The 46,288-nt window shown below is 71.8% G+C and carries 39 protein-coding genes (1 of these 39 only partly in view); 17 read left to right on the forward strand and 22 right to left on the reverse strand.

Features of this window, described 5'->3' with window-relative positions; all coding sequences use genetic code 11:
* The 8 genes in view from hppD to ACFYZ4_RS35725 are tightly spaced (at most 11 nt apart) and all read right to left on the reverse strand, a layout consistent with a single transcriptional unit that may run on beyond the window.
* A protein-coding gene (gene hppD / locus ACFYZ4_RS35690; RefSeq protein WP_351289110.1) for a 4-hydroxyphenylpyruvate dioxygenase crosses the window boundary here: on the reverse strand, nt 1–272 show its 5' portion. 811 nt of this gene lie to the left of the window's left edge; only the first 272 of its 1,083 coding nucleotides appear in the window; it begins with the start codon at nt 270–272; its stop codon lies beyond the left edge, outside the window.
* The gene (locus ACFYZ4_RS35695) at nt 269–1,087 is read right to left on the reverse strand and encodes a thioesterase II family protein (RefSeq protein ID WP_390785912.1); all 819 of its coding nucleotides are present in this window, start codon (nt 1,085–1,087) and stop codon (nt 269–271) included. The genes hppD and ACFYZ4_RS35695 overlap by 4 nt, the downstream gene beginning before the upstream one ends.
* Nucleotides 1,084–2,874, reverse strand: a complete 1,791-nt coding sequence (locus ACFYZ4_RS35700; protein WP_390785913.1) for an amino acid adenylation domain-containing protein — start codon at nt 2,872–2,874, stop codon at nt 1,084–1,086. Before ACFYZ4_RS35700 ends, ACFYZ4_RS35695 begins: the two co-directional genes overlap by 4 nt.
* Entirely contained in the window at nt 2,867–3,958 is a 1,092-nt protein-coding gene (locus ACFYZ4_RS35705; RefSeq protein ID WP_390785914.1) for a TauD/TfdA family dioxygenase, read from the reverse strand. Before ACFYZ4_RS35705 ends, ACFYZ4_RS35700 begins: the two co-directional genes overlap by 8 nt.
* Nucleotides 3,955–4,803 (reverse strand): dimethylargininase, encoded by an 849-nt coding sequence (gene ddaH, locus ACFYZ4_RS35710; protein ID WP_390785915.1) that lies wholly within the window; start codon nt 4,801–4,803, stop codon nt 3,955–3,957. The genes ACFYZ4_RS35705 and ddaH overlap by 4 nt, the downstream gene beginning before the upstream one ends.
* A gap of 4 nt (nt 4,804–4,807) precedes the next feature.
* Nucleotides 4,808–5,020 carry an MbtH family protein gene (locus ACFYZ4_RS35715; protein ID WP_030157721.1) on the reverse strand — a complete coding sequence of 71 codons (213 nt, stop codon included), beginning with the start codon at nt 5,018–5,020 and terminating at the stop codon, nt 4,808–4,810.
* Between the two features lie 11 nt (nt 5,021–5,031).
* Nucleotides 5,032–5,352, reverse strand: a complete 321-nt coding sequence (locus tag ACFYZ4_RS35720; protein ID WP_390785916.1) for a hypothetical protein — start codon at nt 5,350–5,352, stop codon at nt 5,032–5,034.
* Nucleotides 5,353–5,361: 9 nt separating this feature from the next.
* The gene (locus tag ACFYZ4_RS35725) at nt 5,362–5,565 is read right to left on the reverse strand and encodes a hypothetical protein (protein ID WP_351289122.1); all 204 of its coding nucleotides are present in this window, start codon (nt 5,563–5,565) and stop codon (nt 5,362–5,364) included.
* A 261-nt stretch (nt 5,566–5,826) separates the two neighbouring features.
* On the opposite strand from ACFYZ4_RS35725, the gene ACFYZ4_RS35730 reads away from it, so the two are divergent.
* Both ACFYZ4_RS35730 and ACFYZ4_RS35735 read left to right on the forward strand, forming a co-directional pair.
* The gene (locus ACFYZ4_RS35730) at nt 5,827–6,804 is read left to right on the forward strand and encodes a LuxR C-terminal-related transcriptional regulator (RefSeq protein WP_390785917.1); all 978 of its coding nucleotides are present in this window, start codon (nt 5,827–5,829) and stop codon (nt 6,802–6,804) included.
* A gap of 172 nt (nt 6,805–6,976) precedes the next feature.
* Complete coding sequence (locus ACFYZ4_RS35735) at nt 6,977–10,342, forward strand: BTAD domain-containing putative transcriptional regulator (RefSeq protein WP_390785918.1); 3,366 nt, start codon at nt 6,977–6,979, stop codon at nt 10,340–10,342.
* On the opposite strand, the gene ACFYZ4_RS35740 is transcribed toward ACFYZ4_RS35735, so the two are convergent.
* Nucleotides 10,326–10,520, reverse strand: a complete 195-nt coding sequence (locus ACFYZ4_RS35740; protein WP_351289128.1) for a hypothetical protein — start codon at nt 10,518–10,520, stop codon at nt 10,326–10,328. The two genes, ACFYZ4_RS35735 and ACFYZ4_RS35740, sit on opposite strands and share 17 nt — an antisense overlap.
* A gap of 410 nt (nt 10,521–10,930) precedes the next feature.
* Here ACFYZ4_RS35740 and ACFYZ4_RS35745 point away from each other — a divergent pair, with 410 nt between their 5' ends.
* Complete coding sequence (locus ACFYZ4_RS35745; protein WP_351289130.1) at nt 10,931–11,635, forward strand: M24 family metallopeptidase; 705 nt, start codon at nt 10,931–10,933, stop codon at nt 11,633–11,635.
* A 70-nt stretch (nt 11,636–11,705) separates the two neighbouring features.
* On the opposite strand, the gene ACFYZ4_RS35750 is transcribed toward ACFYZ4_RS35745, so the two are convergent.
* The 6 genes from ACFYZ4_RS35750 to ACFYZ4_RS35775 all read right to left on the reverse strand — a co-directional run bounded on the left by ACFYZ4_RS35750 (nt 11,706) and on the right by ACFYZ4_RS35775 (nt 20,750).
* Complete coding sequence (locus ACFYZ4_RS35750) at nt 11,706–12,818, reverse strand: type IV pilus twitching motility protein PilT (RefSeq protein WP_390785919.1); 1,113 nt, start codon at nt 12,816–12,818, stop codon at nt 11,706–11,708.
* Nucleotides 12,815–16,699 carry a hypothetical protein gene (locus ACFYZ4_RS35755; RefSeq protein WP_390785920.1) on the reverse strand — a complete coding sequence of 1,295 codons (3,885 nt, stop codon included), beginning with the start codon at nt 16,697–16,699 and terminating at the stop codon, nt 12,815–12,817. Before ACFYZ4_RS35755 ends, ACFYZ4_RS35750 begins: the two co-directional genes overlap by 4 nt.
* A complete protein-coding gene (locus tag ACFYZ4_RS35760) occupies nt 16,696–17,220 on the reverse strand; it encodes a type II secretion system protein (protein WP_390785921.1) in 525 nt (174 codons plus the stop codon). The genes ACFYZ4_RS35755 and ACFYZ4_RS35760 overlap by 4 nt, the downstream gene beginning before the upstream one ends.
* On the reverse strand, nt 17,217–17,669 hold the full coding sequence (locus tag ACFYZ4_RS35765; protein WP_390785922.1) for a type II secretion system protein: 453 nt from the start codon (nt 17,667–17,669) through the stop codon (nt 17,217–17,219). The genes ACFYZ4_RS35760 and ACFYZ4_RS35765 overlap by 4 nt, the downstream gene beginning before the upstream one ends.
* Nucleotides 17,666–18,877, reverse strand: coding sequence for a type II secretion system F family protein (locus ACFYZ4_RS35770; protein WP_390785923.1), 1,212 nt, complete (start codon nt 18,875–18,877; stop codon nt 17,666–17,668). Before ACFYZ4_RS35770 ends, ACFYZ4_RS35765 begins: the two co-directional genes overlap by 4 nt.
* A 91-nt stretch (nt 18,878–18,968) precedes the next feature.
* Nucleotides 18,969–20,750 (reverse strand): GspE/PulE family protein, encoded by a 1,782-nt coding sequence (locus ACFYZ4_RS35775; RefSeq protein ID WP_390785924.1) that lies wholly within the window; start codon nt 20,748–20,750, stop codon nt 18,969–18,971.
* Between the two features lie 215 nt (nt 20,751–20,965).
* On the opposite strand from ACFYZ4_RS35775, the gene ACFYZ4_RS35780 reads away from it, so the two are divergent.
* The 3 genes from ACFYZ4_RS35780 to ACFYZ4_RS35790 all read left to right on the forward strand — a co-directional run bounded on the left by ACFYZ4_RS35780 (nt 20,966) and on the right by ACFYZ4_RS35790 (nt 22,881).
* Nucleotides 20,966–21,316 (forward strand): prepilin-type N-terminal cleavage/methylation domain-containing protein, encoded by a 351-nt coding sequence (locus tag ACFYZ4_RS35780; protein WP_351289144.1) that lies wholly within the window; start codon nt 20,966–20,968, stop codon nt 21,314–21,316.
* A gap of 156 nt (nt 21,317–21,472) precedes the next feature.
* Nucleotides 21,473–22,270: a prepilin peptidase gene (locus tag ACFYZ4_RS35785; protein ID WP_390785925.1), complete on the forward strand. Its 798-nt coding sequence runs from the start codon at nt 21,473–21,475 to the stop codon at nt 22,268–22,270.
* Between the two features lie 56 nt (nt 22,271–22,326).
* Nucleotides 22,327–22,881: a PadR family transcriptional regulator gene (locus ACFYZ4_RS35790; protein WP_390785942.1), complete on the forward strand. Its 555-nt coding sequence runs from the start codon at nt 22,327–22,329 to the stop codon at nt 22,879–22,881.
* Nucleotides 22,882–23,069: 188 nt separating this feature from the next.
* Here the strand turns inward: ACFYZ4_RS35790 and ACFYZ4_RS35795 are convergent, their stop codons facing one another.
* Entirely contained in the window at nt 23,070–25,058 is a 1,989-nt protein-coding gene (locus ACFYZ4_RS35795; RefSeq protein ID WP_390785926.1) for an FG-GAP-like repeat-containing protein, read from the reverse strand.
* A gap of 201 nt (nt 25,059–25,259) precedes the next feature.
* A complete protein-coding gene (locus tag ACFYZ4_RS35800; RefSeq protein WP_390785927.1) occupies nt 25,260–26,489 on the reverse strand; it encodes a hypothetical protein in 1,230 nt (409 codons plus the stop codon).
* Nucleotides 26,490–26,777: 288 nt separating this feature from the next.
* On the opposite strand from ACFYZ4_RS35800, the gene ACFYZ4_RS35805 reads away from it, so the two are divergent.
* From ACFYZ4_RS35805 to ACFYZ4_RS35825, 5 genes are all read left to right on the forward strand, one after another.
* Nucleotides 26,778–27,422 (forward strand): hypothetical protein, encoded by a 645-nt coding sequence (locus tag ACFYZ4_RS35805; RefSeq protein WP_390785928.1) that lies wholly within the window; start codon nt 26,778–26,780, stop codon nt 27,420–27,422.
* 68 nt (nt 27,423–27,490) lie between these two features.
* The gene (locus ACFYZ4_RS35810; protein WP_390785929.1) at nt 27,491–29,059 is read left to right on the forward strand and encodes a prepilin-type N-terminal cleavage/methylation domain-containing protein; all 1,569 of its coding nucleotides are present in this window, start codon (nt 27,491–27,493) and stop codon (nt 29,057–29,059) included.
* A 4-nt stretch (nt 29,060–29,063) separates the two neighbouring features.
* On the forward strand, nt 29,064–29,450 hold the full coding sequence (locus ACFYZ4_RS35815) for a hypothetical protein (RefSeq protein ID WP_390785930.1): 387 nt from the start codon (nt 29,064–29,066) through the stop codon (nt 29,448–29,450).
* A gap of 162 nt (nt 29,451–29,612) precedes the next feature.
* The gene (locus ACFYZ4_RS35820; protein ID WP_351302451.1) at nt 29,613–32,966 is read left to right on the forward strand and encodes a CHAT domain-containing protein; all 3,354 of its coding nucleotides are present in this window, start codon (nt 29,613–29,615) and stop codon (nt 32,964–32,966) included.
* Nucleotides 32,963–33,469: a hypothetical protein gene (locus ACFYZ4_RS35825; RefSeq protein WP_351590866.1), complete on the forward strand. Its 507-nt coding sequence runs from the start codon at nt 32,963–32,965 to the stop codon at nt 33,467–33,469. Before ACFYZ4_RS35820 ends, ACFYZ4_RS35825 begins: the two co-directional genes overlap by 4 nt.
* An 863-nt stretch (nt 33,470–34,332) precedes the next feature.
* Here ACFYZ4_RS35825 and ACFYZ4_RS35830 read toward each other — a convergent pair.
* A complete protein-coding gene (locus ACFYZ4_RS35830) occupies nt 34,333–35,175 on the reverse strand; it encodes a response regulator transcription factor (protein WP_351302445.1) in 843 nt (280 codons plus the stop codon).
* A 274-nt stretch (nt 35,176–35,449) separates the two neighbouring features.
* Here ACFYZ4_RS35830 and ACFYZ4_RS35835 point away from each other — a divergent pair, with 274 nt between their 5' ends.
* Nucleotides 35,450–36,661 (forward strand): sensor histidine kinase, encoded by a 1,212-nt coding sequence (locus ACFYZ4_RS35835; protein WP_390785931.1) that lies wholly within the window; start codon nt 35,450–35,452, stop codon nt 36,659–36,661.
* Complete coding sequence (locus ACFYZ4_RS35840) at nt 36,658–37,326, forward strand: response regulator (protein WP_390785932.1); 669 nt, start codon at nt 36,658–36,660, stop codon at nt 37,324–37,326. Before ACFYZ4_RS35835 ends, ACFYZ4_RS35840 begins: the two co-directional genes overlap by 4 nt.
* Before the next feature lie 91 nt (nt 37,327–37,417).
* Here the strand turns inward: ACFYZ4_RS35840 and ACFYZ4_RS35845 are convergent, their stop codons facing one another.
* From ACFYZ4_RS35845 to pip, 4 genes are all read right to left on the reverse strand, one after another.
* Nucleotides 37,418–37,879 (reverse strand): GntR family transcriptional regulator, encoded by a 462-nt coding sequence (locus tag ACFYZ4_RS35845; RefSeq protein ID WP_351304920.1) that lies wholly within the window; start codon nt 37,877–37,879, stop codon nt 37,418–37,420.
* Nucleotides 37,880–37,950: 71 nt separating this feature from the next.
* Nucleotides 37,951–38,910 carry an alpha/beta hydrolase gene (locus tag ACFYZ4_RS35850; RefSeq protein WP_390785933.1) on the reverse strand — a complete coding sequence of 320 codons (960 nt, stop codon included), beginning with the start codon at nt 38,908–38,910 and terminating at the stop codon, nt 37,951–37,953.
* A 110-nt stretch (nt 38,911–39,020) separates the two neighbouring features.
* Nucleotides 39,021–39,323 (reverse strand): hypothetical protein, encoded by a 303-nt coding sequence (locus ACFYZ4_RS35855; RefSeq protein WP_390785934.1) that lies wholly within the window; start codon nt 39,321–39,323, stop codon nt 39,021–39,023.
* A 743-nt stretch (nt 39,324–40,066) separates the two neighbouring features.
* Nucleotides 40,067–41,029, reverse strand: coding sequence for a prolyl aminopeptidase (gene pip, locus ACFYZ4_RS35860; RefSeq protein ID WP_390785935.1), 963 nt, complete (start codon nt 41,027–41,029; stop codon nt 40,067–40,069).
* A gap of 352 nt (nt 41,030–41,381) precedes the next feature.
* Here pip and ACFYZ4_RS35865 point away from each other — a divergent pair, with 352 nt between their 5' ends.
* The 4 genes from ACFYZ4_RS35865 (at nt 41,382) to ACFYZ4_RS35880 (ending at nt 46,123) form a co-directional block, all read left to right on the forward strand.
* Nucleotides 41,382–41,615 (forward strand): hypothetical protein, encoded by a 234-nt coding sequence (locus ACFYZ4_RS35865; protein WP_390785936.1) that lies wholly within the window; start codon nt 41,382–41,384, stop codon nt 41,613–41,615.
* A gap of 147 nt (nt 41,616–41,762) precedes the next feature.
* Complete coding sequence (locus ACFYZ4_RS35870; RefSeq protein ID WP_390785937.1) at nt 41,763–43,232, forward strand: NF041680 family putative transposase; 1,470 nt, start codon at nt 41,763–41,765, stop codon at nt 43,230–43,232.
* 586 nt (nt 43,233–43,818) lie between these two features.
* Entirely contained in the window at nt 43,819–44,319 is a 501-nt protein-coding gene (locus tag ACFYZ4_RS35875) for a hypothetical protein (protein WP_390785938.1), read from the forward strand.
* A 157-nt stretch (nt 44,320–44,476) separates the two neighbouring features.
* Entirely contained in the window at nt 44,477–46,123 is a 1,647-nt protein-coding gene (locus ACFYZ4_RS35880; RefSeq protein WP_390785939.1) for a PKD domain-containing protein, read from the forward strand.
* Nucleotides 46,124–46,288 lie beyond the last annotated feature (165 nt).

Consider the following 46,288-nt stretch of genomic DNA (forward strand, 5'->3'; position numbering starts at 1 on the left):
ACACTCAGCGCGATGTCGGCGACGCCGTCGCCGTGGGCCAGGACGTAGGCGGCGCCCGGGTGGTGCGGTGAGCGGGCCTGGGTGAGGACGAGGGAGATCCGGCCCTGGCGCAGCAGCAGGGACTCGGCGTCGGCGGACGCGGCGCGGGCGACCGCACGGAAACCGAAGCGGCCGGTCATCTCGGCCGCCGCCGACGCGAGGTCGGCGACGTAGGACTCGACGTGGCTGATGCCGAAGGCGGGGGAGAAGGTCATGGAACTGCCGTTCGTCATGGGGCCGCCGTCCCTCGCGGGGCGGCGGACGAGGAGAGGACGGGGGCGGGGGCCGCGGCGGCCCCGGTCGTCAGAGAGGTGATCCGGGCGGGCAGACCCCGCCACACCTCCGGGGTGTAGAAGTGGCCGCCGGGCAGGACGTCGTGGCGGAACGCGCCGTCGGTCAGCGCCGCCCAGCGCGCACCCACGTCCTCGCCGATGACCGGGTCCGCGTCCCCGGAGAAGACCTGGAGCGGGACGCCGGTCCGGGCACCGGGGGTGTGGGTGAAGGTGTCCCGGGCGGCCAGGTCGGCCCGCATCAGCTCCACGGCCATCTCGGTCAGCTCGGGCTCTTCGAGGACGTGCTCGGGCAGCAGGCCGTGGGTGCTCATCCAGCCGAGCAGCTCGTCGTCGCGCTGTCCCCGGTCCAGGAACCGGTCCCGGTCGGTGACCCCGCGGTCCGGGGCGTTGCAGGCGGAGACGACCAGGGCGCGCGGCGGGGGCGCGCCCGCCACGGCGAGCCGTACGGTGACGTCGAAGGCCATCCAGCCGCCCATGCTGTGCCCGAACAGGACGTACGGGCCCTGCCCGGCCACCGCCGCGACCCCGGCGGCGGCGTCCGTCGCGAGCTCGTCCCAGGTCCGGGCGAACTCCTCGGCGAACCGCCCCTCGCGCCCCGGATAGCAGACGGCCACCAGGCCGGCGCCGTCCGGCAGGGCCGGGACCCAGTCGTGGAAGGTGGCGGTGCCTCCGCCACAGAAGGCGAGGCAGACCAGAGTGGGCGCGCCCTCCCCGGTCTCCTTCAGGCGCACCGCGGTGGTGTCGAGGACGCTCACGAGGCCTCCCCGACGGCCAGGGCCCGCACCGACTGCGCGTGCCGGGCCAGGTCCGCGAGGACGGGGAAGCGGTAGACGTCCTTGGTCCGCAGCGCGACCCCGGCGTTCTTCTTCAGCCGGGACACCACGCGCAGCGCCAGCAGCGAATGGCCGCCGAGCGCGAAGAAGTTCGCCTCCGCGTCGACGCCGTCCCGGCCGAGGACCTCGGCCCACACGGCCGCGATCAGCTCCTCCAGCGGGCCCTCGGGGGCGCGCCCGGAGGACTCCGGCCCGGCTGCGGGGGCAGTCGGCAGCGGCGGCAGCGCCTCGGTGTCCACCTTGCCGTTCGGCGTCAGCGGGAGCGCGTCGACCGTGACGAAGACGGACGGGACGAAGTACGCGGGCAGCGCGGCCCCGCAGTGCCGGCTCAGCTCCGCGTCGGTCACCCGGGCCCCCGGGGCCAGGACGCAGTACGCCGCGAGGAGGGTGTCGCCGTCCGGCCCGGTCCGGGCCACGGCGACGGCCGCCTCCACCGCCGCGTGGCCGCGCAGCCGGTCCTCCAGCTCGCCCGGCTCCACCCGGAAGCCACGGACCTTGAGCTGCCGGTCGGTGCGGCGCAGGAACTCCAGACCGGAGTCGGCCCGCCAGCGCACCAGGTCGCCCGTGCGGTACATCCGGCTGCCGTCGGTGCCGAAGGGGTCCGCGACGAACCGCGAGGCGGTCAGCCCGGGCCGGCCGACGTAGCCGACGGCCACGCCCGGACCGGCCAGGTACAGCTCGCCCGTGGCGGCCGGCCGCAGCCCCTCGTCGAGGACCTGGGCGCGGACCCCGGCCAGCGGCTCGCCCAGGCGCGGGGTGGCCCCGGTGATCCGGGTCGCGGTGGCGTCGACGGTGCACTCGGTCGGGCCGTACAGGTTCCAGGCCTCCACGGCCGGGTCCTCGGCCAGCGCCCGCCACATCGGTACCGGCACCGGCTCGCCGCCCAGCAGCAGCCGCAGCGGACGCCCGGGCCGCAGCCGCGGACCGGTCAGCTGCCAGTGCGAGGGGGTGCAGTCGAGGTCGGTCACGCCGTGCGCGTCGAACAGCGCGTCCAGCCGGGCCGGGTCCGTGCGGTCCTCGTCGTCCAGGACGACCAGGGTGTCGCCGCGGCACACGCGGACCCACTGCTGCACGGACGCGTCGAAGGACAGGCTGGCGTTCCAGGCGACCACGCGGTGGCCGGACGGGTAGACGCCCCGCTCTTCCAGGCCCGCGACGAGGGCGGCGACGCCGGCGTGAGTGACCTCCACGCCCTTGGGCAGTCCGCTGGAGCCCGAGGTGTGGATGACGTAGGCCGCGGTGGTCGGGTGCCCGGCACGGCCGGACGGCTCCGCGCCGGCCTGCGCGGCGGGCGCCGCCGTGTCCGGGTGCGCCGTGTCCGGGGCGGCCGTGTCCGGGTCCAGGACCGGCAGGCCCTCGGCCCACTCGGCCGCGGCCCCCGCCCGCGCGACCACCGCACGCAGCCCGGCGTCGGCCGCGATGTGCGCGAGCCGCTCCCCGGGGTACGCCGGGTCCAGCGGGACGTAGGCCGCACCGGCCCGCCACACCGCCAGCGGGGCCACGGCCCAGCCCGTGCCGCGGGGCAGGCTCACGCCGACCCGGTCGCCCGGGCGGACGCCGAGCGCGCGCAGCGCCGCCGCCAGCCGGGCCGTGCGCCCGGCCAGCTCCTCGAAGGTCAGGGCACCGTCCGCGGCGTGCACCGCGGCCCGGCCGGGGAAGGTCCGGGCGGTCTCCAGGAACCGCTCCACCAGGTTCGTCGGCTCAGCCACGGGACACCGCCGCGACGGTTCCGGCGCGCGGGGCGACGGTCGGGGCGCAGTCCGCCACCGCGACCGGGTCGCCCATGGCGACGACGATCCGCCGGTCGCCGCGGAAGGGGTCGCGGCCGTGCGCGGTCAGGACGTTGTCGACGATCAGCAGGTCCCCCGGCTGCCAGGCGCGGCGCACGGTGGCCCGCTCGTAGGCGGCGTTGACGGCCGCCAGGTCCGCCTCCGTCAGCGGGACGCCGTCACCGAGACCCGTGTCGAAGGGCAGCCCCCCGGGGCCGAGTTCGTCCAGCAGGACCTCGCGCAGCTCCTCGTCCAGCGAGAAGCGGTTCCAGAACGCCATGTGGTTGAACCAGACTTCGTCGCCGGTCTGCGGGTGGCGGACGATGCCCGGCCGCACCTGGCTGGTGCGCAGCGTGCCCTCTTCGTCCCAGGCGCAGGCGATGGCGTTCTCGGCGCAGTACGCCTCGACCTCCTCGCGGGTGGTGGCCCCGAAGGCGGACTGCCAGGCGACCGAGAGGGTCTCCGAGTAGGTGCGGGTCAGGACCCAGCCGGAGGCGCGCATCCGCTCGACCAGAGCGGCGGGGAGCGAGCGCAGCACCTCGCGGCAGTCGGTGACGGGTGTCGCGCCGCCCTCCTCGGGGGCGGTCAGGCAGCCGAAGAGCAGCAGGCCGGGGAAGGTCAGCGTGTAGCTGTTCTCGTTGTGCGGGCGGATCGCCTGCGCGGCGGGCAGGTCGGTGGAGGAGAAGACGCCGGAGCCGAAGTCGCTGCGGGGGGTCGCCTTCTCGCGGTACGGGGTGGCCCGGCGGACCAGCTCGTCGCGGACGACGGCGAAGTCGTCGACGCCGCGGACCGGCAGTCCGCTCACGTACACGGCGCCGAACCGGTCGAGTCCGGCGCGCAGTTCGGCGCCGTGCCCGGCGATCCAGTCCCGCGCGGCGGCCGCGTCGGCCAGCTCGGGGGCGCGGACGGTGGCCGGGGCGCCGGGCTCGACGAGCCAGTCGAGGACGCCTGCGAAGGGGACGGCCTCGGCAGCGGTGGCCGCTGCGGGGGCGATCGCTGCGGGGATGGTCGGGTGGGTGCTCATGCGGCACCACCCGCGGTCGGCGCCTGCGCGGCGTGACGGAGTTCCAGGGTGCAGCACTTGACGCTGCCGCCGCCCTTGAACAGTTCGGACAGGTCGACGCCGATCGGCGTGAAACCGCGCTCGGCCAGCCGGTCCGCGAGCCCGTGGGCGGCCTCGGCGAGCAGGACGTTCCGCCCGTCGGAGAGGGCGTTCAGCCCGAAGACCTCGGCGTCCTCCTCCGTGGCCAGCAGCGCGTCCGGGTACAGCTCGCGCAGCACCGCCTGTGACTCGGCGGAGAAGGCGCCGGGGAAGTACATGATCTCGTCGTCGTCGAGCACGGCGAGGGCGGTGTCCAGGTGGTAGAAGCGCGGGTCGACCAGGGTCAGGCCCACCACCGGGGCGCCGAGCACCCGTTCGGCCTCGGCGTGCGAGGCCGGGTCGGTGCGGAAGCCGGTGCCCGCCAGGATCCGGGACCCGGCGACCAGGTAGTCGCCCTCGCCCTCGTTGACGTGCTCCGGGGCGACCACCTCGGCGTAGCCGTTGGCTTTGAACCAGGCCTGGTAGGCGGGGGCTTCGGCGGCGCGCTCGGGGTGGCGGAAACGGGCCATCAGGACGCGGTCGCCGAGCACGGTGGCACCGTTGGCCGAGTAGACCATGTCGGGCAGCCCCGGAGCCGGGTCGATCAGGTCGACCGTGTGCCCGAGCTCCTGGTAGAGGGCGTACAGCCGCTCCCACTGCAGGACGGCCAGGTCGGTGTCGGTCGGCTTGGCCGGGTCCATCCAGGGGTTGATGCGGTAGTCGACGGTGAAGTGGGACGGGCGGCACATCAGGTAGTGCCGGGGACGGGCGGTGCGCTGGACGGTCATCGGCTCAGACCTCCCCGAGGGCGGCGACCAGACCGGCCGGACGCAGATCGGTCCAGGTCTTCTCGATGTGGTCCAGGCAGTCCTGGCGACCGGCCGGGCCGTGGGTGGCCGTCCAGCCGGCGGGCACCTCGATCGAGGCGGGCCACAGGGAGTGCTGGTTCTCCTGGTTGACGAGGACGAAGTAGGTGGCTTCGTCGTCCTCGAAGGGGTTGGTCACGGGTGCTCCTGTCACGTCGTGGTGGTGGGGATCGCGCCGGGTCGCGCGAGGCTGGTGGATCCGCTGGCGAGATGCCAGCCGTGGAAGGGGGAGGGGGGCGCGAGCACGCGGCGGCAGATGGCCAGGGCGGCCTCCGCGGCGGTCGTCCCGGGCGTGGCCACGGTGAAGAGTCCGAGGTCCACGCCGTGCGGACCGCTCCGCACGCTGATGTGCTCCAGTCGCTCCCCCGGGCGGGCCGCGCCCCAGAGCAGGCGGAGCAGGCGGCCGTCGTCCGCGGGACCGTGGCCGGGGCCGAGCCCGGGCGGGACGAGAGAGACGAGGGTCAGCTCCACGCGCCCGGGTCAGTCCCAGATGAGGCCGTAGGCGACCGCGCCCGGGGCGGCCGGGAGGGGCGCCGGGGCCGCCTGGACGGTGGCGGCCCCCGCCGTGTCCGTACCAGACGGCCCGCCGGCGGTGAGCGCGAGCGCGGCGCAGGCGACGGCCGCGGCGACGGCCACGGCAGCGGTGCGGACCGGACGGACGGTGGTGCGGACGCGAGAAGTCATGGAGGTGCCCTCATCGGGAGTGGGGAAGGGGTGCCGAGCGGCACGCCTCCATCCTGGCCAAGGTGTTGACCTGGGGGAACGGGTTCAGGGGTGGCGGAAGAGGCCAGGACGCTTTGGGACAGCCGCCCCCGGCCGGGCCCCCGCCGACGGCCGACCGGAGCCACGTTGACGCGCGTAGAGGGCGTGTCTATGTCACGTAGATCTCCGGCAGGCAGGCTGCTCGCAGATCGACGGGGGCGACAGCATGCGAAGAGGGGGACGATGTCCGTGACGCTCGACCTGGAGGAGCTCGACCAGACGGTGTACGAGGAGGTGCTGGCCCGGCCCGAACTGGGCCTGGTCGAACTCGCCGCCCGGCTCGGGGTGGAGCCCGACCGGGTCCGCGACTGCCTCGACCGGCTCTTCGAGCTGCGCCTGGTCCAGGCGTCCTTCGAGACGCCCGGCCACTTCACCGTCGTCGACCCGGTGCTCGGGATGCAGCGGCTCCTGGAGCAGCAGCACGAGGAACTGGTGCGCCGGCACCGCCAGGCCGCGGGTCACCAGCAGGCCCTGGTACGGATCCTCGCGGGCGCCGGCTCCGGCGGCCGCCCGGCCGAGGGCGTCGAGCGGCTGGCCGGACTCGACGCCGTGCAGCGGCGGCTGGAGCGCCTGGCGCTGGAGGCCAGGACCGAGGTGCTCACCTTCATGCCGGGCGGTCCCCAGTCCGCGCCCGCGCTGGAGGCCGCCGAACGCAACGACGCCCTCGTGCTCGGCCGCGGCGTCGCCATCCGCACCATCGGGCTGGACCTCGTACGGGAGGATCCGGGCACCCTGCGTTACAGCCGGGCGCTGCTCGCGGGCGGCGGGTCCTTCCGTACGGTCGCCGCGCTGCCGACCCGGATGGTGCTGGTCGACCGGACCCACGCCCTCGTTCCCATCGACCCGGCGGACAGCCGCCAGGGCGCGCTGTCCCTCTCCGCGCCCGGCATGATCGCCCCGCTGGTCGCGCTCTTCGAACGGGAGTGGGGCGCGGCCGTACCGCTGGGCGCGGATCCGGCGGAGGCCGTGTACGTACCCACTGAGCAGGAGCGCTCCCTGCTGGGCCTGCTGGCCGAGGGCCACACCGACGAATCCGCCGCCGGACAACTGCACATCTCGGCCCGCACCGCCCGGCGGATCATGGCCTCCCTGATCGAACGGCTGGGCGCCCGCAGCCGGTTCGAGGCGGGGCTGCGCGCGGCCCGCCTCGGATGGGTGTGACCCGGACGCGGTCCCTCCGCTTTGCTGCGCGGGCCCGGCCGGGCCGCAGCCGCGACCCATTCCGACGGATTGGTCATATGAACCGCTTAGGATGACGCTCCGTACATCGGCGGTCCAGGACAACTGGGGACCAACCGCCGTGTGGAGCTGTGCGCGCGCACAGGGGGAACTCGTGAAATTCTTCGTGCTCGGATCCGTGGGCGTATCCCACGGGGGACCGGTGCAGACCGGTGGACCGCCACAGCAGCAGGCCACCCTCGCCGTCCTGGTGCTCCGCGCGGGCCATGTCGTGCCGCTGCACGAACTGACCGCCGCGGTCTGGGGGGAGTCCGCCCCGGGCTCCGCGGTGATGATCCTGCGGACCTACGTCTGGCGGCTGCGGAAGCTGCTGGAGGGCGGCGAGTCCGGGAAGACCGGGGCCCGGATCCTGGAGTCCGCGAACGACGGCTACCGGCTCGCTGTGCCGCCGGGCTCGGTCGACGCCGTACGGGCCGAGGAACTGGCCGCGAAGGCCACCCGCGCCCACGCGGCCCGGCAGCCGGAGGTCTGCGCCGAAGCCCTGGCCGAGGCCGGGTCCCTGTGGCGGGGCGAGCCACTGGCCGGGGTGCCGGGGCCGTTCGCCGAGAGCCAGCGCTCGCGCCTGGCGGAGCTGCGACTGCACCTGCTGGAGGAGCGCCTCGGGGTGGACCTGCTGCTCGGGCGGCACGAGCGGGCCGTCCCCGAGCTCACCGCCCTCATCCGCGAGGAGCCGCTGCGGGAGCGACCGTACGGGCTCCTGATGCGCGCGCTGTACGCCGCGGGGCGGCAGGGCGACGCCCTCGCCGTCTTCGGCCGGGCCCGCGAGGTGCTGGCCGACGAACTCGGCCTGGACCCGGGCCCGGACCTCCGCCTCCTGCACGCCCGCATCCTGTCGGGCGACCCGGCCCTCCTCCCCGCCGCCGCATCCCCGGCGCCCGGCCGCGAGGTCAAGCCGCCCGTACGGCTCCCGGCCGCGCCCTCCGGCGCCGCGCCGACGGCACCTGCGGGAGCGCACGCTGTCGCCCCGGGCGGCGCACCGGCTTCCGGCGACGCGCCCGCGAGACCCGAGGGGTTCCCGGCGGCGTCCGGCGGGGCTGCCGGCGAATCGGCCGGGTTCGCGGGGGCGCCCGCCGCAGGGCCGGCGGGGGCGTACGGCATCGGTCCGGCCGGGGTGCCGGGGACCACGGGGGCGGGGGCGCACGGGCCCGGGGCCGCGGCAGCCACCGGCGTCCCCGGAGCCCCCGAGGCCTCCGCGGCTCTGCGGGCCGGGGACCCGGGAGCCGACCATGCCGGGATGCAGGACGGGGCCCGGGCCGCGGTGCCCGGGGCTGCCGCGGCACCTGAAATCGCGCCGGGACACGGCGCGACCGCGGCCGGGTACGCCCGGCCCGCCCAGCTCCCGGCCGACATCGCCGACTTCAGCGGCCGCGCCGCCGAACTCGCCGCCCTCACCGGCGTCCTGAGCGACCCGGCCCGCACCACCCTGGCCGTCGCCGCCGTGAGCGGGATGGGCGGCATCGGCAAGAGCGCCCTGGCCCTACGGGTCGCGCACCACGTCAAGGACGCCTACCCCGACGGCCAGCTCTACGCCGACCTCCGCGGCACCGGCAGCGACCCCGCCGACCCCGGCACCGTCCTCGCCAGCCTGCTCGGCGCCCTCGGCGTGCCCCGCCGCGAGGTGCCGCCCTCGACCGAGGACCGCGCCCGGCTCTTCCGTACCGTCCTGGACGGCCGCCGGCTGCTCCTGCTGCTCGACGATGCCCGGGACATCGCCCAGGTCAAGCCACTGCTCCCGGGCGCCGCGGGCTGCGCCGTGGTCGTCACCAGCCGGGCCCGCCTGGGCGGGCTGCTGTCGGGACGCCACGTCCAGCTCGCGGAGTTCACCCCGGCGGAGGCGCTCGGGCTGTTGCGCCACATCGTCGGCGCCGACCGGGTGGACCGGGAGGAGGAGACCGCGGCCGCGCTGGTCGAGGCCTGCGCCAGGCTGCCGCTGGCGGTCCGCATCGTCGCCGCCCGCCTCGCCGCCCGGCCCGGATGGACCGTCGCGCACCTGGTGGCCCGACTCGCCGACGAGCGGCGCCGGCTGACCGAACTGCGGGCCGACGACCTGGCCGTCGCCGCCGTCTTCGAGCTCGGCCACCGCCAGCTGACCGGGCCCCAGGCGAGCGTGTTCCGCCGGCTCGCCCCCGTCTCCCGGCCCGGCATCGGGCTCGCCGCGGCGGCCGCCGCCCTGGACCTGGCCGAGCCGGATGCCGAGGAGCTGCTCGAAGCCCTGGTGGACGCCGCCCTGCTCGAATCACCGGAGCCGGGCCGCTACCGCCACCACGAGCTGGGCCGGGACTTCGCGCTCAACCTGCCCGCCCCGGCCGGTGAGCCCGGCCCGCCGGTGCAGCACCGCCTCCTGCACCACCTGCTGGGCATGGCGGCCGAGGCCTTCCAGTGGATGATCCCCGGGGACCCGGTGCACCGCTCGATCGTCGCGGCGGCCGTCGAACCGGGGGAGGGACGGCTCGCGGACCTGACCGAGGCCCGCGACTGGGTCGTCGCGGAGTTCGACTGCGCGCTGCACGCCGTCCAGCTCGTGGTGCGGCGGCCCGACGCCGCGGACACGGAGCAGCTGACGATGGCCGCCGACCTCCTGGTCGCGCTCAGCTCGTTCGGGCAGGACATCCCGTACGCGCGGATCACCGCTACCGCCGCCGAACTGGCCCGGGCCGCGACGCTGCGCGGCAACGACCGCGCGGCCGGGCGCGCCCACTTCCTCACTGGGAACGCGGCGCTCCAGGCCACCGATCTGGGCCGGGCCCGCGCCGCCTCCGAACTGGCCGTGCGGGCCTGCCGCCGGGCGGGCGACCGGGCGATCCTGCAGCAGGCGTACAACGACCTCGGGGTGATCGCCCAGTTCGAGCACCGCTTCGGCGAGGCCGCCGAGTGCTTCGACGAGGCGCTCGTCCTGGCGCGGGAGCAGGGCCACCGATCGGGCGCCCTGACGATCACCCTCAACGCCGCCCTGGCCCGCGTCCGCGGCGGCCGGGCGGCCGAGGCGCTGCCCGCGTGCGACGAGGCCCTGGAGGCGCTGCGGGAGATGGCCGACCACCACGGGGTCGCCCACGCGCTGTGCGTGCGCGGGCAGGCCCTGCACGAGCTCGGCCGGCTGGAGGACGCGCTGGCCGCGTACGAGGAGTGCCTCGACCTGTGCGACGCGGTCCGGATCCCGGGCCAGCGCGCCCAGGCCGACTACCGCTGCGCCCGGACGCTGAGCGACCTCCGCCGGACCCGGGAGGCGCTGGAGGCCTCCGCCCGGGCCGTGGCCCATCTGCGCACGGTGCCGGGCCGGGGCCGGGACCGCGGCTACGCCCTGCTGATCCACGCCGGGGTCTGCCTGGCGGCGGACCGGCGCGAGGAGGGGCTGAGGCACGCGGGCGAGGCGCTGGAGGTGTTCGAGCGGGCGGGCCTCCCGGAGGCCGAGGAGGCCCGCGCCCTGCTGGAAACGGGCGTGCCGGTCAGGCTCGGCTGTTGAACTCGTTGTGGTCCAGGCGCGGGCGGGGCCCGGAGACGCCGTCGGCCGAGACACTCGTGCCGCGGTCCGCGAGGAGCACGGGCGCGCCGGCGGTGGCACCGACGGCGAGCAGCGCGAGGAGCGCGGCGGGGACGACGAGGGCCAGACGGCGGGTGACGGACGTGCGGGGGTGCGGCACGGTGGATCCTGTCTGTGGGGCCAGGTGCCGGGTGCGGCTCCTGGCTGACTTGCGGGCGGTTCTGCCGAGGAGACACTCGCAGGAGTCCATCTACGTTTCATATACGCGTGCTCCCCGGCCACCCGACCGGTGTGACGGGGATTCCGGAATGACTCGCTCCGCACCCGATGGCCTCGCTTGAACCCCTGCCGTGCGGTCGGACCCGCCGACGGGTTCGTATGGATCGCCAGATCGGGGGCCCCTTTCGGGCGTGGGAACTGGTGGGGCAACCACTGCGCTTTCCGGGGCCCGGCGTGTTGACTGCTGCTGGCTCTCCGTTGGTCCGTCCCGTCGGCGTATGCGGGTGAGGGCCGTGGGAGCGCGGGGTCGTGCGCCTTCGTCGGACGGTCGGCAGGAAGAGGAGCGGCACGATGGCTGTACCCGACCGGATGGACGAGCGTCTGCGGGCCGTGAGGCTGGTGGAGGAGCAGAGGATGGCTCAGGCCGTGCTCGCCGAGGCGATCGAGGGCGGGCTGATCGTGCCCGGTCGCACGGAGTGCGAGGTGGACGACCGGATCTGGGACGTGGCGGGGGAGGTCTTCGGCACGGCCGTGGCTTGGCCTGACCGTCTTGTCCGCTCGGGGCCGAACACCGTGCTTCCGTACGGTCAGGGCCCACCGGACCGCGTGATCGGGGTGGACGACATCGTCGTGATCGATCTCGGCCCGCTCTTCGTCGGGCAGGAGACGGACTTCGCCCGTACCTTCGTCGTCGGCGACGACCCTGGCCGGCGCCGCCTCGTCGAAGACCTTGCCGAGGTGGCTGCGGCGGCCCGCGAGACCTTTCTCGGGCAGGACGACATCACCGGCAGACAGCTGCACGCCGAGGTACGGGCCCTGGCCGGCAAGGCGGGTTGGAGCCTGGGAACGTGGCAGGTGGGCCGTCTGTGCGGACAGGACCCGGCTGTGGGCGGATCCGATCCGGAGCGCTGTTCCTTCATCGGTCCGGACAACGACGAGCCGCTCCGTCGCACCGCCGCGGGAGGGTGGCGGGCGCACTGGATCCTGGAGATACGCCTGGTCGACGACTACGGCGGGTTCGGCGGTACGTTCAAGCAGCTCCTCGACCTGGTGTGACTCCGGGTGGCGTTGCCCGCCGACCGCTCAGCTTCTCGCTGCCGCCCGCCGCCCGCCGCCCGTCGGACGGTCAGGCGCGGCCGGCCGGGGCGTAGGGCCGCTGGATGTCCTCCGGGTAGGCCGTGTGCCGTACGGCCTCCTCGTAGACGATGGCGCCTGCCGCGACGAGGGCGTTGATGCCGGTCTCGAGGGTCTGCATGCCGTCACGGTGGCCGGTCGAGATCATGTTGCGGATCTGGCGGGTCTTGCCCTCGCGGATCAGGTTGCGGATCGCCGACGTGCCCACCAGCACCTCGAAGGCGGCCACCCGGCCCCCGCCGGTCCGGGGGATGAGCGTCTGGTTGAGGATGCCGACCAGGGTGTGCGCCAATTGCAGCCGGATCTGCGGCTGTTGCTCGGCCGGGAACACGTCGACGATGCGGTCCAGCGTCTGCGACGTGTCGTTGGTGTGCAGGGTGGCGAACACCAGGTGCCCGGTCTCGGCGATGGTCAGAGCCGCGGAGATGCTTTCCGGGTCGCGCATCTCGCCGAGGAGCAGGACGTCGGGATCCTCGCGCAGGGCCGAGCGCAGCGCGGCAGGGAACGAGTCGGTGTCGGTGCCGACCTCGCGCTGGTTGACCGCCGAGCGCTTGTGCCGGTGCAGGTACTCGATCGGGTCCTCGATGGTCAGGATGTGCACCGACCGGTGCGTGTTGACGTGGTCGAGGAGCGCCGCCAGGCTGGTCGACTTCCCCGACCCGGTCGGCCCGGTGACCAGTACGAGCCCGCGCGGCCTGCCCGCCCACCCGATGGTGACCGGGGGGAGCCCGAGTTGCTCGGACGACGGCACGTCGAACGGGATGATCCGCAGCGCCAGCGCCGACGCGCCGCGCTGCACGAAAGCGTTCCCGCGCAACCTGGCCTTCTCCCCCCAGCTGAACGCGAAATCGACCTGCTTCTCCCGGCGGAACCGTTCCGTGAGCTCCTCGCCAAGCACCCCGGTCACCAGGCGATCGACCTCCGGCTCGGTCAGCGCGACCCCATCGACCGGTCGCAGGGCGCCGTCGACGCGGAGGAACGGCGCCGATCCGGTGGTGAGCAGCAGGTCGCTGCCGCCCCGCTCCCACAGCTCACCGAGCAGGTGGTCGATGATCGCGGAACTCGGCCCGGACATGGGGGTCTCCAAGGTGGTGTGCTTGCTCATGGCAGGACCGTCCACTGTTTGACGGTGCTGGAGTGGCCGTCGAAGGACACGGCGGCCCGGACGAGCGGGCCGGACAGCAAATCGATCCGGGTGCCGCCGAGATGCTCGGTCGCGCCGCCGCTCCCGGCGGTGACGGTGTAGGTCACGGTCAGCCCGGCCAACTGCGAGGCTGTGGTCAGGCCGCACGGCGCCAGGTCGACCTGGTCGGTCACCGGGCCGTTCGACCCGGGACGGACCGGTACGTCCCGTGCGTTGTTGACGCCGTTGCAGGTGCTGCCGGGGAAGTCCACCGACACCTTCACCGACTCCACGTCGCCGTCCTCGTGGTGCGCCACCTGCAGGACGACGTGGTCGAGCGGTCCGGTCGCGGCCGGTGCCGGCTGGGCGTAGCCACCGAGCGTGAGGGACGCCCGGCCACGGCCGGGGAGGGTGGCGTCCGTGACGTCGACGGGCGCGCCGGGAGCCGGGGTCGTGAACCTGGTGATCGCCGTGACCGACGCCGGTTTCGCGATCACGGCCGGATAGGTCGTGAACAGCACCGGCTCCGGGGGGATTCCGATCACCGGGCGGAGGTATCCGGCGGCCGGGCTGATACCGAGATCGATGGTCCGGGCGATGATGCCGCGGGTGACGACCTGCGAGCCGACCTGGCTCATCGACAGGTCGACGGCAGCGGTCGGCGCGTAGACGGTGCCGTTGATCACCAGGCGGCTGTGATCGGTGGCCGTGTCGGCGTCGTCGGTCGACTTCAACACCGCGCAACGGCTGCCCTCGGTGAGGCAGCCGGACAGGGGCCTGAGGGACGGGGCTCGGAACACGATCGCGAGCTCGACGCCGTCGAGCCGGGCGGCGGCGTCGGTACTGCCCGTGCCCAGCCTCGCCGCATAGTCGACGGCGAGCCGGGACAACTGGTCGGCCGTGGTGACCCCGCAGGCGCCGAGGTCGACCACGTCGACACCGAGTGCGCCTTCACGGGCGGTCAGGGCGTGGTTCGCGTCGCAGGCGGTACCGGTGCCGAAGACGGTCAGCGCGGCCGTGGGCGGCTTCGTCGGCTCCGTCGGCTTGGGTGGCTCCGTCGGCGAGGGCGGTGCCGGGGTGGTGTCGTCGTCCTGGTGCGATACGCGCAGCACGACCTTGTCGATCACCGCCCCCGCCGGCAGGGGGAGCATCGTGAACGCGCCGAGCCGGATCGACGCCGACGGGGTGGCCGTGGCGAGCGTCGCGGTCGAGGTGGCGGCGTCGATCGCCTGCGCGTTCTTCGGGTCGAAGAACGCCGCGGCGGTGGGTGTCGCGGTGCTGACCGCCTCGGTGGGCCGTACCGCGATCGGCGGCCGGTGGGCCAGTTCCAGGCTGACGCCGTCGAGGTGGGCGGTGGCGGTGGTGCTGCCGGCGCCGAGGGTGGCGGTGTAGGTCACGACCAGGCCGGTCAGCTGGGCGGGGTCGGTCAGTCCGCAGGTGGCGACCAGGTCCAGGGTGTCGGTGCCCAGGGCGTCCTGGTGGGTGGCGAGCTTCTGCGGGGTGGTGCAGGGGCGGGGCAGGCCGGGCCCGGTCAGGGTGACCGCGACCGCCGGCGGCGGTCCTCCGCTCGCCCCGGGTTCATCGCGATGCGCGACGTGCAGCAGGGCCCCGTCCAGGACCGAGCCGGGCGCCACCGCAGGGGTGTCGTAACCGCCGAGGTTGATCGAGGCGGTCGGCGTCGTGGCCGAGTCGAGTGTGGCGCGGGCCGTGTCGGCGCCGTCGATCGCCTTGGCGTTGGTCGCGGGGAGGAACGTCGTCGACTCCGCGCTCGTCGCCGGCCGGGGCGCCGGCGGGTCGTAGACGATTTCGAGCCACATGCCATCCAGGGAATGGGCGCCCGCGGTGCCGCCCCCCTTCAGCGCGGCGGCGTAGGTCACGGTCAGTCCGGTCAGCTGTGCGGGGTCGGTGATGCCGCATGCCTTGAGGTCGACGCGGTCGTCGCCCAGGCCGGGCCGCGCGGTGAGCGGCAGGTTGGTACAACTGCCGCCGCCGCCCGCGGGGGTGACGTTGATGTGGGGCGCCGCCGCGTCGCCGGTCTCCTGGTGAGCCACCCGCAGTACGGCGGAGTGGACCGTCGACCCCGGCGGCAAGGGCGGCCGGCCGAACCCGGCCAAGGTGATCGACGCGGACCGGGCCGCCGCGGTCAGATCGGCGCCGGCCACCGACGATGTCGGCTGTTCGCCGATCTCCAGGGCGTTGTCGGGAGCGGTGCCGGTAGCGGTGAACCCGGTCGATGCGGACACGGCGGTCGGCTTGAACGTGGTCGGCGTGCGGTAGGCGACCTCCAGCCAGATGCCGTCCAGGCGTTGCGTGCCGCTGGTGCCGCCGGTGTCCAGGGTGGCGGCGTAGGTCACGGTCAGGCCGGTGAGCCGAGCCGGGTCGGTGAGCCCGCACGCGTCCAGCAGGTCGATCGGGGGATCGGTGGCGAGCGCCGAGTGCCGGGGCAGGTCGTCGGTGCGGCAGGTGTCTGCGCCGACGGCGGTGGTGACCTTCACCGCGCCGGGGGCGGTCAGGTCGCCGTCGTCCTCGTGCCTGACCCGCAGCGTCGCGCTGGTGATGACCGAGCCGGGCGGCACCTGTGGGGTGAAGCCGGCGAGCTGCATCGAGGCCGAGCGCCGTTTCGTCGGGTCGAGGACGGCGTCGGCCGTGCAGCTCGCGGTGCCCGTTGGCTGCGAACACCCGGGCAGGGTCGGCCGTTCGCCACTGGTCAGGGCATGGCCCGGGTTGGCGAAGCCGGAGTTCGTGACCACCGCTGTCGGCTTCAGCGTGTGCGACGGCTTCGGCGGCTGCACCCCGTACACCGCCACCTGCTGCGCGTCCGGGGTCACCGGGGCGCACAGTTCGACGTGTCCACGGTCGACCTGGAGTTGACTGCCGCCGCCCATCATGACCTCGACGCCCTCGGGCCGCGTCGTGGCGCAACCGCCCGGGTTGGGGATGGTCGGGCGGGTGGGGGCCCCGGGATCCCAGCCTGCCGGCGTGCCGCCGACCACGCTGACCGTGGGGTCGGCGACCGTCCAGACCGCGGCGCCGCCGGTGAAGGTGAAGTCGAAGTAGTAGACACCCGGCTGTAGCCACACGACCACGCCCGGGCAATCGCCACCGGTGAGGCGGGTGAGGGCGCGGGCGTCGTCGTAGAAGCCGGGCTGCAACCGCACCAGCCAGGAACCGGGGCCGGGGCCGGGGCCGGAGCCGGGGCACGCGGGCACCGTTCGCCGGACCGGGACCGCCGTGGCGGGCGGGGTGTAGTCCGGGTCGGCGCCCACGACCCCGTCGGCGGGAGCCGACGGGGTGTCGTTGGCGCAGCCGTGCACGTACGGTGCCTGGGTCGGGGGCAGCTGGGTCTGTGCCACGGCACGGGAGCAGTCGCCGACGGCGGACACATCGCCCGACACCACCATCGAGGCGCCGGCGCCGGCGGTGATGTTCGAGTGGGAGAACACGCTGCCCTGCACGCGCAGGCCGGGCGTGGTCACGTTGATGCCGTCCTTCGCCGCCTTGCCCAGGCTGCGCAGCGCGTCCTGCGGCTGGGTCGCGCGGGTGGCTGCGGGAGACGCGTTGAGGGGGTCGCAGTGGACGATCATCTGCCGGCCGTTGATCGGCGGGGCGGTGTAGTCGGCGCACGGGTTGCCCTGCGAGAAGTTCCTGATCGCGAGCTGCGTGGCACCGTCCGCGCTGTAGTCCCGCTTGCCCTGGTCGACGTACACGCTCGCGGCCTTCAGCGCCGTGCCGGCGAAGGACAGGACCGATACGGTGACCAGGCTGAAGACGACGACGAAGGCCAGCGCGAGGATCAGTGTCGCGCCCTGTTCGTCGTCGCGCCGGCGGCGCGGATGCAGGCGCGGATGCAGGCGGCCGGTCATGACGAGCTCGATCGTCGGACGGCGGTGAGGGCCGTCGGGGGCGTGGCGGGGTCGCTCTGCACGGTCAGCGTTACCTCCATGGGCGAGGTGCACGAGTTCGCGGCACCGCAGCTCAAAGTCACCGGATGGGTCGATGCGGCGTTGTCGAACCGGCCCAGCAACGTGGTGACGACGCCTCCGTCGGTGCACTTCACCCGGTTGAGGGCGCCGGTCGGCTGGTCGTAGGCGTAGACGACGTCGGTGCCGGGCCGGCTCAGGTGGACGATCACGTCGGCAACGCCGCATGCGGGGTCGGTCGTGACGGTGTCCGCGCTCTGCACGTCGCCGTAGAAGTAGCGGTTCAGCGTGCCCACCGCGCTGGTGGCGGCCACCCGCTTCCCGGTGCCCGCGGTGAACCGCAGTCCGAGGATGATCGCCTTGGACAGCAGTGTCCCGATGATGCCCACGATGACGATCGTGACGAGCAACTCGGTCAGGGTGAACCCCGACTCCGAGCGCCCGGTCGGCCGTTGAGTCGTCATGACAGCATCGACTCCCGCTTGACCACTTCGAGCGTCGCGTCCCTGACGGGGCGTGGGCCGGTCGAGTGCACGGTGAGCGTCACCTTCTGCACTCCGGTATCGGCCGTCGGGCAGGACTGGCCGAACGCACCCACCCCGTCCCAGTACTCGATCCTGACGGCCACGGTGTACCCGGCCGGCGGCGTCGGCGTCGCGTAACCACTGGCGCAGGACACGTACGGGTCGCTGATGACCTTCTCGGCGGCGCTGCGGATGACCGAGTCGGCGCTGGTCACCTTCTGCTGCGTCACCGAGCTGATGATCGCGGTGCCGATGCCCCCGAGGATGGCCACGAAGGCAACGCCGATGAGGACCACGGCCACGAGAGCCTCGACCAGAGTCTCGCCCTGTTCGCCGCGGCGGCGCCGTGGGTGCCGTGGGCGGCGTGAGCGGAGTGTCAGGCCGGTCATTGGACCTCGACCTGGTTGTAGACACCGTAGATCGCCGAGAGGAGGGCGACGGCCACGAACCCCACGACGACCCCGACCAGGATCACCACGGTCGGCTCGAACAGGCTGGTCAGCCGCTTGAGTTTGTGCTGCAGTTCCTTCTCGTAGAAATCCGACACGTTCTCGAGCTGGTCGTCGAGGGTCCCGGTCTCTTCACCCACGCGCATCATCTGGGTGACCGCCCCGGGGAACAGCCTGGTACGGGCGATCGGCCGGGAGATGCCGCCCCCTTCGAGCATCTCCGTCCGGGCCGTCCCGATGGACCGTTCGTACACCAGGTTGTTGGCCCCGGAGCCGGCCAGGCTGAGCGCCTCCGGGATGGGTACGCCGGCCTTGATCATCGAGGTCAGGATGCGGCAGAACCGTTCGATGGCCATGAAGCGGACCACGTCGCCGACCACCGGCATCGCCAGCAGGAAGCGGTCGCGCAGTACCCGTCCCCGCTCGGTCCGCAAACCGGCGATCAGCGCCGCGACGAGCGCGACGAGCACGCCGGCGATGACCGGGTACCAGGCCGTGACGAAGTCGGTGAAGCCCAGCAGCATCCGGGTCGGCAGCGGCAGTTCCGCGTTGAAGGACTCGAAGAACAGCTTGAAACGCGGCAGCACGAAGATGACGAGGACGAGGACGACCGCGACGGCCAGAACCATCACCAGGCTCGGATAGGTCAGGGCGGAGCGGATGGTGCGCCGGCCCTCGACGTCGCGCTCGATGTAGCGGCCCAACTGGGCCATCACCACGTCGAGTTCGCCGGTCGCCTCGGCCGAGCGGAGGACGGAGATGTAGAACGGCGGGAGCGCCGTGGTGTGGGCGGCCATCGCGCCGGCGAAGCTCTCGCCGAATCGCAGCGAGTCCATGACGTCGACGAGCACCTTGCCCAGTTTCTTGTCCTTGGTCTCGGCGCGGATGATCTCCAGGGCGTCCAGGATGGGCACTCCGGCTTTGATGAAGGCGGCCATCTGGCGGGAGAAGTTGCTCAGCTCGACCAGGTCGACCTTTTCCGCGGTGAGTTCGAGCTGCAGCAGGCTGCGGCCCGCGGCCTTGACCGACTGCACGTCGTAGCCCTGCCGGGTCAGGCTGTCGGTCACGCCGTCGACACTGGAGCCCGTGAGCACGCCGGTGGCCCGTTTCCCGTCCGGGCCGAGCGCGACGTACTTGAAGGTGGCCATGCCGGTGCCCTCCTGGTTTCCGGTGTCAGAGGTTCGCGTCGTCGGTGTGTGTGGGTGCGGCATCCGGCGAGCCGGGTACCAGGGGGACGGCCTAGACCACGTACACGCTGGACATGATCTCGGCGATGGTCGTGGTCCCCTCCTCGACCAGACGGACGCCTCCGTCCAGGAGGCTGTCCATGTGCTGCTCGCGGGCGGCCTTGCGCAGGCTGCTGATCGGCGCCTTCTCGACGAGCAGCCGCTTGACCGCGTCGCTCATCACGAGCAGCTCGAAGACGCCGATCCGCTCCTGGTAGCCGGTCCGGGAGCAGAAGTTGCAGCCCCGGCCCTGCCAGAACCCGGTGTCGGTCGACCCGCCGGCCTTTGCGAAGAAGGCCAGTTCGTCCACGCCCGGCTGGTAGGGCTCGCGGCACTGGTCGCAGATCCGCCGCACCAGTCGCTGGCTGACCACCCCGGCGACCGTGGAGGTGATCAGGAACGGCTCGATGCCCATGTCGGTGAACCGGTGCAGTGCGGAGCAGGCGTCGGCGGCGTGGATGGACGACAGGACGAAGTGGCCGGTGAGAGCGGACTCGACCGCGATCCGCGCCGTCTCGCCGTCCCGGATCTCGCCGACCAGGATCACGTCGGGGTCCTGCCGGAGGATCGAGCGCAGCCCGGTCGCGAACGAGACGCCCGCCTGTTCGTTGATCTGGATCTGGTTGACCGAAGGGACCACGTACTCCACCGGGTCTTCGATGGTGGTGATGTTGCGCTCGCTCTGGTTCAGCTCACCGAGCGTGGCGTACAGGGTGGTCGTCTTGCCGCTGCCGGTCGGTCCGCCGCAGGCGACCATGCCGTACGGGGAGCGCAGCAGGGACGCGAACCGTTCGTAGGTCGCGGCGGGCATGCCGAGCTCGGCCAGCCGCAACAGCGTGCGGTTGCTGTCGAGCAGCCGCAGTACCGCCTTCTCGCCCCAGATGGTGGGGGTGGTCGCGACCCGGACGTCGACCGACCTGCCGTCGATCTCGGTGGCGATCTGCCCGTCTTGCGGGCGCCGCCGGTCGACGATGTTCATGTTGGCCATGATCTTGATCCGGCTGACCACGGACGGGCCCATGTTCTCCGGCAGGCTCAGTACGTCGTGCAGCGCGCCGTCGATGCGGTACCGGACCCGTACCCGGTCGGCGTGCGGTTCGATGTGGATGTCCGAGGCCCGGTCGCGCAGGCCCTGGGTCAGCATGAGGTTGACCAGGTGCACGACGGGCGCGTCCTCGCTCACCACCCTGGCCCCGGAGCCCGCGTCCCGGCCGGTCTCGGTCGCCTCGAAGGCCTCGACCAGGCTGCTGACGCCGGCCAACGCCCGGTAGGTGCTGTCGATCGAGCGCCGGATGTCCGAGGGGGACGCGATCGCCAACCGCACCCGGTCCGGCGCGACGGCCCGGCCCACCTCGTCGAGCACGCGCGGGTCACCCGGGTCGCCCGCCGCGATCAGCAGCGTGCCCTCGGCCCGCCGCACCGCGACGACGCCCAGCGAGCGGGCCAGCGCCTCCGGCACGCGGGCGGCCGCCTCGGGGTCGGGTTCGCTCTGGCGCAAGTCGGCGACCGGGACGTCGAGTTGAACCGACAGCGCCTCGATCAGTGACCGCTCGTCGACCATGCCGAGTTCGAGGAGCAGGGCGCCGAGTCGCTTGCCCGACGCCGACTGCTGCAGGAGCGCCTCGTCCACCTGCGCCGGGGTGAGCAGCCCGCGCTGCACCAGCAGTTCCCCGATGCGCGGCCCCTTGTGCACTGCGGGTGACGACTGCGCCGCGCCGGACGGCGCGTCCCGGACCGGTTGGCCCGCAGGGCTTGTCGTCGCCGCGAGGCGCCGCAGAAGCCGGCGATTCGCCAAGGAACCCACCCCTTTCGCGCAGTACTGTCAGCTGCTGATTAGTCAGCGGGATACTACAGGACGCCCCCGCGGCCGGCCGCCCCTTGTGGGTCCCTCGCCTGCTCAGTAGTCTGCCGCTGATTAATCAGGCTGTTACTAGCACGCGGTTCCGTTGAACCGGTGGCCGTAGATGGAGAAAGATGTCCACATACCTGCAAGGCAAGTTGCGCCGGCGAATGCGCGCACCGAACGAGACGGCGGAAGCCGGCTTCACGCTCATCGAGCTTCTCGTGGTCATCGTGATCCTCGGCGTCCTGTCCGCCATCGTCGTCTTCTCCGTCCGCGGCATCAACGACAAGGGCCAGGGTTCGGCGTGCAAGACCGACAAGTCCACGATCCAGACCGCGGAAGAGGCGTACTTCGCCAGTGACAACCGCGGCGCGTACGGCACCATGGACCAGCTGGTGACCGGCGGGTTCCTGTCCAGTGCTTCCGTCTGGTACGAGGTCACCCTGAGCGGCAACACGTACACCGTCACGCCGAAGGCGTTCCCGGCCGGCCAGACGAACCCCTGCAACGCCATCTGATACGGGGGAGTCCTCGCCAGGTGGCATCGCAAGCGCCACCTGGCGAACCGTCGGCGGCGGCCTGAGGCATCGCCGAATCGTCGCAGCTTACGTACCGGTATTGACTGATACGCGCGGTACGGCACCATTGCGGCCATGCCAGCCATATTTATCGTAATGATCGGTCTATTGGGGCTCGAGGTGGGGTCGTTCCTCAACGTCGCCGTCTCCCGTGTGCCGGCCGGCCGCTCGGTCGTGCGGCCCCGCTCCGCCTGCCCGCGCTGCGCCACGCCGATCGCGGCCCGGGACAACATCCCCGTCGTGTCCTGGCTCCTGCTGGGCCGGCGCTGCCGCGCCTGCCGGGTTCCGATCCCCGCGCGCTACCCGCTCATCGAAGCGCTCACCGCGCTCCTGTTCGTCGCCGAGGCCCTGCGCTTCGGCCGGTCGGAAGTGCTACCGGCCGCACTCGTCTTCACCGCAGGGCTGCTGGCGCTGGCCGCCTGCGACGCCGAACGGTTCCTGCTCCCCCGGCGGCTGATCTACCCCACTCTCGGGCTCACCGCCGCTTGTCTGCTCGCGGCCGCGGCGGCCACCGGCCAGTGGGATCGGCTCGGCGTGACCGCGGCATGCGGAGTGGGCGGGTTCGCCGTCTTCTTCGCCCTGCACTGGGTGCGGCCCGCCTGGCTCGGATTCGGCGACGTGCGCCTGGCCGGCCTGCTCGGCACCGGGCTGGGCTGGCTCGGTCCGTGGTACCTCGTCTTCGCGCTGCTGGCCGGCAGCGTCGCCGGGTTGCTGGTGGGCATCGCGCTCATGGCGGCGGGGCGGGCGACCCGCCACACCCGCCTCCCGTTCGGCGTGTTCCTCGCCGCCGGTGCCATCGCCGCCCTTCTCGTCGGCGCGCCTGTCGTCCACTGGTACGAGAGGGTGAGCGACCTGTACGCGACGGCCGCGCCGCTCGCAATGGTCCGCCACTGACCATCCGGGCTCGGTCGACATCGCCAACACCACCGACGATCCTTACCCTGGTGAGCATGAAGCAACCTGATCTTGATCTGCCGCTCGCCGAGTGGATTGTGCTCGCCGTCATGGCCGAACGACCCAGCCATGGCTTCGCCGTCGCCGCCCTCACCGCGGAGGGCGTAGAAATCGGTGAGTTCTGGTACATCTCGCGCCCCATGGTCTACCGGTCGATCACGCGGCTGGCCGAGCGCGGACTGATCACGCCGGTCGGCGCCGAGGAAAGCAATCGCGGACCGCAGCGCATGATCTACGCCGCCACCCGCTCGGCGAAGACGACGGTCAGCCGGTGGCTCGGCGAACCCGTGACCGACCTGTTCGACGTCCGCGCCGACCTCACGTGCAAGCTTCTGCTGCTCCGGCGTCGCGCCACCAGCCCGACTCGCCTGGTCGAGCGTCAACGGGTCGTCATCGACGAGATCGAAGAGTCGCTGCGCGCCAAGGAGCACGCCGGCGACCACCTCACCCGCGCGATCTACGCCTGGCGGCTGGAACACGTCCGCGCCGCGCGCCGGTTCCTCGACGCCGTCGACGTCGACTCGACGCAGTCGGCCGTCAAGACCGGCTGACGTCACGTTCGTGTCGTCCTCCCCTCGGCGTCCACGTCACCGCCGCGCGCGTGCAGGCAAGACGGGCTCGGCGATCGCATCATCGCGATCGCCGAGCCCGCGACGCATGTCAGCGCCTCTGCGCCTCTGCGCCTCTGCGCCTCTGTGCCTCAGCGCCTCATGGGCAGCCGCCGGAACCGGCTCGTCGGCTACGGCACCTCGACGATGGTCTCGCAGGACCCGCCGGCCGCGATCGAATCCGTGCCCGGGAGCGTAGGACCGCCGTTGGCGTCTCCGGCGCAGAGGTCCGCGCCGCTACCGCCGGAGAGGGTGTCGCTGTCGGCGCCACCCACCACGGTGTCGTTGCCGTTGCCACCGGAGAGCGCGTCATTGCCGGACCCGCCCTTGACGGCGTCGGTGCCGTCACCGCCGCTGACGGCGTCGTTGCCGTCACCGCCGTCGACGTGGTCGTTCCCGCTGCCGGCCGACACGGCGTCGCCGCCGCCGAACGTGCAGATCGTGTCGTTGCCGCCGTTCCCGCTGACGGCGTCGTTCCCGTTGCCGGTCACGATCACGTCGGAGCCGCTGGTGCCGTTCACGATCCCGTTGCCGGTGATCGTGGCGGCGAGACCGTTGCAGCCGGCCGAGACGTTGATGGTCACGGTCGCGATGTTCGAGTCGACCGTGCCGTCGGTCGCCTTGTACGTGAAGCTGTCGCTTCCGACGTAGCCGCTGCCGGGCTGGTAGCCGAACGAGCCGTCAGGGTTGAGCGTCAGGGTGCCGTGCGTCGGCCCGGTCACGAGCGCCGCCGTCAGCGTGTTGCCGTCGGGATCCGTGTCGTTGCCGAGGACACCGGGAGCGCCGACGACGAGCGGAGTGTCCGCCCCGACGTGGTGGTACGACTCGTTCGCGGCCGTCGGCGTCCGGTTCGTCGCGTTGAGCAGCACCGAGGCGTCCTTGACGAACGTCGCCGAGCTGTTGAGGTTGGCCGTGACGACATCGGGACGCCCGTCGCCGTTGAGGTCGGCCACCGCCGTGGCCTGCGGGGTGCTGCCGCCGTTCAGCCCGAATACGAGCGGGCTGCCGAAGGCACCCGTGCCGTCGCCCTCGAAGGCGGCGACCTCGTGCGTGGTGGAGCTGGAGACGACCAGGTCGACGTGGCCGTCGCCGTTCAGGTCGGACACCGAGGCGGAGGTGAGGTTCGCCCCCGCCGACAGGAGGCTCGCGGCGGCGAACCCGCCCGCGCCGTCGCCGAGCAGGACGGCGGCGCGCCCCGGGGTGCCGGGTGCCACGACGACGGCGTCCTGCTTGCCGTCCTCGTTGACATCGGCGAGCTTGACCTTGGACGGCAGCGTCATGCCGGCCGAGACGCTCGACGCCGTGCCGAAGCCCCCGTCTCCATCACCGAGCAGCACGGAGAGCGTGCCGGCCGATGAGTTCGACGTGACGAGGTCCAGATGGCCGTCACCGTTGAGATCGGCGGCCGCGATGCCCTGCGGGCCGGTGCCGCCGTTCAGTCCGAACCGTGTCGCCGCGCCGAACGTACCGTCGCCGTTGCCGAGCACCGTCGCGACGTTGTTCGTGTTCGCGTTGGAGGTCGCGAGGTCCGGCTTGCCGTCCTCGTCGAAGTCGCCCACGGCGACGCCGGTCGGGAAGCGCACGACGCACGGGTTGTCGCCCGTGGTGTCGCACCCGGGCGTCGGGTTGAGTTGCACCGCCGCTCCGGCGCCGAGGGCGCCCGATCCGTCGCCGAGCCAGACCAGAGCGACGTTGCCGCGCGCGTCCTGGCTGATGACGTCCTTGTGGCCGTCGCCGTTGACGTCCTGGATCACTGCCGAGCCGAGGAAGAGGCTCGTCGAGGTCAGCGGCGCCGCGTACTTCGTCACGGCGCCGAAGCTGCCGCCGCCCGAACCGAGGAACACGCCGAGGCCCTCGGTGCGGATCGCCGTCACGAGGTCCGGCGTCCCGTCGTTGTCGAGATCGCCGATCGCGACGGCGGAGCTGCCGCGGCCGTTGTCGTCGAGGTTCGCCGCGGTACCGAAGCCGGTCGTGTTGGCGCCGGTCGCCGAGGCCGGGGTGGCGGCCATCACGACGGTCGCCACCGCGAAGACGAGCGCCGGAATTCGGCGTCGCCGACGGCGCGTGACCGCGGCGGAGTGGCCGTCCGGCGTGAGGTGCCGACGTGGTGATCTGTGCATGGGTGAGGACCCTCCTAAGGGCCTGGTGAACGGGAAGGGGGGACGCGCTTCGGCAGGGTGGCCGTCGGGTGATCGACCCCGCTAGTCAGCGATTGACAACTGCGGCGGCAGTGGGCCCGGCGACGAGGACCGGCGGGCCGGACCGTCGGCGGACGATGTTCGTGCCCGGCCGACGATCCGTTGCCCGGTGTTCCGGATCGCCTAGTAGCCGTAGGCGGCGAGGGTCCCCTGGATGGTGGAGTCGAAGTCCCAGTCGTTGGTGAACAGGTCGCTCCAGACGGCCGCCGCGCCGGCGTTTCCGCCGTTCAGGGCGACGCCGTACTGCTCGATGGCTCCGTAGCCGGAGTACGCGCTGGGATTGACCTCGGTCCACGTGTTGGGGTCATTGCCCGTGGTGCCGTTCAGCGAACTCGACGTCCAGCTCACGTTCATGACGTTCGACTTCGCGACCAGACCGAGCTGGGTGTTTCCGCCGGCGTTCGCGGTCACCGCACCGCGCACCTGGCTGATGCCCGACTCCAGGCGCACCTTGCACGCCGTGCCCGCGCTGTCGCACGCGCTTCCCCGGAAGACGTTCTGGCCCGGCCCGCTGTCGGTCCACGTGAACCCGTTCTGTACCAGCGCCTGCTTGGACGCGGCACCGAACGGTGCGGAAGCCGGGTCGGCGACCGCGATCCGGTTCCCGCTCGTCCCGAGCCAGCTCACCACACCCGGGATCGTCGTGGGCGCGCCGCCGGAGACCGGCGAGGCGTCACAGCGAGGCGACTGGGCCTTGCCGTTGCCACTGCCATTGGCGTCCGCGCCGAACGCCAGCGGCGGACTGCCGGCGTTGGACGGGTCATCGCCCTTGGTCGAGCCCGCCCAGCTGCCGTTACAGCTGTAGATCGCCAGGCGCCCGATGGCCACAAGATGCCTGCTGTCGACATCGCCGTTGCACTCGACGCTCCCGCTCGCCGTGCACGTCCCGCCATCCGAAGTCGGGATGACCGCGTCCACGTTGGTCGCGTCCGCCGACAGGAACGCGTCGATGTGCAACGGCCCGTTGACGCAGTTGTTCGAGGAAGAGGGGTTGCACGTGGTGTAGGGGCCGGCGCTCTTCAGCTGCTGGCGCAGGTTGCCCGACGTGATCCCGCGCATCGTCGACGTATCGATCGCCGGCTTGTTCCAGAACCCGCCGACCTGCGATGCGGCGTTCGCCGTGAACGGCGTGAACGACTTGAGCGTCGCGATGTACCCCTTCATGTCCTTCAGGGCGGGATACATGTTGTTCGCGACACCGACCTCCGAGTTCGTCGTTGCCGACGCTGCCGGCGCCGTGGCGGTGATCAGCGCCGTCGCGATGGCACCCACCGCGAACGCGTTCCGTACCCGGCGCATCGCGGTGCGGACGGAGTGCGGACCGCTTCGAGCGCGGCTGGATCCTCTTTGCATGTGCTACTCCTAGTCGATCTGGTGGGCGGCGGCTGCCGGACGGGCACTCTGCTGGTGGGATCAGGAAAATGCCGAAAACTCATGGGCATCTGCGAGGTTTCCGGCATGAAGGTGCCGCACGCGCCTAGATGGTGCTCACGAGGGGCCGCAGTAGTCAATCGTTGACAACCACGCCCGCCGTGGATGTAATGCACGTATCCAGACTGCAACGGGCCTGGTGCGCAAGTGTCGTCGGTCCGCTGCGGGACGCAGAGAAGGGGCTGACGGCACGATGGGCAGAGGCGTGGTATGGCAGTGTTGAGCAGACTGTCGGGCTCGCGCGCGATCAGGCGGGGTGCGTTGGTACTCGCGGTGGTCGCGGTGGCGCTGGGCGTTGTGGTGTTCATGCGCGGTGGGTCGGATACGGCCGCCCAAGCCCAGCGGCCCGAGCGCGAGTTGTGCACACCGGGCACCCAGCGCAGCGTGCTCTGCCCGAACAACAAGGTGTTCGACGCGAAGGAATACGCCACTCACGGCGACGCCTTCGAGTGCATCAACTTCGCCCATCAGGCGGATGCCCAGGCGGTGCTGCGGGCCGACCCCGGCGATCCGAACCGCCTTGACGACGGAGGCGGCGTCGCGTGTCGCGGATTGCCGGAACCGCGCGACACCAAAGCGGTTCCCCAGATCGCGCAGCAGTTCAAGTGCGGTCCTGGCGACACGCGTAGCGGGCTCTGCCCGCAGCCGGATCGAGCCTTCGACGCCCGCTACTTCCTGCGCTACGCCAATGACGCCTACGACTGCCCGGACTTCGCCAGCCAGGCTGACGCGCAGGCCGTCCTGCGCTTCGCGCCGACCGACCCGAACCGCCTTGACGGCGAAGGGAAGGGCATCGCGTGCCCCGACCTGCCGGGACCCAAGGACGTCAAGCCCGTGCGACGGGGGACACCGTGACGCGGCAAGAGCTCGCGCGTGTGCACGGACCGGACGTGATCCATCGATCGAAGGAAGCCCCGACTGTCATGACACCGGATCATCGCCTGTTCCCCTTGCGCGCCAGACGCCAGGACGGCTTCACGCTCATCGAGTTGCTCGTGGTCATCGTGATCCTGGGCGTCCTCGCGGCCATCGTGGTCTTCTCCGTCAGGGGGATCGGCGACAAGGGCCGCAAGAACGCGGTCGCCGCGGACGCGGCCACCCTGCGAACAGCGGAAGAGTCCTACTGCGCGAAGCACGGACACTACGGGACGGTCGATGATCTGAAAGCCGACGGGCTGCTGACCGGCGAACCGGTTTACAACATGGTGGCGGTCGGCCAGGAGAACAAGTGCGGTCGAGGCGAGAAGTCGTCGTTCACGCTGTACGGCACCTCACCGGCGGAACGCGCGGCGGGCGCGATCCGGGTGGACGCGGATCCGACCGACCTCGCGGTCGATGAGAAGGCCAACCGCGTGTACGTCGTGTCGAGCAGCCGCAACACCGTGACCGTGATCGACGGCAAGACCGACGAACCGATAGGCGCTCCGATCAACGTCTCCGGCGGTGTGTCGAACCCGACCCGGATCGCGGTCAACTCCGGCACCGGGCAGGTCTACGTCGGGGGTGCGGGCAGCGTCGCGGTCATCGACACGGCCAACGGCAACCAAGTGACCCGCGTCGACTTCGCGGCGACCGTCAGCGGCCTGGCCGTCTCTCCCGAGAACGGCGACGTCTACGTCGGCGGTGGTACCGGAAACGCCTCGGCGGTCGCTTACATCGCGGCCGGCAGCTCGTCGGCGACGCCGATCCCCCTGCCCGCTGTGGGACTCGTGAGCGCCGCCTCGGGCATGGACTTCTCCTTTGACGCCGCGCGTCACGCGGTGTACTTCGCGAAGCAGGGTACCGGCCTCGGCGCGAGCCCAAACATCGGCCTCTTCACCATCTCGACGCAGACCCATGTGGCCAGGGTCGTAGCGGAGTTCCCGACGAAGTCCGGCTGCAGCAGCAGCTACGGACACCTCACGCCCGGCTCCGCTCGTGGCACGACGGCCGTCGATCCGAACCGCAACTTCGTCTACCTCCTTGCCAGTAAGTGCGTTCAGGACCCGACGAATTCCAACGGGGTGAGAACAGTCGGCACAACGATGGTCATCAACCCCGTCGACGGTAGTTCAACGGCGATCGACGAATTGCCGGGATCCAATTTCGGTCCCCTCTACGCGGTCTACAGCTCCTCGGCAGCCTCGGTCTACGTCTTCTCCACCGGCCCGGCCGTACAGGGATGCGGAACTTCCGGGGGCCGCATCAGCCGAGTCGAAGGGAAGGCGTTCACGCAACAGGCGTCGGCCTGCGCGATCTCAGGTGCCGCCGCGAACCCGGCGCACAGGCTCACCGTGCTGAAGAACTTCAACAGGGTCTTCGTCGCGCAACTGATGACGGTGGACGCGCCGGGCGGCCTCGGGGTGACCGACGGCACCACAATGCTGCCGCAGGCCCCGCTCGGCACGTCTCTCCAGTTCGGCTCGCTGGCCGTGAACAACACCACGGCGAAGCTGTACGCGCTCGACCCGAAGAACGAAAAGGTCGAGGTGTTCCGGATGGGATCGGCCTAGGACCATGCCAGACCAATCACGCAACATCCACAAGGGCCCGGATCACCGGCTACGGCCGGGTCGTCGTACCGCCATCGCGGCGGTCAGCGTGATCGCGGCGATCACGCTGACCGCGTGCGCCGGCAATGAACCCCCGAAGCACACGTTCGACGTCGCTCCGTACGTGCACAAGGGGCATGTGGTCGACTGCGACGCGTTCAAGGCCCAGGCCGACGCGCAAGCGGTGCTGAGAGCGGACGCACTCGACCCGAACGGACTCGACCGGGACGGCAACGGCATCGCGTGCCCGAACCTCCCCGAGCCGACGGACAAGAAGCCGGTCCACCGCGACTTCATGACCGACGTGGACGGGGCGCCGATCATCGAGCCGATCGAGCCGCCGCCGACGTAGCAACAGTGGAAGCAGGCCTGACCGCGGGCCGGGCGGACCTTCCTTCACCGTCGACGGAGGTCCGCTTGCCACGATCGGGTGACAGGGTGCGTGAGGCCGGTTCCCGCAACGACGGGGCCCTAGCCTGGTCGTCGATCCACTTCCATGCGAAGGATTCGTACGATGCGGCTGCGCGGCCGGGAGCGGTTCCGGCACTACGAGGACATCCAGGCCCAACCCACAGACCTGCACGACCGCTGGTGGCGTGCGGTCCGGCTGGCCGGTGCCGCCGCACCGCTGCTGATCGTGATCTGGTCGGGTCGGCCGGACCTCGGGGCGGACTCCGACGCCCTGCGGTTGCTCCTCGGCGTGCTCATCCTGGTGCGTGCGGGAACCGGCGAACGGCGCATGCGCGCGATCAGCCGGGCGACGAGGCGCCGACGCTGCCGCACCGAGGCCACGCTGCTGTTGACGGGGACAGGGCTCGCGGCGCTGCTACCGCCGGGCGGAGCGGCTCCCGCAGTGGGGGAGGTGGTTCTGTGCGCGGTGGCCGCCGCCGCGGTCACCGTCTTCGGCTGCCTGTGCGAGTTCCGGACATGGCCGCAGGTTCGGGGAGAGTCGTCCCCCTGGGTCCGGGGCTTCGGGCGCCTCCGGGCCTGGTTCTGCTACGGCTGGACCCCGGCGGTGGCCGCCGTGGTCCAGCCGGACGCGGGCCTCCTCCTGCCTGCGGCGACGGCCATGACCGTCCTGGAGATCGGCTTCGCCCTCATCGCGTTGCGGACCGGCGACTGGGCGTTGCGCGCGGATGCCGCGGTCGCGCTCCTGACGACGCGGATCGCCCGCGACCGTTTCCCCCTCGGCCTCTACGCGATCGCCCGCGAGCGGTGGTGGGAAACGACGACACGTCCACCGCACCAGCCCGACCTGGCGCTGTGGGAACTGTGGCTGCGCCACCGTGAACTGCTGTCCTCCCGCAAGGGGTACGGCCTGGTACCGATGCTCTGGCAGCCCGTGAGCGCCGTTCCCACCTCGGAGGAGGAGCCGTGGATCAGCGCCGCCGAGGCGTCCGCCGAGTCACTGCGCTGGCTCCTCCACCAGCCCATCGGACTGGACTCCACCCGGCACCGGGAACTGACGACCACGGCGCGGATCGTCACGGCGATGACCGCGATGGTCCGGGCGGAAGCGAGCTGTTCCTCCGGGGAGTTCGACTACGCGCTCCGCAACCGCCGCTACGCCGCCGAGTTGTACACCGCCGCCGGCCTCGACGGCAACGCGGCAGCCGCCCGTTGCCTCGCTGCCGACGTGCTGCTCTTCGACCTGCAACGGCCGCAGGAAGCCCGACACGAACTGGAACAGGTCGCCACCCGGCCGAATCCGCCCAGGGCGGTGGCCTGTCTGGCCCTGGTGCTGAAGGCAGCGGCAGGCGACAGGGCGGCCGGCCCGGCCGCCGCCCGCATGATGCCGCTCGACCTGCGGTCCGCCAGAGGACTGTTCGACGAGCTGCCGACATGGCTGCCGTTCGGCAGCCGTCATCACCAGGAGATCGCGTTCGTGCGGTTGGTCGAGCAGCGCTTCGCCGGCATCGCCGACACGCTCGGTCCGAATCTCCCCGCCCAGGCCCGGGCACGCAGCATGCACAGCACGTTCCTGGACCGCTACGAGATGCCCGCCGCACATGATCTGCGGCAGGCGCTGCAGCGCGCGCGGGAGTGCCAGGAGACGGGAACCCCCGCCGCACGGGGGCTCGCCGAAGAGGTGGCCGCCGCCGCCCGGTCCATCGGCGACCTGCCGCACGAGGCGGAGGCCCATCGGCTGCTGGCCCGGCTCGCCGAGACCGAGCGCCGCTGGGCGGACCTCACCGCCGAACTGCTGGCCGTCGTGGACCTCGTAGAGCGACTTCGGGAACGCGTCAGTGACGGCGACACCCGGATCGACCTGGATGTCACTCCTGCCTGCGCGCAGCTGATCGAGCTCGTCGTCGAAGGCCGGGCGTCCCCCCTCACGCCGGCCGACGCCGTCGAGCTGGCCGAACGCAGTCGGTCCCGGCTGCTGCTGGAGGTGTTCGGCTCCTCCGTATCCCCTGAACTGCCGCTGCGGCTGACGCGGTTGCGCGACAGGGAACGCGGGATGGAGCAAGGACGCGTACGAGAGGGTGTCCTCCCACGCCCGGACCGTTCCGCCTTCGCGCACGGGGACATCCATCCCGCCCATCAGCGACGGTACCGCGCGGCCCGCGAAGCGGTCTGGGCGGAACTGGAGGCGTCCGGGCCGCTCGGCGCGGCCTACGTCAGACACCGCCGTGGAGCACCCGCCACCTTCCGGGAACTGCGCGCGGTGCTGCCGCCGGGCGTGGTGCTCTGTGAACTCGTCCGCCGCGGCTCGCGGATGCTGGTGCTGGTGGTGCGCGCCGACCGGCCGGCGCCGGCGGTCTTCGCGGTGCCGCTGGACGAGGACCCGCACCTGCTGCCTCTGCCCCCACCGGACGGTCCGGCCCGTTGGGGGGAACCCTTGCAGCCCCTTCTGCGGGCGGTGGCCGAGCACTCCGCACCCGGAGAGACCTTGTGGCTGGTGCCCGACGGGCCCCTGCACGGTCTGCCCCTGCACGCGGTGGAGGTGGACGGGGTCCCGCTCGGCGAGCGCAATCCGCTCTGCGTCACCCCCAGTGCCTCGCTGCTGCGGCATCGGCTCGGCGGGGACCGGGAACCAGGCGTCCGGCGGGCACTGATCATGGCCGACCCGGACGGCGACCTGCCGCACGCTCGGGCCGAAGCCCATCTCGTCGGAGCCCTCCTGCCCCGGGCCGAGGTACACACCGGCGATTCCGCGACCCGCCGCCGACTGCTGGAGCGACTCGGCGCGGAGCCGTACGACGTACTCCACCTCGCCTGCCACTACGGCTTCGACCGGGAACAGCCCTCCGGGTCGGCGGTCCGTCTGGCCGACGGGCGGCTGACCGTCGAGGACTTCCTCTCCGTACGGCTCGACGCCTCCCTCGTCGTCGTGAGCGGATGCGAGACCGGAGGCCAGCAATACCGGAAGGGCAACGAGCTGATCGGCCTCACCCGGGCACTGCTGCACGCCGGGGCCAGAGCGGTGATCGTCAGCCAGTGGGCGGTCAACGACGTCTCCACCGCATTGCTGATGGCCGCCTTCTACCGGGAGCTCGGCCGGGGCCGCCCCGTCGGAGCGGCTTTGTCGGCGGCACGGAGCGGTGTGCGCACGATGAGCTTCGGTGACGCCGTCACGCAGTGCGAGCGGCTCCGGGACCTCCCGGCGAACCGGCCGATCGCCGTCCGGCTGGGGCACGACCTCGCCCAACTGCGCCTGCGGGCCGGTGACACGGCAGGGGCCGCGCAGGAGATCGGGAGACTGCTGCCCGACACCGGTCTCGGCAGCGAAGAACGCCGTGCCCTGACCGACTTGAAGCGGCAGGTCCGATTCCAGCACGGTCGGCTGAGCTGCGACTACTCGCTGCCCGCCTTCGCCTCCCCGTTCTTCTGGGCCCCGTTCACCCTGGTAGGAGACTGGCGATGACACTCGGCGAACTGATCCTGGCTCCCGTCACCCCGCTGAACGAAGCGGTGGCGGACGGTGGCTACGTCATGACCGTGGACGAGGAGGGCCGGCCCACCGCTCTCGGCAGACTGGACGACGCGGATGCGGGCCTTCCACCCGCCGTGCTGCTGCCCGCGCCGATGACCATGTCGGCGTTGTGCACCGGCAGCGCGCTCGACCTGCTGGCCCTCAACCCGTACGGTGCGCTGGTCCAGGACCGCGGTCGCACGCTGGGCGTGCTGGAACGGCACACCGTCTCCTCGTACCTGGTCACCCTGTCGGCTCGGGGCACACTGCGCAGCGACACCCCGTCGCCCTCGGACGCCGTTCTCGCCGGTACCTACGCCACCCCCGTCGCGCGGGTCGTCTGCCACTGCGGCCGGCTCACCACCCTGACCGCCTACGACCCCGACTTCCCACCGGTGTGTCCCGGCCCGGTACCGGAGGCCGCGCCGCATCCGCTGGCCATCAGGGCGGAGTGAGCGATGTTCACGACGACGCTGGGCGAGGCAGCCCAGTTCGCGGGCCGCCGGTTCGTCCGCGTCGTGCTGCTGCCCAGCCTGGTCTTCTGCTCCCTGCTGGCCGTCGTCGCGCTGGTCGCCGGAGAGCAGTCTCCCGGCGCCGTTCTGCGTACCTGGAAATCCCAACCCGTCGAGGTCAAGGCACTGCTGGTGGGAGGCTTCCTGACCGCCGTCCTGCTCGTCTCCGCCCTCTTGGACTCGGCCCAGTCCGCCCTGCTGAGGTGGGCGGAAGGGTACTGGGGCCGGATCGCGGACCGGTCGCTCGGCCGGTTCGGACGCCGCTGCCACCGGCTGCGGCTGCTGAGGTGCGCCGACGGACCGGCGCAGTACCTCTACCCGCCGGGATCACGACCGCACGAGGTGATGCCGACCCGCCTGGGGAACATTCTCAAGGCCGCGGAGCTGTACCCGCAGCTGCGCTACGGAATCGATGCCGTACTCGTGTGGCCGCGTCTGTTCCCACTGCTCCCGGGCGGGTTGCCCGGCGCACTGACGACGGCGCGGGCAGAGCTGTCCGCGCTCCTGGTACGCGCCGTCCTCTCCGGTGCCTTCGCCGCGCTCGCGGCTGGCTATGTGGCGGCCCGGGGCGGCCCGCCCGCCCTGCTGCTGTGCTGCCTTTGGGGCGGCGTCCTGCTGGCCTGGGCGTCCTACCGGGGCGCTCTGAACGCCGCGCTGGTGTACGGGCAGCACGTTCGGGTGGCCTTCGATCTGCACCGCAGCGATCTCCTGGACGCGCTCGGCGAGGAGCGGCGCCCCGGTCCGGACGCGGAGCGGGAACGCTGGCAGCGGATCTGTCTGTTCTGGCACCGGGGCGTTCCCCCGCATCACGAGATCCCGCCGGCCGAGAGCCCGCGGACGGCTCCCGGCGTTCCGGACGTTCCGGACGCGCAGACGGGATCCGGCATCTCGCTGACGCAGTTGAGCATGGCGATGGCTGCCGCTGCCGGACTGGTGGGGGTCCTGACCCCGTACGTCTGACGCCCGGGTCCCGGCCCACCGGTCGCGACGAACTTGTAGCCGGCCCCCCGTACCGTGACGATGCTCGCCTGCCGGAAGGGTCTGTCGATCTTGCGGCGCAAGGTGCTGATGTAGACCTCCACGACGTTCACCTGCCGTGGCGATTGCTTTTCCCAGACCCGCTCGATGATCTGGGGCTTGGTGACCACCCGCTCGGCCTCGCGGGTCAGGCAGGCGAGAACACCGAATTCCTTCGCGGTCAGCTCGATCTCCGTGTCTCCCCGCCACACCCTCATGGAGACCGGGTCGACCCGCAGATCGCCCACCTGCCAGCCCGCCGACGCGTGCTGTCCCCTCCGGCGCAGCAGGGCCCGCAGCCGGGCGACGAGCACCAGGAACGCGAACGGCTTCACGAGGTAGTCATCGGCGCCGCTCTCCAGTCCCTCGGCGATGTCGTGCTCACCGTCCTTGGCCGTGAGGATCAGGACCGGGGTGGTCCGGCCCGCGGCGCGGATCCGCGAGCACACCTCGTAGCCGTTCAGCCCGGCCAGCAGGACGTCGAGCACGATCACGTCGTGGTCGCCGTCCAGCGCCCGCCGGAGTCCCGAGCGCCCGTCGGGGGCCCATTCCGTGTGGAACCCCTCCCTCGCCAGATCCTGCCGCAGCGCATGGGCGAAACGGGCACGGCTTTCGATCAGGAGGAGGCGCACGGAATGTCCCTTCGGGGTGGGGCTGACTTCACCGCTTTGCAGGGGCAACAAGCTAGAGGGGAATCGATGCCCGCCGGGCCCCGCTCTCCCGATCGGAGGCTTTCGCCCACCTTTTGTGGCCTTAGGTGAACGCGTCGGCGACCCATGTTGACGAAAGTGAATACCGGGCGATGGCAATCCGGATGGTGTGGCGTGCGTCACTGATTGGTCTAGTCCTTTCTGGTATGTTCTGCCGTTCTTCTGGTGGAATAGAACGAACTGAACAAGGATCTTTGTGGCCGCTCTCGCCTCTCCCGACGCCTTCGAGCGCTGGTACGCCAAGCTCATGGCCCCGATCGGCCGGACCTGGCTGCTGTGGAGCGACCTGTTGATCGTCACGGTCGTGGCGGTCGGTTCGCTGGCCAGTGCTCTGGACCCGGACACGGGACTGGTCCCCGGGACCCTGCCCGGCGTCGCGGTCGCGGCCGTCGTGTCGGCCGGCTTCCTGTGGCGTCGCCGAGCGCCCCTGATGGTCGCCGTGCTCGCCGCGGGCGGCCTGGTCGTCGAAGGGTCGCGGGTTCCGGTCTTCCTCGCCCTGTACTGCCTGGCCCGGGACCAGAGCCGCCACCGGACCGTCGTGATCGGCCTCGCCTGGGCCGGCTTCACCTTCCTCAAGGCGCTGTTGCCCGGCCACGTGGGCATCACCCTCGTCGGCCAGTTCGCGTGTGCCGCCCTCTATGCCGTCTTCCCGGTGGTCTTCGGGCTGGGTTCACGGGCGTACGAGCGCACGCTCGCGGCCCTGGGCGAGGAACGGGAGCGGCGGGCCGAGCGGACGCGCACCGAGGAACGGCTCCGGCTGGCCCGGGAGATGCACGACGTGCTGGGCCATCGCATCGCGCTCATGGCCATGCACGCCGGCGCGATCGAGGCCGCGGGAGGCGCGCGCCCCGAGGGCCGGCTGCTCGCCCGGGCCATGGGCGACACCGCGAGGGCTGCCATGAGCGACCTGCGGCAGGTGGTGGGCACGCTCCGGGACGGTGAGGGCTCGGTGGTGGCGGGCCGCCGGCTGGGCGACCTCGACCGCCTGGTCGAGGAGGCGCGGTCGGCCGGCCTCCCGGTCGCGTACGAGGTGCGTCCCGTGGGCCAGGTCCCTTCGGAGGTCGCGCTGACCGTCTACCGGACGGTCCAGGAGGCGCTGACCAACACCGTCAAGCATGCGCCCGGGGCCCGTACGACGGTCCGGGTGGGCCGCGAGGGCCCTTGTCTGTCGGTGCGGGTGACCAACGCCCCGGCCCCCGGCGGGACTCCGGCAGGGTCCCCCGATGCCGGCGGGGGCTTCGGCGCGACCGGACTGCGCGAACGCGTCTCCCTGCTGCGTGGCACGTTCGCCGCCGGTCCCACCGCGGGCGGCGGCTGGGAAGTCTCCGCGACGCTGCCCGTCGAAGGCGACCCCCGTGTCCTGCCGCCCCGCGTCGGACAGGGCCTGACCGAAGGATCGGCACCGTGATCCGCGTGATCGTGGCGGACGACGAGCCCCTGATGCGGTTCGCTCTGCGCACCCTGCTGGAGAGCCAGGACGACATCGTTGTTATCGCTGAGGCCCGCGACGGCACCGAGCTACTGGAGCAGGCCCGCGAAGGGCGGCCCGACATCGTGCTGACCGACCTGCGGATGCCGGGCATGGACGGCATCGCGGCGACCCGGCGGCTCATGGAGCTTCCCGGACCGCCCGCCGTCCTGGTGCTGACCACCTTCGACACCGAGGACGGCATCGCCCGCGCCCTCACGGCCGGAGCCACGGGCTACCTGCTCAAGGACGCTCCTCCCGAGCAGGTCATGGCCGCCGTACGACTCGTTGCGTCCGGAGCCGCCGCGCTCGCTCCCGGCCCGGCCGCCCGGCTGGCCAGGACGGCTGCCGGGGGAGGATCCGTGAGCCGTACGGTCGCCGCCCCCGAGTCGTCCCGGAGGTTGGCCGGTCTGAGCGAACAGCAGCAGGAGCTCCTGCGCCGCCTGGGCGCCGGCCTGTCCAATGCGGAGATCGCCCGGTCGATGCACCTGTCCGAGGGGACGGTCAAGGCCTACGTGTCGCGGCTCATGGCCGTGCTGGAAGTAGACAACCGCACCCAGGCCGCGATCCTCGCCCACCAGGCGGGTCTGACCGGCATGAGCTGACGCGACCGGTGGCCGCACCCTCCTGGTGCGCGGCGCCGAAGAGGCGGGCCCGAACCGCCCGGCCTCTGCGCCGGGCGGTTCGGGCCCGCCTCTACTTCTGCGTCGGGGCTGTCTGTTCGAGGACGTACGTGCCGTGCCGGGCTGCCCCCAGGAGCAGCCCCTCCCGGACCAGCAGCCGAACGGCCTTGCCGACCGTGTCCACACTGACCCGGTACTCCGTGGCGAGGTCCGGCCGGTTGGGCAGACGGCCGGTGAGACTTCCGTTCAGGATGCGGGCCCGCAGGAGGGCGGCGACGCGCTCCGGCATGGAACGGGCGTCCGGGGTCATCGGCACGGCGTGCGGGGAGCCCTGGGCCCGCAGGCGCGTGCACAGGGCCCGGCGCACGAACTGGGCCGTGGGACGCGGAACGCGGTACCGCCGGGCGATCTCGTCGGCCGACGGAACCGCCGCGAGAGTGTCGGGCCCTCCCAGCCGGCACATCAAGTCCTCTGCCAGGAGCTGGTACCGGGGTTGCTGCGGCTGCTCTCGCTCGCCGTGGTGAGCTGCGGTCATCAGAAACGGATCGCCTTGCGGAACGGGGGGGCCTGGACGGCCTCCTGGCCGGCCGGGACGGCCCCTACGGCCTAGGTGAGCGGCGCGGTGGCGAGGCCGGCGGGCGGCTCGTGAGCCGGGACGGGCCGGGGCGGCGGGGTGAACAGCGCACGGTGCAGCGCGCGGATGCGGTCCTCCCGCATCCGCAGGGCGACCGCCGCCCCGGGGACCGAGGCGCAGCCGTGGAACGTGCCGGGGTAGTGGTGGAGTTCGGCGGAGACCCCGGACCGGATGAGTCGTTCGGCGTAGGCGATGCCCTCGTCGCGGGCCGGGTCGAACTCGCACACGGAGAGGTGGGTCGGCGGCAGCCCGGCCAGGTCGTCGGCGCGGCCCGGTGCGGCGTACGGCGAGACATGGGGGCCGCCCGCGGCGGCGCCGACGTAGTGGAACCACATGTTGGCCGCCTGGACGCGGTCGAGCACGGGTGTGTCCACGAACAGCTCGGCGGAGGGGGACGCGAGCCGGTCGTCCAGCAGAGGGTCGGCCAGCAGCTGGAAGCAGGGGCGCACGCCCGTGCGCTCCCGGGCGAGCAGGCAGAGGGACGCCGCGATGCCCGCGCCCGCGTCCTCGCCCACGACGGCGATCCGGTGGGGGTCGATGCCCAGCGACTCGCCTTGTGTGGAGAGCCAGTACAGGACGGCGTGGGCGTCCATGAGGGCGTGGGGGTAGGGGTGTTGGGGAGCCAGCCGGTAGGCGACGTTGACGACGACGACGCCGAGCGCCGTGGCGGTCCAGACGCATTCGTCATGGCCGGTCTCGAGGTCGCCGGTGACGAAGCCGCCGCCGTGGAAGTAGAGCACGGCGGGCGCCGCCGCCCAGGGATCCGCGGGGCGGACGGGTGCGTACACGCGGACGGGAACGGCGGGGGCGCCGACGGGTCCCGGTACGTCGACCTCCGCGATCCACAGATCCTCGGGAACGGATCGCAACGGCTGCTGGTACTGGGCCTGGCGCACCTGCTCCCGGGCGCTGTCGGGATCGCTGTGGTCCACCGGCGAGAGCATGGCGGCCCAGGCCGCGAGTTCCCGGTCGTAGGCGTAGATGATCGGATGTCCTTTCGGGGGAGATGGGGAGCCGGGGCTCGCGGGCTGCGGCCGGCGCGTCAGACGGGACCGTCCGCCGACTGCGTCCGCTGCATGGTGCTCCACCCCGTCGCGGCCGTCGCCATGGTGCTCGAACGGGCATGCGGCAGCCCTTCGTACCCATGTGCCGGCTCCGCGGTGACGGCGCCTGAAGGCGGCGTCCCGGGTGCGAAGGGAGCCCAGGCCGCCTCCTGCTGCGGGCGGCGGCGTCCGGAGCCGAGTACGGATGAGGCCGCGAGGGTCCGACCGAGCGCGAAGGCACGGGACGCCTCGGCGGCGGACATGTGCCGCCGGCTGCCTGCTGCGGCGGATCGAGACACCATGGCAGTCCCCTTTGGTGAGGTTCGGTAGCGTGCATCCCGAATATGCCTGCGCATGTGGCCCGTCGGGCCTCCCGCTGAAGGCTGCTTCAGCAGAAAGCCCCGCCGTCCGCCGCCGGGCGGACCCCGCACCCCTAGGCCGTCTCTTTCGGATCTTGCTCCCCCAGCTACCGCTGGGAGGTGCCCCCAGACCCGCGTCGTCTGGCACCGCACCTCGCCGCGTTGTCGGGGCGCCCAAGTATGTCCAGTACTCGGGCGCCCCTCCGCCTTGCGATGAGGGCACTGAGCGGTCTCGGTGCTGTGCGGGGATGAGCTTGAAGCCCTTCTGGCCAGGGTCGCGGCGGGTGGCCTCGACGTCGATTCCGAGGATGGCACCGTGGTCGATCGTCTTGGTGCGGTAGCCGGTGTCGGCCCAGGCCTTGGTGATTCGGGGGTGAGCCTTGGCGATGCACGAGAGCAGGTGGATGCCACCGGTGTTGTCGGAGACGCTGGCGGCGGTGACCCAGACCGCGAGGAGGAGGCCGAGGGTGTCGACGCCCTGGCCGGTGGCCGGGACGTTGGCGGAGGTACAGTCACCGCCGCGAACGCCAACCGCGCCTTCCGACTCACGCACCCTCGCACGGAGCTGCACGGCCCGTCAGCATCTCATCCGCACACCACCGAAACGGATGGAGATGTCGGGCGACACGGAAGTGTCAGCGGTCGGCGACACGTGAGGTGTCGGTGACTCTCTGCGCGGTCTGGTCTCATTCCTGGCGAGCGAATCGGTCGAGTGCCTTGAGTACATGGGCGCGGGTTGTGTCGCTGCCCAGATGGCCTGCGTTGCTGACGATGGTCAGCTCGGCATCGGGCCAGGCGCGCGCGAGTTCCCATGCGGTGTCGAGAGGGCCGGCCAGGTCGAGTCTGCCGTGGACCAGTACGCCCGGGATGCCGGCCAGCCGGTGTGCGTCGCGCAGGAGCGTGCCTTCTTCCAGCCAGGCGCCGTGGGAGAAATAGTGGGAGCAGATGCGGACCAGGGCCAGTTGCGCGGTCGGCGGGCGGTCGCCGTAGGGGTTGGAGGTGCCGTTCGTTTCCCCGGACAGGACTGCGTCCTCCCAGGCGCACCAGTCGGCTGTGGCCTTCTCTCGTACTGCGGGGTCGGGATGTTCCATCAGGCGTGCGTAGGCCGCGACGATGTCACCGTCACGCGGTGTGCCGCCGGCTCCTGCCAGGAAGCGTTCCCACTGCTCGGGGAAGAACCGGCCCGCCCCGCGGTAGAGCCAGTCGATCTCGGAGCGCCGGGTGGTGGTGACCGCGGGGATGACGATCTGCGACACCCGCTCCGGGTACGTCTCGGCGTAGGCCAGGATCAGGGTGGAGCCCCACGAGCCGCCGTACAGCAGCCAGCGGTCGATACCCAGATGCTCCCGCAGCCGCTCCATGTCGGCGATCAGGTGCCGGGTGGTGTTGTGCCGCATGTCGGTCGTGGGTTCGCTCGCATTGGGGGTGCTGCGGCCACAGCCGCGCTGGTCGAACAGGACGACCCGGTAGCGGTCCGGGTCGAAGTACCGGCGTGCCCCGGTCCCGCATCCTGATCCTGGACCGCCGTGGACGACGAGTGCGGGTTTGCCGTCCGGGTTGCCGCAGACCTCCCAGTACACGAGGTTGCCGTCGCCGACGTCGAGCATCCCCTTCTCGTACGGCTCGACCGGTGGGTACAGTTCGCTCATTTTTCGGATCTCCTGGCAGCTCAGCGTGGACAAGGCCTTGTAGTAGACAACACGGCCGAGGTGACTCCGGCACCTGCACGATCGGCGGGGCTGGGCTCTCGGTCAGCGCCTACTGACACGCCTCATGTGGCTGACCACTGACAGCTCGTGCCGTTGGCCACTGACGTTCTGGTGTCGTCCGTCAGAAGAACGGGCCGCAGCCCCGGCAATCCATATGCCCAAGATCCACAGCGACGCCCCCTGTCATGAACGGCTCAGGAACAGGTACTTACCTTGTTCTTTAACCTCTGGGCCGTTGGCCGGCTCCTGAATTGGGTCGAGGTGACGTCGGGCTGCGTGGGACCATCTCGGCATGCGCCTGATAGCTGACGGAGCCACGCCGACCTCGCGGTTGGTACTGGTGGAGGACCTCGAGACTGACAACGGCTACGCCTTCGAGCTGACGCGCCCCCTCTTCCTGGCCGCCGGTGATCGAATCGCTTTCGAAGGCGGCAGGCTTGTCGTCGTGCGGGTCAGCGGAGAGCGGCTGACGCCGGCAGGCGACTGGTCCACTCGTTGCTGGCGCAGAGCTGGACGCCATCGGTAGAAGCCGCTCAGGCTGTTCCTTGCGCCCGCCTCGAACGCCAGCACGAACATGATCACCCGGATGGGTATTCGCCGGACGTGAGGGCGGCCTTCGGCTGATCCTGCGCTCCGACCAAGGACGCACTCGACCAGCACGAAGGCCGTGGGGATGAGTCCGCTGCACCACGATGTCCAGCGGGATGCGTTCGCTGTGGCGTCACACTTCCGGGACGACTTCTACGAATGCCTGACCAGGCGGCGCGATGGCCTGTTCGAGGTCACGGACGCGCTGCTGTGCGCGGACGGGCCGGTGACCACGCCGGTGGATCTGACACTGCTGGCTGAGCACCGTCGTGGGCACGGCGCCCTGTACGCGGCCTTGAACGAGGGCCGCATCGACGCGGGCCGGCTGCGCCGGACACTGGCCCCGTTGCCCCAGCCGCAGGCCGCCGGCGAACGGCTCGTCCTGACGGTGGACGTGAGCAACTGGCTACGACCGGACGCCGAGTGCGGTGCGGACAGGCTGTTCTGCCACACCTTCGGCCGCGGCCGGGACCAGCACCTGATGATCCCCGGATGGCCGTACTCGTTCGTCGCCACCCTCGAAGCAGGGCGGACATCGTGGTGCCAGCTGCTGGACGCCGTCCGGCTGGGGCCCGAAGACGACGTCGCCGAGGCCACCGCCGCCCAGGTCCGCCGCGTGGTGGAGGACCTGATCGAGGGCGGTCGGTGGCGCCAGGGCAACCCCGACATCCCCATCGTCTTCGACGCGGGCTACGACGTCCCGCGCATGGCCTACCTCCTTGGTGGCCTGCCGGTCGAAGTCCTGGGCCGGCTGCGGTCGGACCGCGTGATGCGCAAGCCCGTCCCCCGCCCTTGGATCTGCCCGCCCCAGGGCGGGCGGCCCCCGAAGCACGGCAAGGAGTTCCGCTTCGCCAAGCAGGAGACCTGGGGCAAGCCGGACCAGGCCACCACCCAGGTCACCGACCGGTACGGTACCGCCCAGGCCATGGCATGGGACCACATCCACCCCCGCCTCACCACTCGCTCGGCCTGGATCGACCACGACGGCGAACTACCCCTCATCGAGGGCACGCTGATCCGCCTGCAAGTCGACCACCTGCCGAGCGGCGAACACCCGCTGCCCCTGTGGCTGTGGTCCTCCCAGACCGGCATGACCGGATCTGACGTCGACCTGCGCTGGCAGGCGTTCCTCCGCCGGTTCGACCTGGAACACACCTTCCGGATGATCAAGCAGACCCTCGGCTGGACCCGGCCGAAACTCCGCACCCCCGAGGCTGCGGACCGCCGGACCTGGCTGATCATCACCGCCCACACCCAGTTCCGCCTGGCCCGTCCGCTGGCCGAGGACCTCCGCCGCCCCTGGGAGAAGCCCGCCGAGCCCGGCCGACTCACCCCCGCCCGAGTCCGCCGCGGGTGCCGGAACCCCCGCGCTCACCTGCCTTGCCCAGCAGGTGCACCCAAACCGAACCGGCCAGGCCCCGGCCGGCCTCTCGGCTCGAAGAGCCAGAAGCCCGCCACCCGCTACGACGTGGGAAAAACCGTCAGACGACCCGAGACCATCATCGAACGCGACCAGGCCAGACCTGAGCGGTGGCCTGCTCTCCGGCAGGGATGAAGATGGTGGCTCCGGGACTCCGAAGTGGCCGACCGCTGGACCTGGCTCGTCCTGGCCGCGCACACCCAGCTCCGGCTCGCCCGCTCGCGCGCACGGGATCTCCGCCGGCCCCGGGAGCGGGCGGCGGAACCGAACAGACTCACTCCCGCCCGGGGCTGCTGGGGGTTCAGGAACCTCCGCGTGAAGGCTGGCATGCCGGCCCGTGCACCGAAACCGACTCGGCCCCGGCCGCCCACCCGGCCCGAAGAACCGGCGGACAACTACCCGCTATGACGTCGGACGCGTCCTCGCCACCGGCGAGTTCCACACCCGACCTGCACACCACAAGGTCGGCACGAAGCCTCGACGAACTGGATAAACGTCAAGCTCAGCAGGCGTCGGTCGGCGGCCGCGAGCGAGTGGTGTCGGGCAGACCAGCAGCATCGAGCGCGTCTGCTCCCAACACCCTCTGGAGTAGGGGAGGGGCCCACCTGAAGAGCGCCATTGGCGGCGGCAGTAAGGGGCTCTACCATCGGTCGGCGCCCATCAGATCGGCATATCGGACACCGCTACTCGGTCCCGGTCCGTCTGATCGGCAGGCGGGTCCGTGTCGTGGCTGCACACCTCTCACCTGGTGGTTTACGACAGGAACGTGGAAGTGGCCCGGCACGAGCGCCTGATCGCGGAGGGCGGCTGCCGCCTGGATCTGGACCACTACCTCGAGGCTCTGATCCGCAAGCCGGGTGCTTTCCCCGGCGCCACCGCGCTCGAAAGGGCTCGATCCGCGGGCAAGTTCACGCCGGTCCATGACGCCTGGTGGGCCGCGGCGGTCAGGGCCCACGGAGACACCGCCGGCACCAGGGCCCTGATCGAGGTGCTGCTGCTGGCCCGCCACGTCTCTCACGAGTACCTGGTCGCCGGTCTGGCGACTGCTCTGCGGGCTGGGGCCTTGACCGCAGACGCGGTCGCGCTTGAGGCCCGCAAGGTCGCCCAGGTCGAGGACGAGCCGACCGGGACGCTACGTGGGCCGGTGCCGCGGGGGAGAGGCGACGGTGACGTTTCTGCACGAGTGGGCCGGTTCGGCACCCTGCCTGGCTTGGCCCCGTGATCGAACTGTGGCCTGATCAGCCCTGGTCAGGCGTATGACGCGTCCATGCTGATCGGTACGCTGTGCAGAATTTTCCAGCTCATTCAGTCACAACGGAATTGGGGTGCCGGTGCGCAGTCGCCGACTTGTTGTCTCAGCTGCTGTTCTCGCGGTCGGCGTGGGTTTCATACCGAGCACGTCGCAGGCCGCCGGCCCGGCCACGCCCGGGGTGTCCGCACCGCCCCCGGAGGCTGCTCCCGACGGTACAACCGCCGCGGAGAGCGGAACCTTCCGCAGCCCGGGCGAGAACACGATCCGTACGGGCCTGCCCTCCGGCGCGGAGAAGGGCGGCTCGGCACAGGCTTCTGCCGACGCCTCGAACCTCGAACTCCTCATTCGGGGCGAGGTCAGGACCGCCCACAGCATCTCCTTCCTCGTCAACCTCTACCAAGGGGCGCCCGTCCCACACGAAGTCACCATTGCCTGGGGCGACGGCACGACGCACACGGCCACCGTCACCGGCGGTGAGATCCTGTACGACGTCAGACACACCTACCCCCGGCCCGGCGACTACACCATCACCGTGACCGCGACGGACGGCGTGAACCACGTCCAGGCAGTCAACCAGCTCCAGTTCTCAACAGGGGGCTCGTTCTTCGTGCCGCACGCCCCCACTCGGCTGCTCGACACCCGAGCCGGTGTGGGCGCGACGAAGGCCAAGGTCGGTGCGTACACGCCGATCAGGCTGAAGATCGCGGGCAATGCGAAGGTACCGGCCGGGGTCGCTGCGGTGGTCCTCAACGTCACAGTCACCAACACCACCGCCGCCGGGCACGTCAGCGTCTACCCCTCGGGCAGGAAGCGGCCCGAGAGCTCGAACCTGAATTATGGCACCGGACAGACCCTCCCGAACCAGGTGATCGTTCCTGTCGGCACGGACGGGTACGTCGAGCTGTACAACGGCGGCTGGAACGCGGTGGACCTGATCGCGGACGTGACCGGCTACTTCGACCGCACGGCCGCTGACGGCTACACCTCGCTGAACCCGGTCCGCTTCGTCGACACCCGCGAAGGCCTCGGCGCGGCCCGCGGTCAGGTCGCCGGACAGGGCACCTTCGGAGTCCAGATCACGGGCAGGAGCGGCATCCCTGCAGGCGCGACCGCCGTGGCGCTCAACGTGACCGTCACCAACCCAAAGCAGGAAGGCCACCTGACGGTCTTCCCAAGTGGTCAGGCAGCCCCGTCCACCTCCAGCCTGAACTTCACCGCGGGCCAGACAGTCGCCAACTCGGTCATCGTCCCCGTCGGCGCCGACGGAAAGATCAACGTCCGCAACGGCGCCTGGGCCGGAACGGACGTCATCGTCGATGTCGTGGGCTACTACGGCGCTGGCAGCAAGGCGGCCTTCACCAGTACGACGCCCGGCATCCCGGAGGGACCGTGGCGGCTGAGGGACTCCCGGCGCCTGCCCCCCGGCAGCTGGTTCTGTCTCGCCGGCGGGTACTACCCCATGAACCTGGACTCCATGAACCGCGGTGATCTCCCCATCGAGGCCTATGTCCTGAACCTCACCGTCGCCGCCACGACAGGAGCGGGCCACCTCTCGGTCGCCCCTGACCCGTACTCGATGGACGCGTACCACAACGGGCGCCCGATCCCGCCGCCCCGGCCCACCACCTCGGCCCTGAACTGGACAGCGGGCAAGGACGTCTCCAACCTGGTGCAGGCGAAGCCCGGCCCGCACGAGATCGTCGACCTCTGGAACCAGAGCACCCGGGAGGTCCACTACATCGTTGACTGGTTCGGCGAGTACGACGCCTACTGATCCGCAGGCGGGCTGCCTGAAGAGGACGCGGGAAAGAGCGTCAGGGCAAGGACTTCATCACGGCCAGGCCCTAAGGGCTGTCCCGTAATCGATCTCCACGGGGTGGACGTGCCGTCGTCCCGGAGGCCAGGTCTGCTGGCTATCCGGCCTGGAGGAGGTTGCACA

The sequence above is a fragment of the Streptomyces sp. NPDC001513 genome (genome assembly GCF_042894695.1).
Lineage (GTDB): Bacteria > Actinomycetota > Actinomycetes > Streptomycetales > Streptomycetaceae > Streptomyces.

Bases quoted from the DNA above. Each gene is read 5' to 3' on its own strand.
- ACFYZ4_RS35725 (WP_351289122.1), bottom strand. From the start codon at position 5,565: ATGACTTCTCGCGTCCGCACCACCGTCCGTCCGGTCCGCACCGCTGCC.
- ACFYZ4_RS35705 (WP_390785914.1), bottom strand. From the start codon at position 3,958: ATGAGCACCCACCCGACCATCCCCGCAGCGATCGCCCCCGCAGCGGCC.
- ACFYZ4_RS35845 (WP_351304920.1), bottom strand. From the start codon at position 37,879: ATGACCGCAGCTCACCACGGCGAGCGAGAGCAGCCGCAGCAACCCCGG.
- ACFYZ4_RS35800 (WP_390785927.1), bottom strand. From the start codon at position 26,489: ATGCAAAGAGGATCCAGCCGCGCTCGAAGCGGTCCGCACTCCGTCCGC.
- ACFYZ4_RS35760 (WP_390785921.1), bottom strand. From the start codon at position 17,220: ATGACGACTCAACGGCCGACCGGGCGCTCGGAGTCGGGGTTCACCCTG.
- ACFYZ4_RS35820 (WP_351302451.1), top strand. From the start codon at position 29,613: ATGCGGCTGCGCGGCCGGGAGCGGTTCCGGCACTACGAGGACATCCAG.
- ACFYZ4_RS35785 (WP_390785925.1), top strand. From the start codon at position 21,473: ATGATCGGTCTATTGGGGCTCGAGGTGGGGTCGTTCCTCAACGTCGCC.
- ACFYZ4_RS35755 (WP_390785920.1), bottom strand. From the start codon at position 16,699: ATGACCGGCCGCCTGCATCCGCGCCTGCATCCGCGCCGCCGGCGCGAC.
- ACFYZ4_RS35770 (WP_390785923.1), bottom strand. From the start codon at position 18,877: ATGGCCACCTTCAAGTACGTCGCGCTCGGCCCGGACGGGAAACGGGCC.
- ACFYZ4_RS35855 (WP_390785934.1), bottom strand. From the start codon at position 39,323: ATGGTGTCTCGATCCGCCGCAGCAGGCAGCCGGCGGCACATGTCCGCC.
- ACFYZ4_RS35790 (WP_390785942.1), top strand. From the start codon at position 22,327: ATGAAGCAACCTGATCTTGATCTGCCGCTCGCCGAGTGGATTGTGCTC.
- ACFYZ4_RS35745 (WP_351289130.1), top strand. From the start codon at position 10,931: ATGGCTGTACCCGACCGGATGGACGAGCGTCTGCGGGCCGTGAGGCTG.
- ACFYZ4_RS35765 (WP_390785922.1), bottom strand. From the start codon at position 17,669: ATGACCGGCCTGACACTCCGCTCACGCCGCCCACGGCACCCACGGCGC.
- ACFYZ4_RS35870 (WP_390785937.1), top strand. From the start codon at position 41,763: ATGAGTCCGCTGCACCACGATGTCCAGCGGGATGCGTTCGCTGTGGCG.
- ACFYZ4_RS35795 (WP_390785926.1), bottom strand. From the start codon at position 25,058: ATGCACAGATCACCACGTCGGCACCTCACGCCGGACGGCCACTCCGCC.
- pip (WP_390785935.1), bottom strand. From the start codon at position 41,029: ATGAGCGAACTGTACCCACCGGTCGAGCCGTACGAGAAGGGGATGCTC.
- ACFYZ4_RS35810 (WP_390785929.1), top strand. From the start codon at position 27,491: ATGACACCGGATCATCGCCTGTTCCCCTTGCGCGCCAGACGCCAGGAC.
- ACFYZ4_RS35780 (WP_351289144.1), top strand. From the start codon at position 20,966: ATGCGCGCACCGAACGAGACGGCGGAAGCCGGCTTCACGCTCATCGAG.
- ACFYZ4_RS35805 (WP_390785928.1), top strand. From the start codon at position 26,778: ATGGCAGTGTTGAGCAGACTGTCGGGCTCGCGCGCGATCAGGCGGGGT.
- ddaH (WP_390785915.1), bottom strand. From the start codon at position 4,803: ATGACCGTCCAGCGCACCGCCCGTCCCCGGCACTACCTGATGTGCCGC.
- ACFYZ4_RS35750 (WP_390785919.1), bottom strand. From the start codon at position 12,818: ATGAGCAAGCACACCACCTTGGAGACCCCCATGTCCGGGCCGAGTTCC.
- ACFYZ4_RS35865 (WP_390785936.1), top strand. From the start codon at position 41,382: ATGCGCCTGATAGCTGACGGAGCCACGCCGACCTCGCGGTTGGTACTG.
- ACFYZ4_RS35815 (WP_390785930.1), top strand. From the start codon at position 29,064: ATGCCAGACCAATCACGCAACATCCACAAGGGCCCGGATCACCGGCTA.
- ACFYZ4_RS35730 (WP_390785917.1), top strand. From the start codon at position 5,827: ATGTCCGTGACGCTCGACCTGGAGGAGCTCGACCAGACGGTGTACGAG.
- ACFYZ4_RS35825 (WP_351590866.1), top strand. From the start codon at position 32,963: ATGACACTCGGCGAACTGATCCTGGCTCCCGTCACCCCGCTGAACGAA.